This is a genomic window from Rufibacter soli, from assembly GCF_054781795.1.
The window spans coordinates 228313-284145 of sequence record NZ_BAAGTS010000003.1 but is presented as its reverse complement, the minus strand read 5'-3'; the positions used below and the strand labels follow the sequence as shown (position 1 = coordinate 284145).

Annotated in this window: 57 protein-coding genes and 1 tRNA gene (2 of these 58 cut by a window edge); 28 read left to right on the top strand and 30 right to left on the bottom strand. The window is 51.2% G+C overall.

Annotation, left to right across the window (positions count from 1 at the left end; genetic code table 11):
* From ACYVJQ_RS14645 to ACYVJQ_RS14620, 6 genes are all read right to left on the bottom strand, one after another.
* Positions 1–115 carry the start of an alpha/beta hydrolase gene (locus ACYVJQ_RS14645; protein WP_460893850.1) on the bottom strand. The gene continues 512 nt to the left of window position 1, outside the view, so only the first 115 of its 627 coding nucleotides appear in the window; it begins with the start codon at positions 113–115; the stop codon falls past the left edge of the window.
* A 16-nt stretch (positions 116–131) separates the two neighbouring features.
* On the bottom strand, positions 132–680 hold the full coding sequence (locus ACYVJQ_RS14640; RefSeq protein WP_460893849.1) for an NADPH-dependent FMN reductase: 549 nt from the start codon (positions 678–680) through the stop codon (positions 132–134).
* A gap of 48 nt (positions 681–728) precedes the next feature.
* Entirely contained in the window at positions 729–1091 is a 363-nt protein-coding gene (locus ACYVJQ_RS14635; protein WP_460893848.1) for a cupin domain-containing protein, read from the bottom strand.
* A gap of 6 nt (positions 1092–1097) precedes the next feature.
* Positions 1098–2033 (bottom strand): ring-cleaving dioxygenase, encoded by a 936-nt coding sequence (locus tag ACYVJQ_RS14630; protein ID WP_460893847.1) that lies wholly within the window; start codon positions 2031–2033, stop codon positions 1098–1100.
* Positions 2034–2048: 15 nt separating this feature from the next.
* Entirely contained in the window at positions 2049–2759 is a 711-nt protein-coding gene (locus ACYVJQ_RS14625) for a pirin family protein (protein ID WP_460893846.1), read from the bottom strand.
* A 110-nt stretch (positions 2760–2869) separates the two neighbouring features.
* Entirely contained in the window at positions 2870–3406 is a 537-nt protein-coding gene (locus ACYVJQ_RS14620; protein WP_460893845.1) for a YceI family protein, read from the bottom strand.
* Positions 3407–3805: 399 nt separating this feature from the next.
* On the opposite strand from ACYVJQ_RS14620, the gene ACYVJQ_RS14615 reads away from it, so the two are divergent.
* The 8 genes from ACYVJQ_RS14615 (at position 3806) to ACYVJQ_RS14580 (ending at position 12795) form a co-directional block, all read left to right on the top strand.
* Positions 3806–5056, top strand: coding sequence for an efflux RND transporter periplasmic adaptor subunit (locus ACYVJQ_RS14615; RefSeq protein ID WP_460893844.1), 1251 nt, complete (start codon positions 3806–3808; stop codon positions 5054–5056).
* 330 nt (positions 5057–5386) lie between these two features.
* Positions 5387–6076 (top strand): ABC transporter ATP-binding protein, encoded by a 690-nt coding sequence (locus tag ACYVJQ_RS14610; RefSeq protein ID WP_460893843.1) that lies wholly within the window; start codon positions 5387–5389, stop codon positions 6074–6076.
* 11 nt (positions 6077–6087) lie between these two features.
* A complete protein-coding gene (locus ACYVJQ_RS14605; protein ID WP_460893842.1) occupies positions 6088–8499 on the top strand; it encodes an ABC transporter permease in 2412 nt (803 codons plus the stop codon).
* Between the two features lie 234 nt (positions 8500–8733).
* Positions 8734–9603 carry an STAS domain-containing protein gene (locus ACYVJQ_RS14600; protein WP_460893841.1) on the top strand — a complete coding sequence of 290 codons (870 nt, stop codon included), beginning with the start codon at positions 8734–8736 and terminating at the stop codon, positions 9601–9603.
* An 11-nt stretch (positions 9604–9614) separates the two neighbouring features.
* Positions 9615–10013: an STAS domain-containing protein gene (locus tag ACYVJQ_RS14595; protein WP_460893840.1), complete on the top strand. Its 399-nt coding sequence runs from the start codon at positions 9615–9617 to the stop codon at positions 10011–10013.
* Entirely contained in the window at positions 9997–10410 is a 414-nt protein-coding gene (locus ACYVJQ_RS14590) for an anti-sigma regulatory factor (protein ID WP_460893839.1), read from the top strand. The genes ACYVJQ_RS14595 and ACYVJQ_RS14590 overlap by 17 nt, the downstream gene beginning before the upstream one ends.
* A complete protein-coding gene (locus ACYVJQ_RS14585) occupies positions 10400–11443 on the top strand; it encodes an ATP-binding protein (protein WP_460893838.1) in 1044 nt (347 codons plus the stop codon). Before ACYVJQ_RS14590 ends, ACYVJQ_RS14585 begins: the two co-directional genes overlap by 11 nt.
* An 8-nt stretch (positions 11444–11451) precedes the next feature.
* A complete protein-coding gene (locus ACYVJQ_RS14580) occupies positions 11452–12795 on the top strand; it encodes an ATP-binding protein (RefSeq protein WP_460893837.1) in 1344 nt (447 codons plus the stop codon).
* Positions 12796–12868: 73 nt separating this feature from the next.
* On the opposite strand, the gene ACYVJQ_RS14575 is transcribed toward ACYVJQ_RS14580, so the two are convergent.
* A complete protein-coding gene (locus ACYVJQ_RS14575; protein WP_460893836.1) occupies positions 12869–13288 on the bottom strand; it encodes a response regulator in 420 nt (139 codons plus the stop codon).
* Between the two features lie 378 nt (positions 13289–13666).
* On the opposite strand from ACYVJQ_RS14575, the gene ACYVJQ_RS14570 reads away from it, so the two are divergent.
* A complete protein-coding gene (locus tag ACYVJQ_RS14570; RefSeq protein WP_460893835.1) occupies positions 13667–14071 on the top strand; it encodes a hypothetical protein in 405 nt (134 codons plus the stop codon).
* A gap of 43 nt (positions 14072–14114) precedes the next feature.
* Here ACYVJQ_RS14570 and ACYVJQ_RS14565 read toward each other — a convergent pair whose 3' ends face one another.
* Positions 14115–14408, bottom strand: coding sequence for a hypothetical protein (locus tag ACYVJQ_RS14565; protein ID WP_460893834.1), 294 nt, complete (start codon positions 14406–14408; stop codon positions 14115–14117).
* Between the two features lie 150 nt (positions 14409–14558).
* On the opposite strand from ACYVJQ_RS14565, the gene ACYVJQ_RS14560 reads away from it, so the two are divergent.
* The 4 genes from ACYVJQ_RS14560 to ACYVJQ_RS14545 all read left to right on the top strand — a co-directional run bounded on the left by ACYVJQ_RS14560 (position 14559) and on the right by ACYVJQ_RS14545 (position 17725).
* Positions 14559–14732, top strand: a complete 174-nt coding sequence (locus ACYVJQ_RS14560) for a hypothetical protein (protein WP_460893833.1) — start codon at positions 14559–14561, stop codon at positions 14730–14732.
* Between the two features lie 648 nt (positions 14733–15380).
* Positions 15381–15509: a hypothetical protein gene (locus tag ACYVJQ_RS14555; protein WP_460893832.1), complete on the top strand. Its 129-nt coding sequence runs from the start codon at positions 15381–15383 to the stop codon at positions 15507–15509.
* A 286-nt stretch (positions 15510–15795) separates the two neighbouring features.
* Positions 15796–16497: a hypothetical protein gene (locus ACYVJQ_RS14550; RefSeq protein WP_460893831.1), complete on the top strand. Its 702-nt coding sequence runs from the start codon at positions 15796–15798 to the stop codon at positions 16495–16497.
* 109 nt (positions 16498–16606) lie between these two features.
* The gene (locus ACYVJQ_RS14545) at positions 16607–17725 is read left to right on the top strand and encodes an alkaline phosphatase D family protein (protein ID WP_460893830.1); all 1119 of its coding nucleotides are present in this window, start codon (positions 16607–16609) and stop codon (positions 17723–17725) included.
* Positions 17726–17795: 70 nt separating this feature from the next.
* On the opposite strand, the gene ACYVJQ_RS14540 is transcribed toward ACYVJQ_RS14545, so the two are convergent.
* The 4 genes from ACYVJQ_RS14540 to ACYVJQ_RS14525 all read right to left on the bottom strand — a co-directional run bounded on the left by ACYVJQ_RS14540 (position 17796) and on the right by ACYVJQ_RS14525 (position 22772).
* Positions 17796–18317, bottom strand: a complete 522-nt coding sequence (locus ACYVJQ_RS14540; RefSeq protein WP_460893829.1) for a GyrI-like domain-containing protein — start codon at positions 18315–18317, stop codon at positions 17796–17798.
* A 159-nt stretch (positions 18318–18476) separates the two neighbouring features.
* The gene (locus tag ACYVJQ_RS14535) at positions 18477–20243 is read right to left on the bottom strand and encodes an ABC transporter ATP-binding protein (RefSeq protein ID WP_460893828.1); all 1767 of its coding nucleotides are present in this window, start codon (positions 20241–20243) and stop codon (positions 18477–18479) included.
* A gap of 1096 nt (positions 20244–21339) precedes the next feature.
* Positions 21340–22143, bottom strand: coding sequence for a tRNA pseudouridine(38-40) synthase TruA (gene truA, locus ACYVJQ_RS14530; protein WP_460893827.1), 804 nt, complete (start codon positions 22141–22143; stop codon positions 21340–21342).
* A gap of 185 nt (positions 22144–22328) precedes the next feature.
* Positions 22329–22772, bottom strand: a complete 444-nt coding sequence (locus ACYVJQ_RS14525) for a hypothetical protein (RefSeq protein ID WP_460893826.1) — start codon at positions 22770–22772, stop codon at positions 22329–22331.
* Between the two features lie 247 nt (positions 22773–23019).
* On the opposite strand from ACYVJQ_RS14525, the gene ACYVJQ_RS14520 reads away from it, so the two are divergent.
* Positions 23020–23496 carry a DUF4293 domain-containing protein gene (locus ACYVJQ_RS14520; protein ID WP_460893825.1) on the top strand — a complete coding sequence of 159 codons (477 nt, stop codon included), beginning with the start codon at positions 23020–23022 and terminating at the stop codon, positions 23494–23496.
* 171 nt (positions 23497–23667) lie between these two features.
* Here ACYVJQ_RS14520 and ACYVJQ_RS14515 read toward each other — a convergent pair whose 3' ends face one another.
* From ACYVJQ_RS14515 to ACYVJQ_RS14490, 6 genes are all read right to left on the bottom strand, one after another.
* Positions 23668–24348: a DUF4476 domain-containing protein gene (locus ACYVJQ_RS14515; protein ID WP_460893824.1), complete on the bottom strand. Its 681-nt coding sequence runs from the start codon at positions 24346–24348 to the stop codon at positions 23668–23670.
* Positions 24349–25091: 743 nt separating this feature from the next.
* Complete coding sequence (locus ACYVJQ_RS14510) at positions 25092–26261, bottom strand: AIR synthase related protein (RefSeq protein WP_460893823.1); 1170 nt, start codon at positions 26259–26261, stop codon at positions 25092–25094.
* Between the two features lie 153 nt (positions 26262–26414).
* Positions 26415–28346 carry an OmpA family protein gene (locus ACYVJQ_RS14505; protein ID WP_460893822.1) on the bottom strand — a complete coding sequence of 644 codons (1932 nt, stop codon included), beginning with the start codon at positions 28344–28346 and terminating at the stop codon, positions 26415–26417.
* 39 nt (positions 28347–28385) lie between these two features.
* Positions 28386–28868, bottom strand: a complete 483-nt coding sequence (locus ACYVJQ_RS14500) for a hypothetical protein (RefSeq protein ID WP_460893821.1) — start codon at positions 28866–28868, stop codon at positions 28386–28388.
* 402 nt (positions 28869–29270) lie between these two features.
* Complete coding sequence (locus ACYVJQ_RS14495; RefSeq protein WP_460893861.1) at positions 29271–30044, bottom strand: (Fe-S)-binding protein; 774 nt, start codon at positions 30042–30044, stop codon at positions 29271–29273.
* Positions 30045–30173: 129 nt separating this feature from the next.
* Entirely contained in the window at positions 30174–31526 is a 1353-nt protein-coding gene (locus tag ACYVJQ_RS14490) for a 4Fe-4S dicluster domain-containing protein (RefSeq protein ID WP_460893820.1), read from the bottom strand.
* 181 nt (positions 31527–31707) lie between these two features.
* On the opposite strand from ACYVJQ_RS14490, the gene ACYVJQ_RS14485 reads away from it, so the two are divergent.
* The 3 genes from ACYVJQ_RS14485 (at position 31708) to ACYVJQ_RS14475 (ending at position 35129) form a co-directional block, all read left to right on the top strand.
* A tRNA-Phe gene (locus tag ACYVJQ_RS14485) sits at positions 31708–31783 on the top strand.
* 522 nt (positions 31784–32305) lie between these two features.
* On the top strand, positions 32306–33820 hold the full coding sequence (locus ACYVJQ_RS14480; RefSeq protein ID WP_460893819.1) for a sensor histidine kinase: 1515 nt from the start codon (positions 32306–32308) through the stop codon (positions 33818–33820).
* Between the two features lie 799 nt (positions 33821–34619).
* Positions 34620–35129, top strand: coding sequence for a GAF domain-containing protein (locus ACYVJQ_RS14475; RefSeq protein ID WP_460893818.1), 510 nt, complete (start codon positions 34620–34622; stop codon positions 35127–35129).
* A gap of 506 nt (positions 35130–35635) precedes the next feature.
* Here ACYVJQ_RS14475 and ACYVJQ_RS14470 read toward each other — a convergent pair.
* Positions 35636–36778: a putative sensor domain DACNV-containing protein gene (locus ACYVJQ_RS14470; protein ID WP_460893817.1), complete on the bottom strand. Its 1143-nt coding sequence runs from the start codon at positions 36776–36778 to the stop codon at positions 35636–35638.
* A 343-nt stretch (positions 36779–37121) separates the two neighbouring features.
* On the opposite strand from ACYVJQ_RS14470, the gene ACYVJQ_RS14465 reads away from it, so the two are divergent.
* Both ACYVJQ_RS14465 and ACYVJQ_RS14460 read left to right on the top strand, forming a co-directional pair.
* Positions 37122–37994 carry a DNA/RNA non-specific endonuclease gene (locus ACYVJQ_RS14465; protein ID WP_460893816.1) on the top strand — a complete coding sequence of 291 codons (873 nt, stop codon included), beginning with the start codon at positions 37122–37124 and terminating at the stop codon, positions 37992–37994.
* Positions 37995–38062: 68 nt separating this feature from the next.
* Positions 38063–38449, top strand: coding sequence for a nuclease A inhibitor family protein (locus ACYVJQ_RS14460; RefSeq protein WP_460893815.1), 387 nt, complete (start codon positions 38063–38065; stop codon positions 38447–38449).
* 15 nt (positions 38450–38464) lie between these two features.
* Here the strand turns inward: ACYVJQ_RS14460 and ACYVJQ_RS14455 are convergent, their stop codons facing one another.
* From ACYVJQ_RS14455 to ACYVJQ_RS14440, 4 genes are all read right to left on the bottom strand, one after another.
* A complete protein-coding gene (locus tag ACYVJQ_RS14455; RefSeq protein WP_460893814.1) occupies positions 38465–38722 on the bottom strand; it encodes a hypothetical protein in 258 nt (85 codons plus the stop codon).
* Positions 38723–39169: 447 nt separating this feature from the next.
* Positions 39170–39754, bottom strand: a complete 585-nt coding sequence (locus tag ACYVJQ_RS14450; RefSeq protein WP_460893813.1) for a hypothetical protein — start codon at positions 39752–39754, stop codon at positions 39170–39172.
* 1 nt (position 39755) lies between these two features.
* The gene (locus tag ACYVJQ_RS14445; RefSeq protein ID WP_460893812.1) at positions 39756–40571 is read right to left on the bottom strand and encodes a metallophosphoesterase family protein; all 816 of its coding nucleotides are present in this window, start codon (positions 40569–40571) and stop codon (positions 39756–39758) included.
* A 228-nt stretch (positions 40572–40799) separates the two neighbouring features.
* Positions 40800–41894, bottom strand: a complete 1095-nt coding sequence (locus ACYVJQ_RS14440; RefSeq protein ID WP_460893811.1) for a DnaJ domain-containing protein — start codon at positions 41892–41894, stop codon at positions 40800–40802.
* 241 nt (positions 41895–42135) lie between these two features.
* Between ACYVJQ_RS14440 and ACYVJQ_RS14435 the strand changes: the two genes are divergently transcribed.
* The 6 genes from ACYVJQ_RS14435 (at position 42136) to ACYVJQ_RS14410 (ending at position 45327) form a co-directional block, all read left to right on the top strand.
* Complete coding sequence (locus ACYVJQ_RS14435) at positions 42136–42504, top strand: phage holin family protein (RefSeq protein WP_460893810.1); 369 nt, start codon at positions 42136–42138, stop codon at positions 42502–42504.
* A 15-nt stretch (positions 42505–42519) separates the two neighbouring features.
* A complete protein-coding gene (locus ACYVJQ_RS14430) occupies positions 42520–43146 on the top strand; it encodes a hypothetical protein (protein WP_460893809.1) in 627 nt (208 codons plus the stop codon).
* Positions 43091–43909, top strand: coding sequence for a geranylgeranylglyceryl/heptaprenylglyceryl phosphate synthase (locus ACYVJQ_RS14425; protein ID WP_460893808.1), 819 nt, complete (start codon positions 43091–43093; stop codon positions 43907–43909). Before ACYVJQ_RS14430 ends, ACYVJQ_RS14425 begins: the two co-directional genes overlap by 56 nt.
* A gap of 54 nt (positions 43910–43963) precedes the next feature.
* Positions 43964–44107, top strand: coding sequence for a hypothetical protein (locus tag ACYVJQ_RS14420; protein ID WP_460893807.1), 144 nt, complete (start codon positions 43964–43966; stop codon positions 44105–44107).
* 218 nt (positions 44108–44325) lie between these two features.
* Positions 44326–44730, top strand: coding sequence for a nucleoside diphosphate kinase regulator (gene rnk / locus ACYVJQ_RS14415; RefSeq protein WP_460893806.1), 405 nt, complete (start codon positions 44326–44328; stop codon positions 44728–44730).
* A gap of 159 nt (positions 44731–44889) precedes the next feature.
* Positions 44890–45327, top strand: a complete 438-nt coding sequence (locus ACYVJQ_RS14410) for an STAS/SEC14 domain-containing protein (protein WP_460893805.1) — start codon at positions 44890–44892, stop codon at positions 45325–45327.
* A gap of 837 nt (positions 45328–46164) precedes the next feature.
* Here ACYVJQ_RS14410 and ACYVJQ_RS14405 read toward each other — a convergent pair.
* The 7 genes from ACYVJQ_RS14405 to panC all read right to left on the bottom strand — a co-directional run bounded on the left by ACYVJQ_RS14405 (position 46165) and on the right by panC (position 52234).
* The gene (locus ACYVJQ_RS14405) at positions 46165–47085 is read right to left on the bottom strand and encodes a helix-turn-helix domain-containing protein (protein ID WP_460893804.1); all 921 of its coding nucleotides are present in this window, start codon (positions 47083–47085) and stop codon (positions 46165–46167) included.
* Positions 47086–47253: 168 nt separating this feature from the next.
* Complete coding sequence (locus tag ACYVJQ_RS14400) at positions 47254–48393, bottom strand: acyl-CoA dehydrogenase (protein ID WP_460893803.1); 1140 nt, start codon at positions 48391–48393, stop codon at positions 47254–47256.
* Positions 48394–48614: 221 nt separating this feature from the next.
* Entirely contained in the window at positions 48615–49274 is a 660-nt protein-coding gene (locus tag ACYVJQ_RS14395) for a zinc metallopeptidase (RefSeq protein WP_460893802.1), read from the bottom strand.
* 44 nt (positions 49275–49318) lie between these two features.
* Positions 49319–49816: a D-glycero-beta-D-manno-heptose 1-phosphate adenylyltransferase gene (gene rfaE2 / locus ACYVJQ_RS14390; RefSeq protein WP_460893801.1), complete on the bottom strand. Its 498-nt coding sequence runs from the start codon at positions 49814–49816 to the stop codon at positions 49319–49321.
* Between the two features lie 101 nt (positions 49817–49917).
* Positions 49918–50931, bottom strand: coding sequence for a lysylphosphatidylglycerol synthase transmembrane domain-containing protein (locus ACYVJQ_RS14385; protein ID WP_460893800.1), 1014 nt, complete (start codon positions 50929–50931; stop codon positions 49918–49920).
* Positions 50932–50945: 14 nt separating this feature from the next.
* Positions 50946–51293, bottom strand: coding sequence for an aspartate 1-decarboxylase (panD, locus tag ACYVJQ_RS14380; RefSeq protein WP_048922074.1), 348 nt, complete (start codon positions 51291–51293; stop codon positions 50946–50948).
* A gap of 101 nt (positions 51294–51394) precedes the next feature.
* The gene (gene panC, locus ACYVJQ_RS14375; protein WP_460893799.1) at positions 51395–52234 is read right to left on the bottom strand and encodes a pantoate--beta-alanine ligase; all 840 of its coding nucleotides are present in this window, start codon (positions 52232–52234) and stop codon (positions 51395–51397) included.
* A gap of 142 nt (positions 52235–52376) precedes the next feature.
* Between panC and ACYVJQ_RS14370 the strand changes: the two genes are divergently transcribed.
* The 3 genes in view from ACYVJQ_RS14370 to glmS are tightly spaced (at most 42 nt apart) and all read left to right on the top strand, a layout consistent with a single transcriptional unit that may run on beyond the window.
* Positions 52377–53189 (top strand): glycogen/starch synthase, encoded by an 813-nt coding sequence (locus ACYVJQ_RS14370; RefSeq protein WP_460893798.1) that lies wholly within the window; start codon positions 52377–52379, stop codon positions 53187–53189.
* On the top strand, positions 53173–54609 hold the full coding sequence (locus tag ACYVJQ_RS14365) for a DUF4270 family protein (protein ID WP_460893797.1): 1437 nt from the start codon (positions 53173–53175) through the stop codon (positions 54607–54609). The genes ACYVJQ_RS14370 and ACYVJQ_RS14365 overlap by 17 nt, the downstream gene beginning before the upstream one ends.
* A 42-nt stretch (positions 54610–54651) precedes the next feature.
* A protein-coding gene (gene glmS / locus ACYVJQ_RS14360) for a glutamine--fructose-6-phosphate transaminase (isomerizing) (RefSeq protein WP_460893796.1) crosses the window boundary here: on the top strand, positions 54652–55833 show its 5' portion. The gene runs 657 nt beyond the window's last position; 1182 of the gene's 1839 nt are visible here — the first part of the coding sequence; the start codon lies at positions 54652–54654; the stop codon falls past the right edge of the window.

Below are 55833 nucleotides of genomic sequence, written 5' to 3'. Positions count from 1 at the left end.
CCAGTTCCAGAATGCTTTGGGCGGTGGCGCCTCTGCCGTGCACCATCACCAGGGCCTTGCGGTCTGCGCTGATGGGTTGGCCGGCGGTAATCACGTTTTTTTGGTGGGTATACATAGGTTTAAAAGCTAGGTTAAGAATGGGCGGTTTGCAACGCCTTGGCCAGCCACAGGAAATCTGCCAGAAACTTGTCTAGCCTACCGCTGTAGCCTTCATCTATCAATTGCCCGTCCTGGAACAAGTTCTGTACCTTGGGGGTGAGCAGGAAATTGGGCAGCACAATGCCGTTGAATTTGATTGACAGTTCCTGCAGGTCCTTGGCCGCATTCACGCCGCCCAGCATCCCCGAAGAAACCCCTACTACCGCAAAGGGCTTATGGAAATACTCCTGATAGAAATAGTCCAGGGTGTTCTTGAGGGCACCCGAATAACTGCTGTTGTGCTCTGGTGACACCAGTACAAGCCCGTCACTTTGCGCAATGGCGGCACTGGTCTGCGTCATTTTTTCTGATGGCTCTGGCGTACTGGCGAAGGTGTTCTCCAACAAAGGAAAATTGAGTTCACGCACGTCCAGTAACTGCACGGTGTGGCCCTGGTCTTGCAGGCGTTTTACTACCTCTTGGGCTACTTGATGAGATTGCCGCTGCGGGCGGGCACTACCAGAGAATACTATTAAATTCATGGGTATAGTTGGTGTAGAATACAGGTAAAAGACCAGTGATCTCCAAAGTTATTCCGGTAAGGTAACAAAAATGGAGTGCCGCACCTGGGCCAACAGGTTTCTGGTCTTATGGCCCTTGCCGGTGGTGTCTTCCACAAGCAGAATCTCCCCGGCCCCAAATTGCCTTTTCTCGCCTAAGGAAGTTTCTATCTCAATCTGGCCGTCCAGCAGAAAAATGTACTGCCGGGCGGGCGCCGTATGGAAATCATAGTCATAGCCGGGCACTACCTTCCGGAAGCTGATGGTTTTTGCATCTTCGGCCTCAGAGAGAAACCCAATATCACCCGCGTGCCGCAAGGGCTTGAAAACCTCCTCAAAATGGCTGTCTCCGTTCTGGTCTGCGTACACGCGGGTGATTTTGAAATCTTCCATTATGGGTTAGTCTAGTTTAGGCAACACGGCTTCAATGTCGGCGCGGCGCGGTTCATACTGCGGCGGCAACAACAGGTTAGAGCCCAGTTTGTCCCATTCCTCGTCAATCCCGAAGCCCGGGTTATCCGTGGCAATCTCAAACAACACCCCGCCTGGCTCTCTGAAATAGAGCGAGTAGAAGTAGTTGCGGTCAATCTTCTCGGTGATTTGATGGCCGGCGGTCGCTACTTTCTTCCGGAATTCCATTAACGTGGCTTCATCCTTCACCCGGAACGCAATGTGGTGATTGGTGCCAGCTCCGCCAATGCCTCTGGCCTCATTGGGCAGTTCCACCAGGTCAATGATGGCGGCGTGTTCTACGGCATCAGTAATGTAACGGTACCGGTTACCGCTTTTCTCCTGCAAGGTGTAGCCAAAGATATCCGTCAGGATAGCGGCGGTCGCCTTGATATCTTTCAAGGTGAGGGTCACGCTGTGGAAACCTCTGGTGGCTACCTCGGCGCTCACTTCGTCTGTAGTCCAGGGCGTGCGGTTATCCTGGTTTTTAGCGATGACCAATTCCAGTTTAAGGCCGTCTGGGTCCAGGAACGTGAGGTACTTCTCCCCGAATTTCTCTGAGGGTTTGTTATAGATGACGTTGTGGTCCTCAAAGCGCTTTACCCAGAAGTCAAAGCTGCCTTCGGGCACCGAGTAGCCAATGTTGGTGGCCATGCCGGTACCGGCGCTTCCGCGGCGGGAGCCTTCATAGGGGAAGAAAGTAAGAATAGTGCCCGCACTGCCTTTCTCATCACCGTAGTATAAATGGTAGGTACCGGGGTCATCAAAATTGACGGTCTTTTTAAGCAGACGCAAGCCCAATATATTGGTATAGAAGTCAAGGTTCTTTTTAGCCTTATCGGCGATGGCCGTGATGTGGTGCAGGCCTAATATTTTAGTTTCCATAGTGGTGGTTAATGCTTAGTGGTTGATAGGTGTTTCTATGAGCAGAAACCTGCTCTCCTGGGTGAAAGTAAAATCAAGCTGGTTCGTGTCCCAGATGCCCAGAGCCTCGCGGTTGGTGAGCTGTTCTCCGTTCACTTCCAGCGTACCGCTGATGTTGAAGAGGAAGACTGCCTTGTTGACGGGGTTAAAGGAATAACTAGTCTTTTGACCCGCCTCAAAGTACCCTAAAGAAAGCCTGGCGTTTTGGTTGATCCAGCAGTGACCCGTGCCTTCCTCCTGACTTACAATAGTAACCAGTTGGTTTTTGCGTTCTGCCTCCGGGAAATGACGGCGTTGGTAGCGGGGCGTGATGTTCTGCAGTTTGGGCTCAATCCAGATCTGCAGGAAGTTTACCTGGTCTGCGCCCACATTGTGTTCCTCGTGGCGCAAGCCACTGCCCGCACTCATGATCTGCACCCAATCCTGGTGCACTGTTTCCTTAAAGCCCAGGGAGTCAATGTGGCTCATAGAACCGGCCAGCATCACAGAGATAATCTCCATGTTGGCGTGCGGGTGCAGCCCAAAGCCGTTCTCTGGCTGCACAAAATCATCATTGAAGGCCCGCAACAACCCAAACCCAGACCGTACCGGATTATGGTAGCAAGAGAAGCTGAACACGAAATTGCTTTTCAGCCAGCCCAAGTCTTTGACACCTCTGTCTGCGGGGTTGAATCTCTCGGTTTTCATGTGCGGTAAAGAATATGGTTAGGTGTACGGATTGGTATTTGGGATAGGTGATTCGGCTTTGCCGTTTTGGGCCCGTTTTTGAGAAAACAGGCCCAAAACGAAGCGCTGGATTAGGCTTGCTTTACCAGCTGAATCTCAGCCTGCAGTTTAATCTCGTCGCTTACCACCACGCTGCCGGCCTCGGTGACGGCGTTCCAGGTAAGGCCAAACTCCTTGCGGCTAATCTTGCCGGTCACGGTAAAGCCGGCCTTGGTCTGACCGTAAGGGTCTACCACAATACCGCCAAACTCTACCTTCACGGTCACTGGCTTAGTCACTCCTTTGATGGTTAAGTCACCGTGCAGCAGATAATCCTCTCCGCTTGTATGCTCGTAGTTGCTGCCTTCAAACTTGATTTGGCCATGCGTGTCTACGTCAAAGAAATCGGCTGATTTCAGGTGCGTGTCACGTTGCTCGTTGTTGGTGCTGATAGAGTTTACATCGGCGGTGAAGGTGACCTTGCTGGCGCTGGTGAAGGTTTCATCCTGGGTTTCCGCCTCTACGTTGAAACTTTGGAAATACCCCGTCACGGTGGTGATCATCAAGTGCTTTACTTTGAACTGAACTTCTGAGTGCATTGGGTCTACTGCCCATTTGATAGTTGCCATGATCTTTTGCTTTTAAGTAGTTTTAGAATCTCTTTGGATAGTCGTTCTGGTGAGAGAACAGACAAATGTATGTACATTTATTGTATATACATATATCAGTTGATAAAAGTTTCAGATTTATTTTTCTTTCCTTCATTTTACCTCCGGCGGTGTTGGCCTGAATAGAAAGCCAAAACCGCCAGAACCCATCATTTTTCCGGTTTAGGGCAGTTTTGGGAAAAACGGCTTAGAAACAGAAATAACTGCCTTCTTCAGGTGCCTCCTTATGTTCAGGCCCGGACAAAGGACTGTCCGCCCGTGAACACTTTCCACCCTACCACTTTATTATATCACTGTTAATCAACTATATACAACCATGGCACAACAATTGGAGCTAGCAAGGCCTAACTGTTTACTACCATGGACCGTGTCATTGAAAAGAAACGCTGGACTCTTAGAAAGGCGCTGGGATATGGAGCAGCGGCGGGTTTGCTCGCCCTAGCCGCCTTTCTCCTCGCTTTTGATGGGTACCGCTCTGGACTGCGGGTAGAGAGCGATAAAATAACCCTGGCCACTGTGACCCAAGGAAGTTTTCAGGAGTTCATTCCTGTAGATGGCACCGTGCACCCTATTAAAACCATTGTGATTCCGGCGGTGGAAGGCGGCACCGTGGAAGCGAAATACCTGGAGGGCGGCAAACCCGTCAAAAAGGGCGACCTTATCCTCAAGCTAACCAACAACCGGCTGGTACTGGACTTCCTCAATCAGGAAACGCTCATGAACGACCTCATCAACAACCTGCAGAATTCCAAGCTAAGCCTGCAGCAGAACAAATTCAACCTACGGCGCAAACTGGCAACGCTGGCCGCCCAATTAGACGCCGCCAAAGACGTGTACCAACGCAACACCTCTTTATATGAAGCCAAGGCCGTGTCTCAGCAGGAGTTCTTCAGTTATAGAAGAGACTATGACCGCCTTAAAGCGGAGTACCAGATTGAGCAGGAAAGCCAAAGGTTTGAGGAGAACAATGCCCGCCAGCAGATAGCGCAATTGGAAACCACCATTGCCCGCACCAACCGCAACCTCAAAATGATGCAGGACAACCTCAGCAACCTCTACCTTAGAGCCCCTATCTCTGGACACTTGTCTTCTATTCAGGTGGAGTTGGGTACCCCCGTGCAAGCAGGCCAGGTAATTGGCCAGATAGATGACCTGAGCGGTTTTAAGGTAAAGGCCGAACTGGACCAACATTATGTGAGCCGGGTCTTTGCTGACCAGCGGGGTGCGTTCTCTTACAACGGGCAAAACTACCCGCTGGAGATTTCACTGGTATACGCCGAGGTAACCAACGGCAAGTTTCCGGTAGACATGAAGTTTATTGGCAAAGCCCCCGCGGGAATAAGGCGCGGCCAAACCCTGCAGATACGCCTGCAACTCTCTGACCCGGCCCCGGCCGTGTTATTGCCCCGGGGCGGTTTTTACCAGAGTACTGGCGGCGCCTGGGCCTATGTACTGGATAAGGCCGGCAAAGAGGCCACCAAACGAAACATAACCTTAGGCCGGCAGAACCCCGAGTACTATGAAGTGCTGGAGGGCCTCAAACCCGGTGAGCAAGTTGTGATTTCTGCTTATGACGCTTTCAACAACACAGATAGACTGGAACTGAAGTAATCCCGTTTTGGGCCTGTTTTTAGAAAAACGGCTATAAAACAGGTTTTGGAGTTTTTAAAATGGATGTACTCCCGCAAGTTTAGCGATAGCGTAACTTGTGGGTGCTTATAAAGTGAGTTTAAAAACTCACGTCAGTTGATAAACTGACCATAACAAAAACCACAAGTTACGCTATCGCTAAACTTGCGGGAGGAATGGAAGAAGAGAAATCAGCAAACGCCATCATTCTCCTACCCCTCTGCAAAGGGAACGAAAGAGAAAAGAATATTAAATCGTGCTACTTAATACTTGCTACCCAACAATTAACCATCAGCAACTAATAATAACGCCATGGTAAAGACAGTCAACCTTCAGAAAAAATATACCACTGATGAGGTGGAGACCACGGCGCTGGTCAACGTGAACCTGCACGTGAAGCCCGGTGAGTTTTTGGCTATCATGGGTCCTTCGGGCTGCGGGAAATCCACGTTGCTCAACATCATTGGGCTTCTGGACAACCCCACCGGCGGCGATTTCTATTTCATGGGGCAGGAGATCTCCAGGTTTAGTGAGCGGCAGCGGGCCACCCTGCGCAAAGAGCACCTGGGGTTTGTGTTCCAGAGCTTCAACCTCATTGATGAACTCACGGTGTATGAAAACGTGGAACTGCCGCTTATTTACCTGAAGGTGGGTGCCTCTGAGCGGAAGCAGCGCGTGGAGCAGGTGCTGGAGCAAATGCAGATTGCCCACCGCCGCAACCACTTTCCGCAGCAGCTGTCAGGAGGGCAGCAGCAGCGGGTGGCCATTGCCCGGGCCGTGGTGGCCAAGCCCCGGTTGCTGCTGGCAGATGAGCCCACCGGTAACCTGGACTCGGCCCACGGCCAGGAGGTGATGCAGTTGCTGAGCACGCTCAATGAAGAAGGCACCACCATTGTCATGGTGACCCACTCCCCCTCAGACGCTGACTATGCACACCGCATTGTGAACCTGTTTGACGGGCAGATCATCTCTGAGAACGTGAAAGAGCTGGCCATTCTCTAACCTCTACTGCTATGTTCAAGAATTATCTGTTAGTGGCCGTGCGCACCCTGCGCCGAAACCTGGGGTACACTACCTTAAATGTAGTAGGGCTGGCGCTGGGCATTACCTGTAGCCTGCTTTTGTTTTTGGTGATTAGGTATGAGACCAGCTTTGACACCTTTCATAGCAAGGCAAACCGCATCTACCGCTTTGCCATGGAGATGCAGGGCCCAGACGGGGTAAGCAATTCGCCGGGCAGCCCGTTCCCGCTGCTGCCGGTTTTACAGGCCTCTCTGCCCGAATTGAAACCGGCTACCCAGGTCTTTCAGGAGGAAGGTGGCACGTTCACAGTTCCATCCTCCCAGGGGAAGCAGGCGCCAAAGCGGTTCCGGGAGGACCGGACCGTGTTGTTTGTGGAGCCGGCCTTCTTTGATCTGTTTGACTTCCCCACCAACGGGGTGAATGTGCACCAAGCCCTCAAAGACCCTTATACCGTACTCCTGACAGAATCTATTGCGGCCAAGTATTTCCCGGGGGAGGAAGCGGTGGGTAAAGTATTGCGCATGAACAACACCATCAATTTAAAGGTGACCGGCGTGATTCCAGATGCGCCTTCCAACACAGATTTTCCGTTTATCATGCTGGCCTCTTATGAGTCTTTCAAAAAGCTCAGCGCCTTTCAGCCGGAAGGCTGGAACAGCGTAAACAGCAACCAGCAGCTTTACCTGGCGCTGGCACCCGGCGCCTCTGCAAGCCAGGCAGAGAAGCGCCTCACGCAATTGCTTGGCCAATACCGGGACAAAACTATGGGCAACCAGGAAAGGGCGGTATTACAGCCTTTGCTGGAAATGCACTATGACGCCCGGTATGGCAACTTCAACAACAGAACTATCAGCAAAACCACCTTGGTCTCATTGGGGCTCATTGGCCTGTTTCTGGTGCTGGTAGCTTGCATTAACTTTGTAAACCTGGCCACGGCGCAGGCGCTGCGGCGGGCCAAGGAAGTAGGCATGCGCAAGGTACTGGGCGCAAGCCGGCAGCAACTTATGGTGCAGTTTCTAAGTGAGACCGGCCTCATCACGTTGGTCGCGCTGTTACTATCCGTGATGTTCACTGAGCTGTTGCTACCCTCCCTGAACCAGCTCCTAGAGCTGAAGATGGCCTTCCATATTTTTGAGAGCCCAGACGTGCTGCTGTATTTGGCCGTAGTGTTGGTGGTGGTGACTTTGTGCTCGGGCTTTTACCCCGCCCTAATCTTGTCTGGTTTCCAGCCAATCTCGGCGCTTAAAAGTAGGGTGGCCACCGCCCAAACAGCGGGTCTTTCTTTGCGCCGCACGCTGGTGGTCTTGCAGTTTACCATCTGCCAGGTCTTGATCATCTGCACCATTGTAGTGCACAACCAGATGGAGTATTTCAACAATGCCGCGCTGGGGTTTGACAAAGAGGCCATAGTGATCATGCCGGTGCCCACCGGTAGGGCCAAAGACCTAATGGCGTTAAGGCCCCAACTGGAAGCCCACTCGGCCATTAAATCCACCTCCTTTGCCGTGGCACCGCCTTCCGCCAACATTACCGTGTCCATGGGTTTCCGGTATGATGATTTATCCAAAGACTCCGGTATTGGGGCCAATTTCAAGTTAGCCGATGATCATTACCTTAAAACCTACAACATTCCGCTGGTGGCCGGCCGGGTCTATGCCTCCAGTGACACCATGCGGGAATTTCTGGTGAATGAGACCTTTCTGCGCAAGCTGGGTATTAAGACGCCACAAGAGGTCCTGGGCAAGAGCTTAGTCGTGAACGGAGGCACCGTGAAAGGCCCTATTGTGGGCGTGATCAAAGATTTCCATGTGGGTTCGCTCAGAGATAAAATAGAGCCCGTGATCGTGAGTTCCTTTAGTCAGTTCTACTTCCAGGTTGCCGCCAAAATTGAGCAGAAGAATGCCCCAGCCGCCATTGCCCATTTGCAAAAAATTTGGTCTACGGCTTACCCAGATGATGTCTTTTCCTATGAGTTCCTGGATGACACCCTTGCCCGGTTTTACAAGGAAGAACAGCGGCAGGCCTCTCTTTTTAAAATCTTTTCTGTGATTGCCATTCTCATAGGCTGCCTGGGCTTGTATGGGCTGGTTGCCTTTATGGTGACGCAACGCACCAAAGAGGTGGGCGTGCGCAAAGTGCTGGGCGCCTCTTCGGCTAGTATTGTGGGCCTGTTTGCCAGGGACTTTGTAAAGCTGGTATTGCTGGCCTTTGTCATTGCGGTGCCTATTTCCTACTACTTCATGCAGCAGTGGCTCAAAGGCTTTACCTACCGCATAGACCTCAGCTATTGGGTGTTCTTAGCCGCCGGGGGCGCCACCCTGCTCATAGCCCTGGCCACCGTAAGCGTAAAGGCTTTGCGTGCCGCCCTCTCAGACCCCGTGCTGTCGCTTAAAACGGAATAGCCTTTATTTTTAGCTGTTGCCAGAAGCCCGCCATAATTTGGCGGGCTTTTTTGTTGCCGGCGGCCTTAGTCGTTTTTTAAAGTAGTGTACAAATGTGCTCTTTTAACAAAGAGTTGTGTTTTATCTTCTTACTTTTACAAAAAGTGTTTTCGGCTGGTTTTGGGCTACTTCCCAAAAAACAGGCTTGAAACGCACTTCTGCACCAATGCCCCTAAACCCTGATTATACCATCTCATGAACAAAGAAACCGCCACCATCCTCAAAGGCAAGAAAAAGCAAATCATGGAAGCCTGGATGAGCAACCAGCTCAAAGACGCTGCGCTCCGTGATGACCTGATGAGTGTTTCTGAACTTCAGCAACAATCTGATGAGTTTCTCACTGCTTTGCTGAAAGCCTTTAACAGCCCGTATGCTGAAGACACAGACTCTGCCGGGTATGAACCCATAAATGATATCCTCAACGAAATCTCCATTACCCGGGCCCGCCAAGGTTTCTCCCCGCGGGAGACCAGCTCTTACATTCTTAGCCTGAAAGAGGTGTTGAGCAGCCTGCTGGAGGACCAGTTGAAAAACGATCCTAGCACCTTGTACCGTGAGATTATCTCTGTAAACAAGATCTTGGATAACCTTAGCCTGGTAACCATGGAAACCTATATCAAAGGCCGCGAGGAAGTGATTCTGCGCCAGACCAATGAGATGAGTGAGATCTCTACGCCGGTAATACGCGTGTGGGACGGCATTCTGGCCCTGCCCATCATTGGCACCCTTGACAGCGCCCGCACCCAGGTAGTGATGGAGGCGTTGCTGGAAGAGATTGTAGCCAGCAGCAGCCGCATTGCTATTCTGGACATATCAGGCGTACCTACTGTAGACTCTTTGGTAGCCCAGCATTTGATCAAAACCGTGAGCGCCGCCCGTTTAATGGGTGCTGAGTGTATCATCAGTGGCATCAGGCCAGAGATTGCCCAGACCATAGTGCACCTGGGCATTGACCTGACCAACATCTATACCAAAGCCTCTCTGGCCAGCGCGTTGAAAATGGCTTTCTCCATTCTCAATATTACAGTGTCCCGCTCCAGCGAGAAGAAGACTTTGGGCTTTTAACTCTTACTACCATGGAAAGAATTCCTATTTTAAAGATGGGGTCGTTTTTGCTGGTATCCATTCAGGTAGACCTGTATGACCGGCTGGCCCTCACGCTGGAAAATGACCTGATCAACATGGTCAGTAAGACCGAAGCCAAAGGCGTGCTGATTGATATTTCGGCGGTAAGTATTGTGGATTCCTTTATGGGCCGCATTTTAGGCAACATTGCCTCCATGTCTAAGATCATGGATGCCGCCACCGTGGTGGTGGGCATGCAGCCGGCCGTAGCTATTACCCTGGTAGAACTGGGGCTCACCCTTTCAGGCGTACACACCGCCTTGGATGTAGAGCAGGGCATGGAACTGCTTCGCGAGAAAATTGGTCAGGGAGACTCTGACGAGGAAGGGCTCTATGATAGTTATATCTAAGGAGAAGATTTCCATCCAGAAAGAACAAGACGTCGTTTTATTCCGGAACCGCATTAAGGAGGTAGCCACCAAGATTGGCATGAGCCTCGTGAACCAAACCAAGCTCATCACCGCCGCCAGTGAACTGGTACGGAACATGCTGCGCTATGGCGGCGGGGGCATCACCCATCTGGAGGTCATCAGCAAAAACAGCATACCCGGCGTGCGGCTCGTCTTTCAGGATGAGGGCCCCGGCATTGAAGACGTTACGCTGGCCATGAAAGACGGCTTTTCCACGGGCAAGAGCCTGGGCCTGGGCCTGCCCGGGGCCAAGCGGCTGGTTAATGACTTCCAGATCAAAAGCGAGTTAGGCAAGGGCACAACCGTCACCATCATCCGCTGGAAAAATGGACTTTAATTTTGGGGCACACCAGCATTTCCCGTTAGCAGACCGAAGTTTCCTGAACATTGTACGGCGTGACATAAGCAAGATCGCCGAAGCGCAGGGCCTCACGGAAACAGAGATTGGGAAGGTGAACCTGGTCATTTCTGAGATGGCCACCAACCTGCTCAAACACACGGCCACGCTGGGGGGTGAACTGCTGGTCAAGGCCATGTATGATGAAAGAGGCAACACTGAAGGCCTGGAGATGATCTGCTTGGACAACGGCCCCGGCATGAGTGACCCTTTGCGTATGATGGAAGACGGCGTGTCTACCTTCGGGAGCATGGGCCAGGGCTTGGGTGCCATTCAGCGCCTATCAGACTTCTTTGATATTTACTCCCAGCGTGGGCTGGGCACGGTCATTCTATCCCGCATCTACCGCAAGGGCAAGGCCCCTAAATCGGCGGCTAGAAACGCCTACGCTTTTACCGTGGGGGCGGTCATGGTTCCTAAACCCGGCGAGAAGGTCAGCGGTGATGGCTGGGCCCTGCGCCTTTCGCACCAGGGGGCTTATTTGTTGGTACTGGATGGCCTGGGCCACGGCGAGTATGCGCATGAGGCCTCAGTGAAGGGTATTCAGGCGTTCCAGCAACAGCCCAAACAATCCCCCTCAGAGATGTTGCGCGGCATCCATACTGACATAAAAAGAACCCGGGGAGCCGTGGGAGCCATTGCCCATTTCAATACAGAAACGACCCACCTGCGCTATTGCGGCATTGGCAACATCAGCGGACGCCTGTTTTCTGCCGGCACCCTTAAGAACATGCTCTCTTACAACGGCACGCTGGGCATGAATGTACCCAATACGGTGAATGACCAACTCCATAGCTGGGCACCGGGCCACCTCATGGTCATGCATTCAGACGGGTTGAAAAGCCGCTGGGACCTGAGCAAATACCCAGAACTGACCCGGCATGACCCTACTCTTATTGCGGCCGTTCTATATAAGGATAATACCCGTACCCTAGATGACACCCTGGTAGTGGTGGTACGTGCATCTGTTTAACTATTCTTATGGAGCAACCCATTATTAACATAAAATTACAGAATGAACTGGACGTGGTGCTGGCCTACAAGCGCACCATGCAGCTTTCTGAGTTAACCGGACTACCGCTGGCCTCCCAAACCAAGTTCGCTACCGCCGTGTCTGAGATTTGCCGCAACGTGCTGGAGCACGTGGGCGAAGGCCTGATCAGGTTCAGCATGGTCCAGAACCGGGGCGGGCTTTACCTGGAGGCCTACGTGACCGACCGGGGCCGGGGAATCTCTAACCTGCAGGAAATCCTGGACCGCAAATACATGCCCGTGGGGGGCAAGGGCCAGGGCATCTACAGCTCCAAGAAATTGGTAGACCTGTTCCAGATTGAGAGTGATTTTACCAAAGGCACCCGGGTACGCATGCACAAGCGCATTCCGGCCAACCACCCGCCCATCAACCAGGCCATTATACAGGGCTGGTCTGATTATTTCATGCTAGAGCCTGCCATCTCGCCGTACGCTGAGATCAAGCGGCAGAACATGCAGATGATTGAGCTCATGGAGCAGCTACGGGTAAGAACCATTGAGGCCGAATACCAACTCCAGGAGATCCAGCACCTGAACCAGGAACTACAGACCTCGCACCATGAGGTAACCACCCTACTGCAGGAACGGGAAAATAAAAACCTCCAACTGGAGAAGGCCAACAAGACTCTGGATGAGTTTGCCCATACCATCACGCATGACCTCAAGGCCCCTTTGCACAACATTGTGGGCCTGGTAGACGCCGCCACAGATTACCTGACGGAAGATAACAAAGACGGCCTGCAGGCGGTGCTGCCCATGGTTCAATTGCAGATCAAACGCATGGAAAGCCTCATCAGAGATGTGTTGGCCTACTCGCTTACCGGCCGGCAGCAGATACAGAAACAACCCGTGAACGTGGGTGATTTGGTGCAGACCATTCTTAGCTCCCTAAGCTTACCTAAAGGTTTTACCGTGTCTCTTGACCAGGCACTGCCTGTCATGGAGGCCGAGGAAGTCTACTTAAACCAGATCTTCAGTAATCTGCTGAGCAACGCCGTAAAATACCATGACCGGCCAGACGGAAACGTCTGGGTGAAAACGGAGGAACACCCTACCCACTGGGAATTTATTGTCGCCGATGACGGCCCGGGCGTACCGGCAGAAAACCACCAGAAAGTGTTTGAGCTGTTTGAGACCACCAATGACGTGAACCACCCAGACAGCACCGGTATTGGCCTGGCCATTGTCAGGAAGATTGTAGAGGAGAAAAAAGGCCAGGTCTGGATTCAGTCTCAGGGCAGAGGCACCGCCATGCACTTTACCTGGCCCAAAGAATCGCCGGCGCTTTTGTAACGCCACATTTTACCCCATAGAAAAAGGCGCCTTGATAGGGCGCCTTTTTCTATGGGGTGGATAAGTAAGAAACCTACTTATTATAATATTGCTGCATAATGTCTTTGATGTCATTCTCTGTTAAAGACTTGGAGAAATGTTTCTTCACAGACTCATAATCTTTGAGGCGTTCCAGGTCATAAAAACTGGCAGAAGAGGTAAGCATGAGAATGATCATGCTGCCGTTCTCAGAAAGGCTCTGCTTGTGGTACTCGTCCAGAAAGCTAAACCCGTCCATCACTGGCATTTTAATATCCAGGAAGATAAGGTCTGGGTAGGGAATGCCGCCTTTGGCAGAAGCCTGCAGGTATTCCAGGGCCTCGGCGCCGTTCTTTTTCACCACTATTTCCTTGGCTGCCCCCATTTTGGTAAGAAGCCGGGTATTTACGAAATTAGTAGTGTCATCATCATCTACTAACATTATTAAATTCAACGGCTCAAACTGGGTTTTCATACAAGGTCATTCTTTTACTGAAGGAATATTTTCCTTCTCACTAGCATTACCGCAAATATAGTAAAACTTCACTAATCTCTTTTCCGGGCGTGTGTTTAAAACTTGGCCGCACGGCGGGCCTTCTACCTGTTAAGCAGAATCTACCGGCATTAACACGCAGAAAGAGACGGTTTCTACAGCCTGGCAGGCTATGTGGTTAACTGTACGGTGGGCCTTCAGGTTTCAAATGCAGTCTGTTTGCCCCTTTCCTGGGGTATTAACACAGTCTGCTTTTATTGCGTATGAGGGGTAGGTACAAACATCGGTCATCGTACGGCATTTCTTTGTATTGAGATTTAGATGTGCCCATTACCTTGTACTTACCATATACTCTAAATCATGGCTATAAACCTACAGCAAACCAGCGCACGCCTTAACTTCTACATGCGTATCAAAGAACTGGATGTTTACCAGTTAAGCGTGCTCACGCAAACCGCTCCTGAAACGGTAGGTTGCATTCTGCAGGGAGAAGAATACTGCATGGATGACCTGGTAGCCCTTTTAAAAAAGCTGCCCGACCTAAATTCGAGGTGGGTGATTTACGGAGAAGGCAACGTGTTTAAGACAGAGGGCCAGGCGGGGGAACAAGCCCTTCCTAGCGGCCTTAAGAAAGACAAAGCCGCTTATTTAGCCGAGATGCAGAACCTGCTGCACCAGCTGGAGGAAATTGAAAAGCAAAAACAGCAACAAAGCAACTTAGACCAGCTACGCAGCAAAATAAGGGATCTAACCAAGCACATCTAACTCCATTTCTGGCTTAGTTTTTGCACCTTATCCTATAACAGAGCTATTCATGTACAGGAGTGGTAGATGGCAGCCGACTGGCGCCGTGGTCCGTTAAATCACGGAACAGCTGGTAACTAAAAAGCCCCAAAGCTAGTACTATGAAAAATAGCATGGCATATTGCTTGGGCGTCTTGGGGGCCACCTGTCCGGTGGGCCGCCTGTCTCCGGAAAGTAATACGGCCAGGCCCAGGCTACACCAAGCCGCAGCCGCTATATAATCATGGGTGGAAACGTATAAAACCGTGACCATTAACAGCAGGGCCACCATTACTGTCCGTCCTAGCTTTGTTTTCATTTCAATTTATTAGTTAGTACCAGTGCACGCAGCAGGAAACAAAGATACATTTGTGCTCGGTTTGCAGGAGTATTTTGATAGTACGCACTATGTTTATGTAGGGGTTTACCCGTTAATTATTGTCTCACTAATACGGAACGGAGGTATTTTATGAAACAACACCCAAAACTGCAATTGCCAGAAGAGTTGCACTACTGCAACCGGAACCGATGGGGTTTTGTATCACCCAATAACCCCCCACTGGTGCTGCAGGAAAGCCTGCCACCAGTAGCGCCTACGGCAGAGATCTATAACTTTTGCGGTTATACATTCTCAGATAACTGAGCTTTTAACGCCCAAACCCGGTCTTACCTTTGACTTGGTTTGGGCTTTTTTAATACCCATCCTCCTTTTCCTTTCATCCTGCCTGCCTGTCCAAGGCCATACTTTCCTCCCTTTACAGTTTTGCTGTTAGTTTTATCCCCTTGTAACCGCAGCTCATTTGATACCTTCTTTGGGTTTTCCCTTTTTCTAGCCCGGCGCTATGCGTAGGGCAACAAACCAAGGCACCACATTTACAGAACATTGAAGTTTAGTAATATTTGCGTTGCGTTCCCTGTTGTACTGTCATCTTAATTCCTGCCTGTTGCCTTACCATACCAAAATAGGAAATGCAGACTATGACGCTCCCTTTTCAGGCAATTTCCTACTCTTTTAAAATTACAACCTTTACTTGCAACACTCGTCTTAACAATTGCATTACAAGCGCGTTAGCCACATAGCTAAATTACCTTTTATAAGCAGAATGCAATTTGATTCAACCTTTGGTACAGCAACCTCTTCCCTTTATTTTTAGTATAAATACTCTAGACACTCTTAGACAAGGGGAGGTAGAAGGGCATGATAGAAAAGCTTAGGAAAATAAAATTGGAACTGTATAATTTGAAGACAAAGGCCAGAAAGATATTTAGGCGCGGTTATGAAAATCTAACCATGCTTATCTATTACCATGACCTAAAGGAAAAATTCAAGCTGCTGATTGTGAATACCAATCAAACGCTGCTCCTGGAGAAAGAAATCTCCCGGGCGGAGGCTTTCAGGATCATGAACACCCGCAGCTAACAGAAACTGTACCCCTGCCAGGGGATTCTTTATAATAGATCGGGCGCAAGCCACCAGTAAACGAAAGGACCAGCCGTAGAAAGCTGGCCCTTCTTTTTTTGCGCTATCTTCACTACAACAGGCGCACTTTCTTCCTGTGAGCTAATAAATTGACACGGGGTAAAATATAGAACGTCTTAGGGGCGTTACCAAGCCATTACTATATACAGAATATCTATATTCAGGAACACATATACGTATATTCCTATTAAACCCTGCTACCTATTCTTAATTCTATATTCTTATCATGAAAAAATTCCTCCTCCTAATCGGGCTTTGTAGTGCCCCCTCCTTTTTGTTCGCGCAAGACTTCGGAAAAACCCTGGTCACTGGATCCATGAGCTTCTCCACAGATAAACGTTCTCCATCTTCGGGCGATTTTGGAGAACAAACCAGACGTACTTTTTCCATACAGCCGCAGGTAGGTTTTTTTGTCAGCCCAGCCATAGCCGTTGGGGTTTCAGCAGGCTATGCCCATGATTTTTCCAACCAATCTTCTAACAGCTACTATAATGGCACCATATACAATGTCCCTTCTGAATGGCGGGGGAATCACTTTAACGTAGGGCCATTTGCCCGCATATATACTTCCGTTTCCCCCAAGATCGCTTTCTTCGGGCACGCTGGGGCCTATTACCAAACGGGCAAGTATGTTACCGAACGCGACTTCAGCAACCTTCCAGCAGACCCCAACATCACCTGGGATACGTCAGAGCCTGTCACTACTCAAAAAGTCGGAGGATTTAACCTTCAGCCAGGTATCGTATTTTTCCCATCCAATATCATTGGGATAGAAGCTACGGTAGGCAACCTTGGTTATTCCAGTTCTAAAACAGAAACAGAAGGAAGCGATTACCGCTCTAAAGAAAGCTTGTTTAGGGCCAACTTCGGCTTAAGCAGTGTTGCCTTAGGCATCTCCCTCTACGTGGGCCGTACTGCCTCAGAATAAGTTGCTAAAAGGCCTCCTGTCAAACCACCACCTTGATTTTCTAAAGAAGTGGCTGGTTTGACAGGAAGCCCACCTAAACCTTACGCCCCGACTCAGCCGTACCTTGGGTATGCATCACCGTAGACGTAGCTGGCTTCCGCTTTGCCTTTTCTCGCTTTTTATTGGCTCTTGCACCTACTTTGGAAACGTACGCCAGAGAGAGGCGCTCCCGCCTGCCAGTAACCAAACACCTTTGTCTGTTATTGCGCTGGGCTCCTGCAACTCACAGGACCGGGAGCAACCCCTGTGGCCCGAAATCCTGAAAAACCAACCCCAGCTCTGGATCTGGCTAGGCGATAATATTTACGGCGACACGGAGGACATGCAGGTGCTGAAAGGCAAATATGACAAGCAGCTGCGGCAACCCGGCTACCAGAAACTACTCCAGACCGTACCCGTCATTGGGGTATGGGATGACCATGACTACGGCCGCAACAACGCCAATAAAACCTATAAACCTAAAGCCCAGAGCGCCCAACTGTTCTGGAACTTCATAGGCGAGCCCCAGGAAAGCCCCCGCCGAAAACAGCGCGGCGTCTACAGCGCCCACACCTACGGCCCCGCCGGTAGGCAGGTGAAAGTTCTGTTACTGGACGTACGCTATCACCAGGACTCACTGCAAGGGCATGAACCAGACTATAAACCCAATCTGAAAGGAAACTTGTTAGGAGAAGCCCAATGGCGATGGCTGGAACGGGAACTCAAGAACAGCAAAGCCCAGTTCCACCTGATTGGCAGCGGGCTGCAGATCATTGCCAATGAACACGGTTTTGAGCGCTGGGATAACTTCCCTAAAGAGCGGGAGCGCCTGTTTCAATTGATTGCCAAAACCAAGGCCGCTAACGTGATCCTGGTTTCCGGGGACCGGCACTTTGCCGAACTCTCCAAGCTTTCCTGGCCAAAGGTGCCCTACCCTATCTATGATTTTACCACCAGCGGCCTTACGCACTCCTGGAAAGGCGGCCTGGTAAATGAGCCCAATAGCCACCGGGTGGGCCAAATGCAGGACAAGCTTAATTTTGGCGTGATGCGCTTTGTCTGGCAGGATAGCACGGCCGTGGTGAACTTTGAAATAAGAGGCCGCAACAATGAATTGCACCAACTGGTAAAGGTGGAATATGCGCTGCCTAAAGCCTCCCCAGCGCAAACCCGCTGGCCTCTCTTGCAGCGGACAAAGCCAACAGAATAATCCGCGCTCTAAGAATACCCTGTCGCTGTTTTGAAGGTGTTTTTATAAAAACAGGCCTAAAATAGAAAGCTCATTTCTTCACTAAACCTACCTCTATCACTGCAGGCTTGCCTTCGGGGAAACGTTCCACGTAGAACTCCTGCAGGGTAAGCTTGTGTTCTTCGGCGTAGTCAAAGAGGGCCGTGTACATACGCTTGGGGGCAATCATGAGGCTGGCATCCAGCTCGCCCTTAAGAACGGGTTGTCCGGCTGGCACTACCCGAACGGTAAAGCCTGCCGGCAAAGAAGAGGTATCCTGCACGGCCACGCCAATAAAGGCTTTAACGGTCTTGGTATTCTTGCCAGGGTTGTTGTAGTAAATTCCGGCCAAGTCGCCTACCAGTTGCTTTTCCTCCACGGCTTTGCCTACCTGCCGGTAAATCTGGCCCAGTTCCTCTGACTCGGTGTTGCCCTCATACGCCTTGCCAGCCATCAAGACTTGGATAGAGACCGCCTGGGTCACCTTCACTTCGGCAAAACCGCCCATGTAGGTGTACAACACTAACACCAGACCTGCCACTACCGCCAGGAAGGTCAAATACTTCTTCTTCATTTTAGAGATTGCTGATTGTTACTAGTTGATTCTTGGCCTTTAAGAGCCTGCTTAAACCTTGCTTTTAGCTACGCCGATGTCTTCTTACCAGGCAAGGAGTATAATTCTGTTTTGAGCCCGTTTTTCAGAAAACGTGCTCAAAACAGAATTTCTAAGCAGTTACACGAAATTCTTGTACTGCATTTCATGAAGCTGGGCATAGTAGCCGCCGCTCTGAAGCAGTTGTTCGTGCCGGCCGCTTTCCTTGATCTCGCCGCGGTCCAGTACTATGATATTGTCTGCCTTCTGGATGGTGGAGAGGCGGTGAGCAATCACAATAGAGGTACGGCCCTGCATCAACTGCGCAATGGCGAACTGGATCAGCTCCTCGGTCTCAGAATCTACGCTGGAGGTGGCCTCGTCCAGGATGATGATTTTGGGGTTATAGACCATGGCCCGCACGAAGGAGATCAGCTGCCGCTGGCCCACCGAGAGCGTGGCCCCGCGCTCCATTACGTTGTAGTGCAGTCCGCCGGGCAGGCGTTCAATAAACCTATCTGCCCCTACCAGGCGGGCGGCTTCCCACATCTGGGCCTCGGTAATGTCTTTGTTGCCCAAGCTGATGTTATCCGCGATGGTGCCCGAAAACAGGAACACGTCCTGCAGCACCACGCCAATCTGCCGCCTAAGCACATCCAGGTCATACTCTTTGATGTCCCGGCCGTCTACTTTTATGGTGCCTTTGTTGATCTCATAGAAGCGGCTGAGCAGGTTGATGATAGAGGTTTTTCCGGCGCCGGTAGCGCCCACCAAGGCTACAGTCTGGCCAGCCTGCACGTCAAAAGACACGCCCCGCAAGACCCAATCCTCGTCATTGTAGGCAAACCACACCTTGTCAAACTCCACGGACCCGTTAATAGTCTTAGGCGCATAGGTCCCCGAGTCTGAGATCATTTCCTGGCTTTCCAGCAGCTTCATGATCCGCTCAGAACTCACCACGCCCAACTGCAGGGTATTGAACCTATCGGCTATCTGCCGAATGGGCCGGAAGAACATGGCTATGTACATGATAAAGGCAATCAAAGAGCCAAGGGTCACCGTGTCCTGGATCACCCCCTTGGCCCCGTACCACACCAACAAACCCGTTCCGGCCGCGCCGATGACCTCCGCCACCGGGAAGTAGATGGAGTAATACAGCACCGACTTGATGTTAGCACGGGTGTGCTCCTTGTTGATGGCCTGGAATTTCTTCATCTCGCGCTCCTCGTTGTTGAAGATCTGCACCACCATCATGCCCGTAATGTGCTCCTGCACAAAGGCGTTGAGCTTGGCCACCGCCCCACGCACCTCCTGGAACGAGGACTTCACCTTCTCCTTGAAAATATAGGTACTGATGATGAGCAGCGGGAACATGGAAAGGCTTACCAAGGTGAGTTTCCAGTCAATCCAGAACATGTAGCCTAGAATAAAGACTAGCTGCAGCACATCCCCTATCATGGCGGCCAGGCCCTCAGAGAACACGTCTGAAAGGGTTTCCACGTCGCTCACGTTGCGGGTTACCAGCGTGCCAATGGGCGTGCGGTCATAGAACTTGAGCCTGAGTTTTAAGATATGCTCATAGAGCTTCACCCGTATGTCGCGCACCACGTACTGGCCCAGCCAACCGGCAAAGTAGGTATGGAAGTACGACACCGCCGTGTGGGCCACCAGCAGTACAATGAGCCAGATGAACATGCGGTTCACCCCCTGCCAGTTGTACTGCAGAATCTGCTTGTCCACCATCTCCTGAATCAGGAAAGGGCGCACAGTAGCCAGGAACGCCGAGGCCACCGTTAGAAAAATCACCAGGTAAAACACCCGTTGGTACGGCTTTACAAACCGGAATATCTTGCGCAGCACGTCCCAGTCAAATGCGCTTCCGGTTTTGCCGCCTCCTATCTCACTCATGAAGTATTGCTTATAAAAAAATGTGTCGGCCTCTGGTGCTAATAACGAAGATCAGCCCTGCCAGGTGCGGCCCATCCAGTGAATGCCCTGTTTTACGCCTCTTTTCAGAAAAATGGGCTTAAAACAGCCTTGGCTTTCTACGGCAAAAGTACACAATTAACTACGGAATATTGTTTCAGGGTTTGAAGGCAGGGAGGGCAGGAATGGTAGTGTTTTTTTTGTGGAAGTTTGTTTTGTCGTTTTAATGGGCATTGGTGGTATTTATGAGTGGACAACGACCAATACTGCTTCTCCATTTGACATTTAGCCTTTACTGTCAACTCCCTTTCCTGCCAAGTCTCCAGGCTGGAGTGGCGGTCTGCCCGCGTGTGTCACTTTTCTCCTTGATGAGAAAAGTAACCAAAAGAATCAAGAAGCCCCGAACTCGCTGCCGCTCAGACAGGCGGGGCTTCCTTTCAGTACCACCGGGCAGAAGTCCTCTGCTGCGTGGGGAGCTTAGGCTATTGCCAATGGAAGAGCCGCTGCTTGCCCCTGCCCATGCTTCGGGCTACGCGGTGGCGGCCCTCCGCAAGGTCCGGGGCAAATGGGCTTATTGCGGCTGCGCTGTTGCAAGGCCTGCATCGCCCTAAAGGGCGGGGTTTGGTGAATGTAGGGACAGGGCTTGACCTGTCCGCTGCGGTTCGGGCTGTAACCAAGTTTGATTTACAGCTATCTCTTCCAAACCTCGGGTATTTTAAGCCTGTTTTTCCAAAAACGGGCCTAAAACGCCAGCAGCCCAAAACACATTTCACCAAATATCTTCCACGCATTTCCCGATTCCAGTCTTTACTTCGAGTGCCTCGCTTGTGGCCCTGCAATACCAAAGCTAAGGGCAGAAGGCAACCCGGCCGCAAGGGCAGTGCGAGGGGGAAAGACGGGGCCCCGCGGCCGTGAGCGCTCGGAGGGAAGAGATGAAACAAGAAAGCATAAGGACTTAAGGCGACAACTGACAATACGCCAGCAACAGGCGGAAAGGCGTGCACAAGGTATTACTAAGGGAAAGTCAGTATCAGTCGTTGGCCCCTAGATACTCCAACACCAGCAAGAAAGTATTCTTTTACAAACCTTCTTTAGGCGCAGAAACTGCCGCAGCTTGCATAAAAAGCCTTTCCTGCTGGGCAAAATACCCCTCCGGGTACTCCACCTTATGAAGGAAAAGACCTTCGGCGGGAGCCGCGCCGCTGGCTAATTTGCGGTCTTGGCGCTCAATGGCTTCCCGGAACTGGGCTATCGACAACTTCCCTTTCCCTACGTCTAAGAGCGTGCCTACCACCAGGCGCACCATGCCGCGCAGAAAGCGGTTGGCTTTGATGGTGAAGATGAGCAGGTCGCCTTCCTGGCGCCAGTGGGCTTGGGTGATGGTGCAGCGGTAATGTAGGGTGTCTCCCTTTACTTTGGAGAAAGTGGTAAAATCTTCCAGGTCAAGCAGCGCCTTAGCCGCCGCATTCATCTGCGCCACGTCTGGCACTCTTGACAAAAATGTGGCGTGGTTTACCAGAAACGGGTTGCGCTTAAGGGTAATGCGATACTCATAGGTGCGGGAGATGGCATCAAAGCGAGTGTGTGCTTCGGGACCTACGGGCAGCACCTGGCCAATGGCGATGTCAGGCGGAAGGATGCGGTTGAGTTTGTGCTGGATCTCTGTGGGCGGAAAGGCCTGCGGCAAGTCAACGTGCACCCATTGCTGGGTGGCGTGCACGCCGGTATCGGTGCGGCCGCTGCCAATGGTCTCCACTTGGGGCAGCCGAAATACCGTGCGGAGGCAATCATCCAGCACCCGCTGCACCGTGAGGGCATTGGGCTGCACCTGCCACCCGTGGAACCGTGTGCCATCATAGGCCACTTCTAGAAAATACCGCATGGGGCAAAGATACGGAATTGATTTCAGCTGCTCCTGCCTGGCTCGGCTTGTGTACCACGTAAAGCTGTTTTAAGCCTGTTTTAAGGAAAACGGCTCTAAAACAGAAAGATGTAACAGCCACCTTACCATTAAAAAAAACAGCCTCTTCAAAAGAGGCTGTTTCATAAATTGACAGAGGAATAAATCTATAATCTTACCAACGAAAGACTGCCCCGGCTGGATTGCCAGGCAGATTGCCGCTTGTCGCGTTCTTTTTCATACTTAGTCTGCAGCGCTTGTTTTTCCTGCTCATAGTCTGCTTTGAGCTGAAGTTGCTCCCGTTCAAAATCTAAAGAAGAACCATTGGTTTTGGCGTATTTATCGCTTAAGGCGTGTTGTCTGCGGTTAAACTTCAGCTTCAGGCGGTCCTGGTCATGCTCATATTTTTCTTTGGCGCGGGCCATTTCCCGTTGAAACACTTCGTCTTTGCGCAGGGCTTTGGCCATGTCCTTCTCGCGTTTTTTATCGGCTTTAGCCGCTTTCTTATCACGGGTGATAGAAGAGGAGTATGCGCTGGTCACCTGCGCCCTGGTTACCTGGCCTGCCAATAAGAGTACGCCTAGTAAGCTGAAGAGTAAAAACCGTTTCATTATGCAAAGGATTAAGTATGAATCAGCCTTTACAAGGTCCATGCCAAACTGGGGCTACTTAACATAGTACTCCATTTCATTTCTTACTGGTGGGTGTCTTCCCCAAAAGGGTTAGCCCAGAGGCAGGCAGACCAAAAGGCAATGGTTTCCTGAACTGTTAAAGGTTACCCGCTAAAGCGATTTCCGGGCCCAAGGTTTAGAAGTTTTGTGTAGTTTTGCAGCTTCTATTCTTTTAACAAACCTTCTTATGATACAAAGAGTCCAGAGCGTGTTCCTGTTCTTGATTGTGGTGGCCATGGTAGCCCTGTTTTTTGTGCCTATCTGGGCTAAAACCAATCCCGCCGACGGGCAGGAATGGGTATTGAACGCCTTCAAATTGGCCCCCGTGAATGCTACTGCAGAAACTGCTTCCACCAACACCATCTTCATAGCCATTCTGGCCGGGGCTGCCGCCCTGATTGCCCTCTTTGAGATTTTCCAATACAAGAACCGCCTAAACCAGATGAAACTGGGCTTGCTGAACTCTCTGGTGATGGCCGCCTTGATGGGCTTTGCCTTTTATTATTCTTCTTACGTGGGCGAAGACCTGGTGAAAACCAACGGCCAGGGCGAGTACCTTTCAGGCTTCTACTTACCGGCAGTAGGTTTGTTGATGAACGTACTGGCCAACCGCTTTATCAAGCGTGATGAAGACCTGGTGCGCTCCATGGACCGTTTGCGTTAAGACAATATTAGACGTTAGACTTTTGCCTGGCTCAGACCAACCAGCAATACAGAAGGGGCGCCGTTTACTAAAACGGCGCCCCTTCTGTATATAAGCTAGTCCTGCGTTTCTATCTACTAACCACCTAAAAAGTCTAGCATCTAATGTCAATCATCCAGCGTCTATCCAGTGCTACTGTTTGTAGAGAAAATCCTGTAGTTCACGTTTACTGCTGGAGAATTCCAGGGCGTCCAGTACCCGGCTGAAGCGTTGGCGGTCGCAGACGTAGTCATAGGCGAATTTGGCCAAGGCTATCCGGCGGTCTTCAAAGGAAAGTGCTTTCATGAGTAAGTAAAGGTCATCGGTCATAATGCCGCCGGCCAGTTTTATTTCCCCCTTCGCGATTTCCAGGCGGCGGTCATCAAAGCCTTCGTCTTTCATAAACCTGAGTACCCGGTCCACGTCTTCCTGTTCCATGGCGTAACGGCAACTGGCAGGCGCATCGGCGGGCGGCACCGGACGGGCTAACGGCACTTCGTCTACTTTACGCAAGATCAGGGAGACGCCCCGGCCTACCGGCTCCAGTACAAAAATAGTTTCATACCCGCCGGCTAAATCTACTATGGCATTAATCACCTGGGCTCTTCTTCCCCGGCCTAGGACTCTAATGTTAAGAGTATGCCTTCCCGGCGGCAAATCGCCTACCGCTACCCTACTGGAAGGCACCGGATTGATGATGCGTCCGCCAATGGCCAGCTGGAAGTATTCTCCCCGCTCGGTTTCCACCAAAATAGCCGCTTCATCACGATTCTGCGCCTGCACAACTTGCACCGCCAGCAAAAACAATATCCCCAAAAAGTATAGACGTTTCATCTTGCTAAGATTTAATAAGACATAAAAGCCTTTATCCAAGTATTATGCCAAACCTATATTTAAGATGTGAATGTTTCTGGTTTTAACATATTTTATGAAAAACGGGCCGGAAACGGAGGAGCTTTTGGAGGAATGAAGTAATCCTATGAGAGATAAGCAGCTAACTCAGTAGTAACGGTAGATGGGTCTTCAGTAGCCTTTGTCATCCCCCTACCCCCTTCAAAGGGGGACGAAATGCGTAGCCCTTAGCAAAGACGCTCGGAGGAGCTGCGCACACTACGAGGTCTTTTGAGCCAAGGCAATCCAGCATTAAGCAGCCATTGTTTTCCCACCGCCCTTTAGGGCGATGCAGGCCTTGCAACCCATCAAACAACAATAGGCTCCTTTGCCCTGGACCTTGCGGAGGGCCGCCACCGCGTAGCCCGAAGCATGGGCAGGGGCAAGCAACGGCAGTTCCATTGGCAATAGCCTAAGCTCCCTATGAAACAGAAGGCTTTCACCCGGTGGTACTGAAAGGAAGCCCCGCCTGTCTGAGCGGCAGCGAGTTCGGGGTTTCTTGATTCTTTTGGTTACTTTTCTCATCAAGGAGAAAAGTGACAGACGCGGGCAGACCGCCACCCCAGCCCGGAAGCTTGGCAGGAAAGGGAATAGACAGTAAAGGCTTTATGGCAAATGGAAAAGCAGCAGGAGTCGTTGGTGAGAACACCAACAACGGCGGGAGGCGGGAGACTTACTTCTAATTCTTACCCTTCATAATAAAACTCCCCATACGCACTCCTAATAGTCAACTCATTCTTGGCACTCGCCTCTACCCTACCTATCACCTGCGCGTCAATATTGAAAGACTTACTAATGGCAATCAGGTCTTGGGCAATGGCTTCGGGAACGTAGAGCTCCAGGCGGTGGCCCATGTTGAAGACCTTATACATTTCCTGCCAGCTGGTGTTGCTTTGCTCTTGAATGAGTCTGAACAGCGGAGGAACCGGCAGCAGGTTGTCTTTAATAATGTGCACGTTTTTGGTGAAGTGCAGGATCTTAGTTTGGGCACCGCCACTACAATGCACCATACCATGCAGTTGGGAGCGGTAGTCTTTTAAAATTGCCTGAACCAAAGGGGCGTAGGTTCTGGTAGGCGACAGCACCAGTTTACCTACGGTTAAACCGGTTTCAGGCTCAATATCTGTTAAGCGTTTGGTGCCGGAGTAGACTAAATCAGCGGGCACGGCGGGGTCGAAGCTTTCTGGGTAGGCCTGGGCCAGGTAGTTGGCGAAGACGTCATGGCGGGCGCTGGTAAGGCCGTTACTGCCCATGCCGCCGTTGTACTCGCTTTCATAGGTGGCCTGTCCGTAAGACGCGAAGCCTACAATCACATCGCCGGGGTGGATGGTATGGTTGGAGATGACGTCAGCGCGTTTCATACGGGCGGTCACGGTGCTGTCCACAATGATGGTGCGCACCAGGTCGCCCACATCGGCGGTCTCGCCACCGGTGCTGTAGATGCCAATGCCGTTGTCACGCAGCATCTGCAAGACTTCTTCGGTACCGTTAATGATGGCGGCAATCACTTCGCCAGGTACCAGATTCTTGTTGCGGCCAATGGTAGAGGACAGCAGGATGTTATCAGTAGCGCCCACGCAGAGCAGGTCATCGGTGTTCATGATGATGGCGTCCTGGGCAATGCCTTTCCAGACGGAGATATCTCCGGTTTCTTTCCAGTACAGGTACGCCAGGGCAGATTTGGTACCGGCACCGTCGGCGTGCATAATGTTGCAGTACTCGGGGTCACCCACCAGCAGGTCTGGGATAATCTTGCAGAACGCCTGCGGATACAGGCCTTTGTCTATGTTCTGAATGGCGTTGTGCACATCTTCTTTAGAGGCGGAGACGCCGCGCTGCAGATACCGGTTTTCCATGGTGGGCATTGTTTGTGTAAAGGCCGTTTTAGGGCTGTTTTGCCAAAAACGTGCTCTAAACGCAGAGACTGTTGATGGTTGGGCAAAAATAAGAAAGCCTCCCGGTTATGGGAGGCTTTTCTTGTGGTATTTCAAAAATGAAGCGCGGGCAGCTTACTCGGCAATGCGGGTCACCTTGAATTCAGTGCGACGGTTGCGCTGGTGCTCGTCCTCGGTTTTGGCATTTTTCACTACCGGGCGGCTCTCGCCATAGCCTTTTGCGGTGATGCGAGTGGGGTCAATGCCTTTGGAAATTATATAATCTACCGCACTCTGTGCCCGGCGCTGCGACAGGTCCTGGTTGTAGATATCTACCCCGCGGCTATCTGTGTGTGAACTCAGCTCAATGGTGATTTTGGGGTTGTCTACCAAAGTCTGCACTAGTTTATCCAGCTCAACAGCAGCGTCTGGCCTGATATCGGCTTTGTCAAAGTCATAGAAGATGTTCTCCACCACAATGGCCTTATCCTTCACAATTTTGCTGAGCGTGAGCGTGGTAGACAGCCTGATCTCGGTGAGAGGCTTGGTTAATTGGTCTTGCGGCGGGGTTTTGCCTTGGGTAATCACCTGCTGCCGTGAGGCGAAGTAGCCTTGTTTTTCGGCGATAACGGAGTACACGCTGGCCGTATCTAACCTGAAGGTAAAGGCACCCTTCGCGTCTGAGGTGGCCTCATTCACCTTCTGCCCTTGCGCGTTCTGCAGCGTTACCCTAATGCCCAACATGGGCGAGGTGGCATTGGTTTTATCATTGCGTTCCAGCACTTTTCCGTCCAGGATAAAGGCAACCAGCTTGGGTTGATATTTCCGGAATGAATACAGGTCATCACCGCCCTGGCCGCCTTCGCGGTTAGAGGCAAAAAAACCCTGTTCTGGGCCGGTGAGCAAAATAGAGAAATCATCGCCCACGGAGTTAATGGGTGTGCCCAGGTTAATCACGGAGTCACCGCTAACCCTGAACAGATCCAATCCACCCAGGCCGGGATGTCCGTCTGAGGCAAAGTATAGGGTACTGTCTGGGCCAATGTACGGGAAAGCCTCATTGCCGGGCGTATTGATGGTGGGGCCCAGGTTTTCGGGGCGCGAGAAACGGCCGCCAGCATCCAAGGTAGTTTTCCAGATATCATTGCCACCTTGTCCGCCGCGACGGTCTGAGGAGAAATAAAGGGTACGGCCGTCTAAAGAGAAAGCGGGTGTGGCATCCCAGGCGGCATCATCGTTGATGCTGGTAGGCATGGTGGGCTCTGACCAAAGGTTGGTCTTGAAATTAGAGACAAACAAATCCACATCCTGCCTTCCGGTTTTCTTGCCGCTGTTGCTGCGCGCGAACACCATGGTGCGCCCCTCATTGGTAAAGGCCGGCGAGGCATCATGCATGCCCTGCGCGTTCACCGGTCCCTCCAGCAATCTGGCTGGGGAAGCTGTGCCCACCGCGCCGGTATCTGCCAGCATTAAGTAGTATAGGTTCTGGAACCCTTCGCCGTTACCCAGGTAGCGGGTTTCCTCGCGGGTGGACGTAAATAGAAGCTCATTCCCGTTCCGGAGCACCGGCGAAAACTCTGAGGCGGCGGTATTGGTAGCCGGCACGGGTTTTACAATCTGGTAAGTGGGCGTGTTGATGATGGAAGGCACCACTTTCAGGTTTTCTACCTCGCGCTGGGCCTGCGCCATAAAGGTTTTATTAGACGCCACCGCAAGGTAGCGCTGCAATTGCTCGGCGGCCTCATTGTATTTTCCGGCCGCCTTGAGAGCCATTCCGTAGCGGAACATGGTTTCCTCTGTTCGCTGCCCACCGTCAATAGCGGCCTTATAGTACTGCTCGGTTTGGTTGAGACGGTTAGACATGCGGTAGGCTTCGGCTAACTTAAAGTTCACCGCCGGACCGGTACGACCCTTCTTGAGCGCAGCCTGGTAGTGCTCAATGGCCAACTGGTATTCGCCTTGCGCGAAATCTTTGTCGCCTTTTTGCACCGCGCTCCTGAAGGGCCCGCAGGCGGCCATGGCCAAAGACAAAGCCAATCCTAGTACCAGAGTTTTGTTCTGTCGCATGATATGCATTCCTATGCCGTTTGGGCGGTTGAACGATGTCTAAAAATACCGGGCCAGCCAGGTCTCTTTGGCAGGCTTCGGCCACTGGTCTTGCAGCGCGCCTAAGGTTTGTACTAAGGTATCAAAGTAAAGGGTGTCACCAGATAATGCTCCGGCGGCCACTTCTTTTTTCATTTGGGGCATGGGCACGGTCAATACCTCACCATCCTTTTGAAACGAAAGGGTGGTGCGGTCAAAGAATCCAACGTTGAACTCCTGCTCCAACTGGCGTAAAAAGTTCACTGAGGCATCAATTGAGCATCCAGACGCCGAGGCTACTTCTTCATTAGTAGCCAGCAACAGAAAACGTTTCTCCCGGAGGTCATAAGAGGCCTGTAACCCAGCGCCATGGCTGCTCCACTCCGTTACGAAAGCCAGGAGCCGCTGGTTCAGCTGCTCTTCTTCCTGAGACGTAAGTGGCCGGCTGAGCTGGTACACCCACAGGCGGCTATGCGGCGGCAATTGATGAAAAGGAACGTACATGGTACTAATGTGCTAAGTATTTAAGGTGCTAATGTGCTACTTCCTCAATGGGGCAAGTAGCAACACATTTAATCTATTCCAGTAAATAAAGTTGCCTTTTGGGCCTGTTTTCTGTAAAACGTGCTCAAAAGGCAATTTAGTTTTTTTGCTGATTTAATTGCAGCTTATTAATGAGAACCTTGGTTAGTTGAAAGTAGTGCGTATCACGTAGCAAGACCTTGTTCCCCCTTTTCCTCCCGCAAGTTTTCAACTTGTGGGTATCATTGATGGAAGTTTTCAACTTCCTTACAACTTTTTACCAGGCAAGTTGAAAACTTGCCCCTAACCAAGGCCCCAAGTTGAAAACTTGAAGCAGGAATATTAGGATGGTTAGAATACGTGATACGAAATACCTGCTACCAACTACCCATTCAACCCCTCGGCTTGGGCTATGAGTTCAGCTATGTCAAATACCTGTACGGCGTCTTCTTTGTTTTGGCTTTTCACGCCGTCAGACATCATGGTCATGCAGAACGGGCAGGCAGAGGCAATGATGGTGGCTCCGGTGCCAATGGCTTCCTCGGCGCGCTCTACGTTAATGTCTTTGCTGCCGGGCTCAGGCTCTTTCCACATCTGGGCACCGCCGGCACCGCAGCAGAGGCCGTTGGCGCGGCTGCGTTTCATCTCTACCAGGTCAGCGTCCAGGGCGGCTAGTACTTCTCTGGGGGCTTCATAGATATTGTTGGCGCGGCCCAGGTAGCAGCTGTCATGGAAGGTAATGCGTTTGCCTTTGAAGACCCCGCCGCCTTGCACTTTCACCTTGCCTTCATTGATAAGGTTCTGCAAAAACGTAGAGTGATGGATCACTTCATAGTTTCCGCCCAGGGCCGGGTACTCGTTTTTGATGGTATTGAAGCAGTGCGGGCAGGCCGTGACAATGGTTTTGATGCCGTAGCCGTCTAGGGTGGCAATGTTAGTCATGGCCTGCATCTGGAAAAGGAACTCGTTGCCGGCCCGTTTGGCAGGGTCACCGGTACAGGTCTCTTCCATGCCCAGCACGGCGTAGCTGGTGCCCACGTGGTCCAGGATACGCACAAAATCGCGGGTAACTCTTTTATAACGGTCGTCAAAGGAGCCGGCGCAGCCTACCCAGAATAAGACCTCAGGGGTTTCTCCTCGGGCGGCCAGATCAGCCATGACGGGTACTTGTATCTGTTTTTTCTCTGACATAGAGGTAATGTGCTAATTAGATAATGTGCTTGTGTGCTAATTTATTCGGCATGCCGCACAAAAGCTAATGCGCGTTAGGGTAATTGCGTTTTAAGCCTAGTTTTTGGAAACCGTGTACAAATCATTGGCCCAGTTGAAGCGGTCGCTAGGCGAAAAGGCCCAGGGCGCGCCGTTGTTCTCAATGTTGTTGAACATGGTGTTCAGGGCCGCCGGCGCCGCCGATTCTTCCAGTACCAAATACCGGCGCATGTCCATGATGGTAGATAGCTGGTTGATATTGACCGGGCAGGACTCTACGCAGGCGTTGCAGGTGGTGCAGGCCCAAAGCTCCTCTGGGGTCACGTAGCCACGCAGCAGGGTACGTTCTTCAGTGGCTTTCACGCGCTCAGACTCCTCTTTGTAATGGGCTGGTGAGAAGATGAGCGGTGACTCACCTTTTTCTTCCATCCGGTCACGGGTATCCATGATGATCTTCCGCGGCGAGAGCAATTTGCCAGTGAGGTTGGCCGGGCATACGCTGGTGCAGCGGCCGCACTCGGTGCAGGTATAAGAGTCCATGAGCTGTTTCCAGGTGAGGTCTCCCACGTCCTGGGCGCCAAATTTCTGCGGCTGGGCTCCTTCGGGGGCGGGCGGTACCACGTAGCTGGGGTCCAGCATGGCTTTTATCTCATGGGTAATGCTTTCCACATTGCTGAACTGGCCCTTCGGCTCCAGCTTGCTGTAGTACACATTAGGGAACGCCATGATAATATGGAAGTGCTTGGAACTTGGCAGGTAGTTCATAAAGGCCAGAATGCCTATGATGTGCACCCACCAGCCAATGCCGGCAATAAGCGCCAGAGTAGACACGTCACTCCCGAACAGGTTGACCATACTGGCCGTTACCGGGAAGGTGCCGGGGAGCTCGTGATTGTTGAGCTGGGCCATCTTCTGGTCAGCTATGTTAAAGGCGAAGAGCGCCAGCATGAGCACGATCTCCGTGACCAGAATCACATTGGCATCCATCTTGGGCCAGGCGCGCATCTCAGGGCCGCGGGTCAGGCGGGGCACTTTGGTGATGTTGCGGCGCACCAGGAAAATAATACAGGCCACAATTACCAAGGCACCCAGTACTTCGTTCACGGCCATGAGGGCGTCATAAGCTGGTCCCAACACCCCAAAGGCGCGGTGCGTGCCGAAGATGCCGTCTATGAAAATTTCCAGCACTTCAATGTTGATCACCAGGAAACCTACATACACAAAGAGGTGCAAAAAGGCGGGCCAGGGACGCTTGAACATTTTTTGTTGCCCAAAGGCTACCAGTAAAACGGCGTTGATTCGCTCAGACACGTTGCCGGAGATGTCGCGGTCGCGGCCCAGGTTGATGTTGCGGGTGATCTTGCGTATCTGCCACACAAACAGACCTATACCCAGAACAGCTACTAAAAGAAAGGCGATGGTATGAATCACGGAAGGGGTGGTTAGCGTTGGAATCTGCTTCTACTACGAACGAATTTAGCAAAGTATTCGGAAACCGGTATAAAAGATTTTTTTGCCGTAAGTTTTGCAAATATGGTCTGGCTGCTTACCTTTGCATACTTTTTAACCACAACGGCAGCGAAACATCTCCGGAACGGTCACAAAAGGTGCTGGTGATGTAGCTCAGTCGGTAGAGCAAAGGACTGAAAATCCTTGTGTCGTTGGTTCGATTCCAATCATCACCACCAGCAATTAAAACGCCCACTTCTTTTAACAGGAGTGGGCGTTTTTGTTTTTACCACTCCCCCTTCCAGTACTTCTCCACTAGCGTTTCCATTCCCGTGCGGCCATGTGCATACGTCTTACTCCATAAACGTACTCACCTTGAAAAAAGCACTCTCTAAAATGCTATTACATCTTTCGGCCCCTTCTTGTCCGCCAGTTACCTAAAAACCACATACCAGGTGAATGGGGAAAGGCATAGCAGCAAATTGACCAATGCATAACAACTTCCCTGGCACAATAGCGCCTTTTAAAGGCAGCCAAACAGGGATAGGGTCAATAGTATTGATTAAATTTAGGAGCGTTGGCCCTGTACTCTACCCTACCTGGCTTTCAGATTCACCCGAGGGCAACTTCCCGTTCCAGGCGAAACTCTTTATTGCTGCAATCTATGGCCGGGACCGACATTCCTAGCATAAACACGTATGAGTATTTTAAGTTTACTTTGCAGGAAAGGAAACAATGCTACCAAGAGAATAAAAAAATAGATGCTCAGTCCAGAAACCATAGGAGCGGTTTTCGCTCAATCCAATACTCCACATCTGGTTCTGGCTGCCGAAGCCAGCTTCCCGGTAATCTCTGCAAACCAGGCTTTCTGTGATTGGGTAGACGCAGACCAAGAGGAACTGTCTCGGTTAACGTCCTTTCCTGCGGCCCTGATTGGCCATATCCTGAGTATTTCTGCCTCCCACCTGACCCAACTGGTGGAAGAGGTGGTTGCTACCAAAACAGCCTTCAAACGGAAGGTGGAACCCAAAGAGCGGGTCACAAAACAGCTTCCTATCAAAGAAGGATGCGTGCTGGAGATCTATCCTATCCTGGACACTGCGGTGGTGATAAGGGTACAACCTCTGGCTACCATCCAGCCTATGCCGGCGGTCAGGCCCAACCCAGAGGTGACTTCCCACATAGACTATCGGCTCCTTCCCCTCATTCTGGACAGCCTCGCCAATGTCATTTTCTTACTTGAGGTAGAGGCAGAAGACACCTACAGGTTCTCTTTTGTCAATAAAGCGTTCCAGGTCACAACTGGGGTCCCCATACATAAGGTAGAAGGCAGCTTAGTGGATGAGGTTATACCAGAACCTTCCCTTACCCTGGTCAAAGGGAAGTACGCTGAGGCGATTAAAACCGGGCAACAGGTGTCTTGGCAAGAAGTTTCTGAATACCCCACGGGTAAGAAGACCGCTGAGGTAGCGGTGGTACCCGTCTTCAACGCCAAAGGGAAATGCGAGCGCCTGATTGGCATGGTGCATGACATCACAGCGTTTAAAACGGTAGAAGAACAGCAGGAACGCCTTAGCCAGGAACTCTCCAGGCAGAACCAGGACCTGCATCAGTTTAACTACATTGTGTCACACAACCTGCGCGCGCCCGTGGCAAACGTACTTGGGTTAAGCAAGCTGCTCACAGAAAAACCAAAGGATTCTAAGGAGTTTGACGTTGGGCTGCAATACCTGCACAAGAGCGTCAAACGCATGGACGAAGTCCTCATGGACCTGACCAATATCCTCTCTATACGGGATGGCAAAGACATTATCGTGAAACGGGAAATTCCCTTGCAGGAAGTTTTTGAGCAGGCCATGTATGACCTACGCGACTCCCTGGAACAGTCTGGAGCCAAGGTGGAATCTGACCTAGAGCCCGAGACAAAGGTGCAGGGGTACCGGGCCTATCTTCATAGTGTTTTCTACAACCTGCTTTCTAATTCCATTAAATATCGCTCCCAGGATCGCCCACTTATGATTTCGGTGAAAGCGGAGAAAGACCCCAGGCAATGCGTGAAGGTGACCGTGTCTGACAACGGAACCGGGTTTGATGCCCGCAAAGTCCATGACCAGGTCTTCCGGCTCTACAAACGCTTCCACCCAGACAGTGTGGGAAAAGGAGTTGGTTTGTTTATGGTAAAGACCCAGGTGGAAGCCATGGGTGGCAAGATAAAAGTAGACAGTGCGCTAGACCAAGGCACCACCTTTGAAATTTTGCTGGTCAAAAACAATTGAAGCCCACCTTTTCCTCCTCCTTCCATGGATTATCAGACTCTTTTTAAAAGACTTAAGCAGCTTTAACACGGGCTTAGCACGCCGGTTACTTATTTAACATGCTATTATTTAAGCATTTACACAACCTTCTTTTAATGCAGGGCGTATACTATCTTGATCTCGTAAATCAAAAAGTTTGTAACTGTTCAATTTAGGCTCTTGCTTACCGGTGAGAATCTAAGTGAAAAAAGGAGTCTTATGGAAACATATAGACTCCTTTTCGCTTTTAAGCCCCTCCTCTAACCCAATCAATGTCTGAGCTAGCTCTGCACTTAGGCAAGCGCAATCCTATTTTTAGAGAGAATTCCTGTTTTGGGGCTGTTTTTAGAAAAAGAGGCTTAAAACAGAATTGCCCATGAAAGCTGAAAACAAACCTAGACAACCTTTACAGCTACCTTATCTTTGAAAACTAATTTTGGCTATTTTTTATCAGCCCCTAAAGCCTTCCACGCGTTCCAAAGGGGAAATCCATATCAAAAGGTTAATATCTTTAAAGGAAATGCATCTCCCTTTTAAAGCTAATTTACGTTTATCATTTACGGTTTAAAGGACCTAATAAGAATCTTCATTCGCGTTTTCCTGCAGTAGAACTATCATGTAATTCCAGCTTTTAGCCCTCTCTATATCCCCTACTTTCTCATTTACTCTAGTCATTGGCTGTCACAGAATCTTGGGAATAGGTCTTTTCTCCACTCAATTGTTTGCAACTATTACCAGGCAGCCTAGGTTAAGATAGGTAGCACTATTAGTCACTTCACGCATGGACAATACCTTCGGCCTACCCCTTATTCCCGAGAACGAGGAGCAAAGGCTTGCCAAACTACATAGCCTGGATATTCTAGATACACACCAGGAAGAAGGGACCTTCAAGTATGTGGCCAGTATGGCGGCACGCATGTTCAATGTACCCATTGCGCTGGTGAACCTAGTGGAAAGCGATTCGGTGGTGACCAAGGCGGGCGTGGGTATGGAAGATGGCACGGTGACACCCAGGGGAGTGAGCCTATGTTCGTTGGCCATCCTCCGGAAAGACCCCACTATTTTCAAGAACGCCCTGCAGGAGCCCTGCCTCCTAAGCAACCCTATGGTAACCGGTGACCTCGGGCTACGTTTTTATGCGGCGGCTCCATTGACCACTTCAGACGGATATACCATTGGCGCGCTGTGCATAGTGGATAAAGAACCCCGAGATTTCTCTGAAACCGACCAAAAGATTCTGGAGAACTTGGCCTCTATCATTATCTCTGATATAGAAAAAGGAAAGGCGTAAACGCAAGTCCCAAGTAAGAAGCTTCTTTGGGTAGGTTATACCCTTTTCTTGGAGCGAATCCTTATCTAGAAGTTTCCCTCACTCATCTATGGCTCAAAACAAGAATCCCGCTTCAAGGTCTGAAGCGGGATTCTTGTTTTGAGGTGTTTTGCGAAAAACGGGCTAGAAACAGAAAGAATAGAATTTATGCTATGCTTCCTCTCTTAAGTTAAATATGCATACACTCATCAGAGTTACTAACAATTTTGGGGTTATCAACACCACTTACTAACACTATTAGATATTAATGCTTCTATATTGCTAATTCCTATATTAAAAGCCAATATTTATAGCAGCCGTTATTTAGTATAAGTGGGCGCTCAAGGGTAATTGTTCTTCGATGAAGTTATCTGTTCATTCTGTCATGATAAAGGAATCCGCTCCTGCAGTTGGTACCCTGCCTATCAAGATTATCAACTGCTAGACCCATTTATTCAAATGGTGCATCTGACTAATTCACATAAACCCTACAACAACAACATATCCACCCTATGCGCGTGCACCATCATCTCACACGGTGACCAGCTGAAAATAGTGAAACGGCCGTCTTGTGAGGCCACCAAGGCAATGGCATCCTGGTTGTCGTGCACGAACTGGGCCGCGGAGAGGTGGCGGGTGCCGCCATTGTTGCTGGGGTGCACGATCACGGGTTCGCTGCCTACTACCGGTTCAGTGACCACAATCTGCTCCACCAATTCGTTGCCGTCTGCCCTAATGATCTTCGCCCCGAAGGCCAGGAGTTCATGTTGGTCACTGATTACGGTAGCACCGTCCACGGCGGTGAGGCCGGCCACTCCGTCTATTTCCCGCCTAAGGGCACCCTGCCAGATACTGCGGCTGCGGTCTTCCTTGTCCTGCTGCATGAGATGGGCCAACGCCGAGAAAGCCGGGGCAACTGCGTAAGGCATAGGGCGCACCATAGACTCCTGCCATTTGTGAGATCCGGCGGGTACCACTAACAGGGTGCCACCCCGGCCGTGGGCGCGCATAGACACGGCCAGCTGCACCAGCACATTCACAGAGTCATCCCAGGTAGCGGGTGCGGTGAAACCTAGCAGAGAAGTCATCACGGCGGGGCAATCAGGGAGGGTGTCACTGTGTTCATCAATGATTTTAATGTCATCGCCTTTGAGCACGGCTACGTTGGCAAACTTACCAAAGCCGCTGGCGCGCCGGTGCTTTACCACCAGCAGGCCCGGCTCAGAGACATCCAGCACAAAGCAGAAACTCAGGATTTCGCGGGTAGTGCCCCAGAGGTAGAGTTCGCCTTTCTCCATCCAGACCCCCAGGTGAATGCCCGGCCTTTCTACCCCGGGTGCTAGTTTGGTGAGCGTATAGGAGGTAAGGGGCAGGCGTTGGGCAAACAACAGCGGCTTACTGGCTTGGTCAGGAGACAGAAAGGCCAGGGAGATTTTAGGCGACTGGCCTTCTTCCTTGCGCAGACTGGCCCAGAAAGCGGCATCAATCAAGGCCTCAATCACCTGGGCAGACGGGGCCGGGGCCAGGTGCTCTTCCCCCCTGAGACGGGCGTCGGCCTGCTGTTCGGCAAAATGGTTTTCTATAATGGGGGCCACGGCTTTTGCCGCGGCATAAGTAGACGTACGGTTCATGTTCCAATGTTCATTTTGAAAAGCTACCCTGGAAAGCCCTCGTGCTTTATGCAAAAGGTGGGATTAGGCTTTGCTGCCCGTGCCTGCGGCTGGCTGGTACAGGGTGATAGGCTGCTTTCAGTACCTAACTTACATTTTGTTTAGCAGTGTGCAAGCCACGGCCAGTATTAGTTTTAGCAGGCTGCGCCCCACTTCTGTTTTGAGGCTATTTTTCTAAAAACAGCCTCAAAACACCTTGCCCCAGCAGGCGGGGCTTATTGTTATAAAAATAATATATAGGGCTTTGCCTGTGGGCCTGAACCCACTATATTTCATAAATATTTAAAACCTAAAACTCCCCCTTATGAAACACCTGTACCGTCCCCTGCTTTTGGCGCTTGCCCTGGGCTTTGCCACCTCCTGTTCTATTGAGGATGTAGCGCCAGACAAGGCCATTAGCCAAACCAACATCAGTAATGCCACCGCTACCCAAGACAGCCACCTGACCATGGGTAACCCCAGCGGCGCCGGCACCAGTTACAGCAACTACCTGGTAAGCAAACACCAGTACGTTATGTCTTACAATAGCTACCGGGGCACGCCTAACTGGGTAAGCTGGCACCTGAGCAGCGCCTGGGTAGGCAGCACACCCCGCCAGGACGATTTCCGGGCAGACACATCTTTGCCTTCGGCCTTTTACCGCGTACAGTCCAGTGACTACACCGGCAGCGGCTTTGATCGGGGCCATAACTGCCCGTCGGCAGACCGTACCCTTACCGTGACAGACAATTCCGCTACGTTCTTAATGTCTAACATGATTCCGCAGGCCGGGCCCAACAACCAGCAAACCTGGGCTAACCTGGAGAATTACTGCCGTACGCTTATCAATGCCGGCAATGAGTTGTACATCATCATGGGCAGCTATGGCAAAGGCGGTACTGGCAGCGCTGGTTACAAAGAGACCCTGGCCGCCGGCAAGATCACCGTGCCCAACCGCATCTGGAAAGTGATTGTGGTGTTACCCAACGGTACCGGTGATGCCGCCCGCGTAACCACCGGCACCCGCGTCATTGCCGTGAACACCCCTAACACCACCAGCATCAGCAGCAGCTGGGGCTCTTACCGCACCACCGTAGACGCTATTGAGGCCGCCACCGGCTATAATATTCTTTCCAACGTATCATCCAGCGTACAGTCTGTGATTGAAGCCAGGGTAGACTCTGGCCCTACGCAATAAGTTACCTTCCCCGCGGGGCAAACGACTTTACAGGTAATTGCCCCGCGGGATTACTTTTCATTATGACGATGTCTTCCTTATTACCCCAGTTAGAGCAGGCGGCTAAGGACCTGCTGTTCATAAGTGAGAGCGAGGCTCCGCTGGAACCCTTCACGCTGCCCGCAGGCACCCCAGCCGAAACCCAGGACGGATTTCTGGCGGCCATGGGCCAGACAGGCCAGCCGGTGGAACAGGTAGAGCTGCCGTACTTCTTCCGGAATATGGTGCGGCCCTCTGATGACCCTGTAGAGCAAGCCTCCGCAGAACGCTTCAAGGCGCTGCAGACCTGGCTGGAAACCAACCTGCAGGAACTGAAAGTGTATAGAGTGGGGCAAACAGAGGTACAGGCCTATATCATAGGCAAGGCGCAGGATGGCTCCTGGCTGGGCCTGAAAACTACCTTAATTGAAACCTAGCGTGTAGAGTACTATCTATACCAGTTCCTTTAAAAGGTTCTCCATGGACGTGGTCTTCAGGTAAGGGTCTAACTGCTCCTGCGAGGTAAACGTGCGTACCATGCCAATACTGCCGCAATGTTCCAACAGCCAGACCTCGGCGTAAAAGCTACCCATAAAATACAGACTGATGTGGCACCAGCCCTTAAGGCGCGCATGCAGGTAGCGGCCCGAATTCTGCATATACCTGATCTGTTCCGTTAAAGGCAACTGGCTAAATTCCTTCACTTTCATTTCCATCTCTTCTCTTGCCGTATTGATTTAAGGTACGCTCCCTGCCGCTTCTTTAGTGTTTAAGGTAGCATTTTTATTTGGTTTGCCGCCCTGTTGCCCTTAGGTTCACTAAAAGACTTTCCCCACAGAATTGTCCACATCCTGTAAACGGTAGAGCGCCTGGCCCCTGGCCGATGGGAAAGGTGTTCCAGAAGACCGAAGCGTAGTACCAACCAGTGGCAGTTTCTATGGGCCTTCTGGCAGAAAGCTATCTGTTCAACGCAGCTTTGTTTTAGTTGGTTTTTTCTTGGTGGCAGAGTGCAAAGAGGTTCTTTCCGCAATACTGTTTTTGGCTTATTTTTATAAAAACAGGCTCAAAACGGTACCATTGGTTTTCTAGAAATCGCCCATAATTCTCCTCGTAACCACCAGGTAAGTAACGGAAAATTAGTGGCTAGCCGGTGCCTCTCACAGTCGCATTTTCACCCCCAGCGCCAGGTGGAAGATTTTGGTGGGGCTCAGGTAACGGGGGTTCTGGAGATAGGAAATCAGGTATTCGCCCATGGTGCCGGCCTCATAGTAAGCGGCGAAGCGGTGGAGTTTCTCTACCCTGGTAAAGTTTACCTGACCGCCGGCAAACAGGTAAAAGTTGAGGGCGGTAGAGAACCGGTAATAGCTGTTTGGGTAGCGGCTCAAAAATCCTTCGGCGGCAAAGTAATCACCCCCAAAGGTATAGCCTAACTGTACACCTGCAGTGAACGGGTGCCAGTCTATCTTCTTTATGGCTACCGGCCTAAATGGCAGCAGCGTTGACTTTAGGGCCACCGTAAAAATATGGTCGCCGCCTATGCTTTTGGGTAGAAAGCCTAGTGAAAGATCACTTTCCAGGCGGCTATGGAACAAGTGGCGGCCAATGCCCACAGAAGCCAACCCTACGTCACCGGCAAACTGGGCCTTTAAATAGTAGGGAGACCATTCCTTTTCCTGTCCCGTTACCTTCTGCGACCCTACCAGCAGCAGAATGACCAGCGCCGCTTTTATAATGGATCTCATATCAATAAGTCACTTTCTCTAGGGCGTACCCGCCGTCCCAGATTTTGAGGTAGGTAAAGCTGCGCTCCTTCACCGTGGTGGTGACATGGTATAGAATAGAGCCGTCATAGGTGTTCTGGGTGGTCCAGCTGTGTTTGTGGCCGTGCAGACTAAGGGCGACGGTCTGGGCCTGGGCCAGGGTCTGGTGGAAGGGCAGTTCCAGCTGCTTGTCAAAGTCGGTGTCAAAGGGCGGCACGTGGGAGACCACAATGGCTTGCTGCCAGGTGTCGCCGCTCGCCGGGGTCAGTTCCTGCTGCAGCCAGTCCAGGTCAGGCACCTTGCCGTTGAACCCGTACTCGCGGCCATTGGTATCTACAAACACAAACTTGGTGTGCCCATAGGTGAAAGAATAGTTGAGCGGCCCGTACATTTTCTTGTACACCTGTCTGGCGTTGCCCAGCATGTCATGGTTGCCAATAACGGTAAGGTAGGGCCATTTGAGGTCTTGCATGATGTCATGCACCCAGGTAAATTCCTGAGACATGCCAAAATCTGAGATATCGCCCAGATGCACCACAAAATCTATGTTGGCGTAAGTATTGGCTGTGCGCACAAAATCTACCGTTTCATCATAGAACCGCTGGGTGTCACCCATGACCAAGAGGCGCACGGTATCTTGCGGGTTCTGCGAAGCCAGGCGTTTGAGATTATAAGCCGTCAGGTCCTTTTCATGGTCTTTGAGCCTGATCTGGTTGGGGTGGTATTCAAAAAGCTCGTCACAGGAAGAAGCCAGCAAGAGCACAAGAAGCAAGGGTAAGCGGAAAGAAAGCAGTCTCATAAAAATGGGGATCCTCTACCAACCAGGAACTTGCCTGGCGGTATCTGGCGGCAAAGGTACGGTGGTGGAAGACGGCAAAGAGGGGTTTTGGCAGGCAGGCGTTTTTCTATAGCAGGTATCTTTTAGGAAAGTGATCTTCCTAGCCGCCTTGTCAACACCTTTACCCAATCAGCAGAAACCTGTTTTGGGCCTGTTTTCTCAAAAACGGGCTTAAAACAGAAAACCGCGCTACGGAGTGGACGGGCAAAGGCGGGCAGCTTCTTCGGCGGCCGCCGCAAACCCAAGCTGGGCCGCTTTGGAGAGCAGCGAGCAACCGGTAGCAGAATCCTCCTGGGCTTGTTTCACTTTAGCCTGCAGGTAAAAGGCTTTGGCGTTTTGGCCATCGGCCCGCAGGGCCTGCCGGGTGTCTTGCCAGGCCTGGTCATACTGTTGCGTGCGGTAAAAGGCGAAGGCGCGGTACAGCAAAGGCTCTACCCTTCCCTGCGGCGTTAGCTTAGCGGTTTTCAGGTAGTTGGTTAAATCTGTCAGGGCTTGGGGCCAGTTGTCTTCCAGTTGCAGGTGCACCAGGGCCCGGTCCAGGTGAGCCGCTGGCTGGGCGCTATCCTGGGCGAGGGCCTGGTTGAGGTCTTGCAGGGCGTTCTGGTACTGCCGGGTCTGCAGGTAGCTTCTGCCGCGGGCGGCGTACCAGCGGGCGGGCGGGGTCTCCTTTTCCTGCAGTGCCCGCGTGTAATCTTCAATGGCGCCGGCCGGGTTCTTTAAGTGGGCCAACCTCAGCCCCGCCCGTTTTACCCGGGCCTCCTCCAGACCGGGTTTGTAGTCCAGGGCGGTGGAATAGGCGTCATGGGCCTGGGCCCAATTCTTTTTCAGTTCGGCCTCCTGGGCGCGTTGCATGGCCCTGCCCGAGGCAATCTGGTCCCAGCCCAGTTTCAGGGCCAGCACCACTAAGATCACCAGCAGCACTACTCCTACCATGATTTGGATATCGTGGCGGGTAAAGCGGGTGTGCTTTTTGGGCCGCTCGCGGTAATAGCGTTCCTGGAAACCGGCCGGCTGGCGGGTATGGTGGTAGCGGGGTGTGGCGTAGGCCTGCGCCTGGCGTTGCTGCAGCTCATACTGCAGTTGCAGGTCAAAGGAGGCCCGCCGCCTTGGGTTGGAAAGCACCTGATAGGCCTCGTTCACCTGCTTGAACCGCTCCTCGGCGGGTTGGTTGCCCGGGTTCTTGTCTGGGTGGAATTTAAGGGCCAGCCGTTTATAGGCCGCCTTTATCTCAGCGGCGCTGGCCTTGGAGGTGACTCCCAGTATTTGGTAGTAATTATTTTTCAAGGGCTGAAAACGGCGTACGCGACCCGCAAAAATACGAGATTCCTTTCCTGAACGGGTACAATTGCCCATGGTTTCTGCCCTATTTCAGAAAAACGGCCTTAAAACGCCCTTCTTGCCCGGACCTGGCTTATCCGTGGCCCTTTCATTTGCGTATGGAATTTTGAGGAGAATTTTTTTTGGAATATTTTCCGGAGATGTTCCGTATATCTCACCTACGCACCAACATCAACTAAAAAGAAACATGGCAGAAGACAAAAGCAAAACAGATAGCATCATTGGTAACCTGATGGGGTACATAGACACCCGCCTGGACCTGATCAAGCTTGATTTACAGATTAAACTGAAAAGCATTTTTGTAAGCACTATCCATGGGGTACTGCTAGGGTTGGTAGGCGTGATGGTGCTGCTTTTTCTGAACGTGTTTATTGCCCTTTTACTCAATGACCTGCTGGACAGTTCCTACTGGGGCTTCGGGATTGTCACGTTATTTTACCTTATCTTGCTGGTCATTCTGGTGGTGGGCCTGGACAAGAAAGTATTCCAGGGCATGGCTGACAAGGCCTTCAGGAACACCATCTACAAAGCCGATGAATCTGACCAAACGATCTAATCTATACCTGTAACTATGAGCGAACTAAACAATCCGCTTTTTGAGGACCAGCGCGAGTTTCTGGAGCGTCAGAAAGAAGAATATAAAAATGCCTTACTGAGTGATGTCACAGACCTGAAAGACCAGTCTCAGAAAGTAGGCAAGAACCTCTTGATGGCCGGCGGCTTTCTGCTGGGCGTTTTCTTGGTGAGCAAAGCCTTTGCCGGCGGCAGTGACAAGCCTAAAAGAAAGAAAAGAGGCAACCGCCTGGAGAACCCTGCCCGTTTTAAAGGGGCCGAGGACCGTGCCTGGATCTCCTCTATCCCAGACGTAGAGGATGACGAGCCGCTCTACAGCGCCATTGAGCGTACCTACCCAGCCGTTTACCACCCTTCTACCGGTACCGTGGCTGAGCCGTACCAGGCAGACAAAAGAAAAGGCAGTTCTTCTGCTTCTTCCTCAGTGCTGAAGGCTTTCTTCCAGTCAGACCTGTTCAAGGTGCTGGAGCAACAACTGGCAGCCGTCCTCATGGTGTACCTCACCAAAATGATTGAGCAGTACACCCACCAGAACCGCGCGCAGCCGGTGTTGGTAGAGGAAACTATTATTGATTACCAGTTACAGCCAGACCAACCTACGGATGCCCAACCGCAGCAGCTATAAGCCATTTTCAGAGTTACATACCCCAGCCACCGCTAACCGCCCCAAACGGTTAGCGGTTTTGCTGGACCCAGACCACCTCACCGTTGCCCGTTGCCAGGAAGTACTGGCCCTGAGCCACCGGCATGAGGTAGACTATTTCTTTATTGGCGGCAGTCTGATCTCTAACCCAGACCAGGCCTCTTTGGTAGGGTACCTCAAACAGAACAGCAGCATTCCAGTAATCCTTTTCCCCAGCAGCGGCCTCTACATAGACCCCCAAGCCGACGGCATGCTTCTGCTCTCGCTTATCTCGGGCCGTAACCCAGATTTTTTGATTGGCCAGCACGTGGCCTCAGCGCCGCTGCTTAAATCAAGTGGGCTGGCCCTGTACCCCACCGGCTACATGCTCATTGACTCTGGTCGGCAGACCACTGCCTCTTACATGAGCGGCACCACCCCTATTCCGCATGACAAGCCTTCTATTGCCGCCTGCACCGCGCTGGCCGGCCAGATGCTGGGCCTGCAGTACATCTTTTTAGACGGCGGCAGCGGGGCCATGTACCCGGTGAGCGCCGCTATGATTCAGGCGGTGCGGCAGGCGGTATCCCTGCCTCTTCTGGTGGGCGGCGGCGTGAACACCCCAGAAAAAGCAGAGGCCGCCTGGAAAGCCGGTGCCGATGTTCTGGTGGTGGGCAACCATATTGAAAAGGCCCCGCAGTTTATTACCGAGGTAAGTGAAATAAAACAGCGCTTTAACGTGGCCTTACCGCAGGAACAAGCGTAAAAGAATTGTTTTTGATGCTTTTTTTGCCTATCTTTGAAATTAGCCAATTCAATAATGTACCCGTTCAGAGACCTACCCACTACCCTTTTGCAGCCGTTCACCGGCCTGGTAGCAGCGTCTCATCATGCCTCCCTGCGTGATGTGTTGAACGGCTATTGCCTTTTCTTTTTCACGTCGCCCAAAGACTTTAATAAGTAAGCCGGAGGCAGCATCCGGCACGTTTCCCCTTTGCCGCTACCCGCGGAAGTACAGGTATTCCCTGTGCTTCCGCGGGTAGCGGCTTCTTCTTTTCCAGTTCTTTCAACGGGAGTCTATAAGCCTTCCGCCTGCCCTGGCCTTTAGCCCTGGCACAAGAACCGTACAAAGAAGCTTCGCACCCTTCGGCCCTTTTCTGTTCACTTTAATTTTTTACCAACATGGACTCTGTTTTTTTAACCGAGAAAGACTATGAACGTCTTCATTTATTAGTACAGGCCCAACGGTCTGTGGCCCCTGCCGCCATGGTAGAGGGCCTATGCAAGGAATTGCGCACCGCTACCCTTCTCCCCGCCGAGCAAGTGCCGGTAGACGTGGTAACCATGAACTCTGAGGTACGCCTGCGCGAAAAGACCAGCGGCACCGTCATGGACCTCACCTTGGTTTACCCCAAGAACGCTGATGTGACCACCCGCAAGATCTCCGTACTGGCCCCCGTGGGGTTTGCCATTCTGGGCAGACAGGTGGGCCAGGAAGTAGAGTGCCCGGCCCCCCGCGGCACGCTGCGCTACCAGATTGAGCAGGTCATCTACCAACCAGAGGCCTCCGGCGACTTTAACCTGTAAGGAGACCTACGCTTGGCTGTTCTTCCTCTTTTTTCGTTTTGAGCCTGTTTTGGTGAAAACAGGCTCAAAACGCGAATGGGTGTGCCCTTACCACAAGGCCTCCCGCTGTTACCTGTTGCCTCCTTTCCGGAGGTTATTTTTACACCTAAACCCGCCATCATGAAAACTGACCTTATAAATGCTTTTGGGAATGTCTACTTAACCATTACCCTGGATCATGAGAACAGATGGATATTTGCCAAATGGCAAGGCTACTCCACTGAAGACGCCATCAAAACCGGAATAGAAGCCTATACTGAAATTTTAGAGAAAGGAGATTTCCACTCCATTCTGGTAGACACCCGGGAGATGATTGGCTCCTGGAACCATTCCCTTCCCTGGGTCCTAAATGAGTGGGCACCCCAGGCGGCCATTGCCGGCTTACAGTATTACGCCATGGTAGTAAAGCCAGAAACCTTTGCAGAGGCCTCCGCCGATGCCTTCTATGAGCAGGTGCGCTATTTTAAGGCCAAGGTCTTTGAAGACATAGAATCCGCTGAAAACTGGCTACTCCGCAGATCCAGCTGGCTCCAAAGCAGGTCCTTCGGACTGGTGTAAGGCAGAGTTGTTCTTGGCCTAGTCTGCTAGATTTTCAGGACTGCCTTCAGCTCAGGATTGAAATTCTTTTACGGAGGAAATTCTACTGTGAATAAATACAATTGCGTTTTGGGCCTGTTTTCAAAAAAACGGGCTTAAAACGGTTTTTTCTGCAGGAGTGCGTCATCCCCCTACCCCCTTCAAAGGGGGACGAAGAAGAGGGCAATGCGCAGAGCGTATGCGATACGCCCCTACACGCTGATTGGACCATCCTTCTATGCGTGCAAGCTACTTCCGTGCCTTTGTGTTCTTGAGATTACCCTCCATGGGTACTCTCCTGTGTAAACACCCCTCTGCGTTCCCCTCAAGGGGAGAGTCTGCGTTTAGTAAAGGGTATTGGGTATGGTGAGAAGGAAGTGCGTTTTGAGGCTGCTTTTCTAAAAACGTGCCTAAAACGCTATTGTCTTAAAGTAGTCAATTATAGAACTACATTATCAATCGTTCCCTCAGTTCCAGTCTTTACTTCGAGCGCCTCGCTTGTGGCCCTGCAGTATCTATACTAAGGGCAGAAGGCAACTCGGCCGCAAGGGCAGTGCGAGGGGGAAAGACGGGGCCCCGCGGCCGTGAGCGCTCGGAGGGAAACCATGAAACAACCAAGCATAAGGGCTTAAGGCGACAGCAGACGCTACGCTAGAAGGAAGCGGAAATGCGTGCACAAATAAATATCAATTTGGAAAGCAGTCTTGGTCGTTGGCCCTAAGGAACAACGGCAATACAATAACCCAATACAACCACTCTTAAACTCAGAAAGGCCCACTTTGCAGTGGGCCTTTCCTATTCCAATCTTCTTGGTCTGTTTTACACGTTCATAGAAGACTCACGGCGGCGCATTTTACCGGCCGGAATCCCGAACATCATCTTGAAGCGACGGCAGAAATAGGCAGTGTCTTTGTAGCCCACGTCCTTGCCAATTTCCCTGATGCTTTTCTTGGTAGTGCGCAGCAAGAATACGGCACGCTCCATGCGCTGGTATTCAATGTAATCCTGCGGGTTGATACCAGTCAGCATTTTGAAGTACTGGCCTACATAGTCTTCAGAAACGTTGGCTACGTTGCTCAACACTTTGTTAGACAAGTCGCCGCCCAGGTTCTCTTTGATGTAGTTGAACAGGTCAATCAGGCGAGGATCCTTGAAGTACGTGCTGTTGGTGGCCAATTGCTCCACAAACATCTTGTTCTTCAGGATATAGCGGATCAGTTCCACCACCAATTGCTCAGTGTACAGGCTGATGATACGCTCCTTGCCGGGTAGGTCCTGCATGCTCTCCTCCACAATCTTGATCACCAGCGTGGCCAGTTTGTTGCTGGTAATCACAAATGCCGGCACCTCAAGAGAGGTAAAGAAGTTCACAGAGTCAAATACCTTGGCCTCAAAGCTCACAAAGCTATGGCTGTCATCAGCTTCGCCGATGGCATCTAAATCTGTGTTGCTTTTGAAAAACTTGTCTTTGGTAGTGATGTAGTCATCATTGGATATTACCCGGCTTTCTGTATCACCGTAGTAAAGCTTGGTGCTACGTCCACCCGGAATAAACAGGATTTGTCCTTCTTCTGCTACTTGCTTGTCATCACCGTAGGCAATGATGCCATTATGCACTAAAATAAGGTTGTTGCCTACATCATAGTAATTACGAACAGTGAGGGGCTGCTGTAAAACCAGGTTTTTGGCCTTGATGTAGCGCACTTTTAGTGACTCAATAATTTTATTGTAATCTTCCATGTAAGGGCACTAAGTTAAGGGTTGCTGTTTTTGTTGATTTTTTAAGTTGTCTGTCGCGATAAAACTAGTACTTATCTTTTAATTTATCAAACAAAAAACTATTATATTTATAAACCCCCAAACTCTATATACTTAAATACCAACTTACAGCGTTCTATAAACCTCCTTCTATTTTAAGATCTCCCGCGAGATTACTATTTTCTGAATTTCTGACGTTCCCTCGTAGATTTGGGTGATTTTGGCATCGCGCATGAGACGCTCCACATGGTATTCTTTCACAAACCCGTACCCGCCGTGTATCTGAACGGCTTCAATGGTGGTGTCCATGGCTACCTTTGAGGAAAACAGCTTGGCCATAGCCCCAGATTTTGAATAATCCCGGTGTGCGTCCTTATCGGCGGCAGCCTGGAGGCAGAGTAAACGGGCGGCATCTATGTTGGTAGCCATATCAGCCAGCTTAAATTGTATTCCTTGATGTTGTGAGATAGGAACGCCAAACGCCTTCCGCTCTTTAGAATACTTCAAGGCCAGTTCATACGCACCAGAGGCGATGCCCAGCGCTTGTGAGGCAATACCAATGCGGCCGCCATTCAGCGTAGCCATGGCAAACTTGAACCCGAAGCCGTCTTCGCCAATACGGTTCTCTTTAGGCACCTTCACGTCTGTGAACATCAGAGAATGCGTGTCTGAGCCTCTAATGCCCAATTTGTTCTCTTTGGGCCCCACCTCAAAGCCCGGCATGCCTTTCTCCACAATAAGGGCATTAATGCCTCTATGACGAAGCTCTGGGTTGGTTTGCGCAATCACCAGGTATACAGAAGCGGTGCTACCATTGGTGATCCAGTTCTTGGTGCCGTTGAGCAGGTAGTGGTCGCCTTTGTCCTCGGCGGTAGTGCGCTGCATGGTGGCATCTGAACCAGCCTCAGGCTCAGAAAGGCAGAAAGCACCAATGATCTCACCGGATGTTAAACGAGGAAGGTACTTCATCTTTTGCTCCTCGGTGCCGAACTTCTCCAGCCCCCAGCACACCAGGGAGTTGTTCACTGACATCACCACTGAGGCCGAGGCGTCTACCTTAGAGATTTCCTCCATGGCCAGCACGTACGAAACCGTGTCCATTCCGCCGCCGCCGTATTTGGGATCTACCATCATGCCCATGAAACCCAGCTCGCCCATCTTCTTGATCTGCTCTGCCGGAAATTTCTGATGCTCATCGCGCTCAATTACGCCGGGGAGTAATTCTGTTTGGGCAAAGTCCCGGGCAGCTTCCTGTACGGCCAGGTGTTCTTCGGTTAATTTAAAGTCCATATATGCTTTACTAATGAATAGGTACCGGTTTTGGATGAAGAATCAAAAATACTTAAAAATAGTATGATTGCAGCCTATCTAACCTAAAACCTCTTTACAAAACTAACAAATGTTAGCTTTTTATCTAACGGGTTTTCAGCGCCTTGGGCAAAATTATCTGGCATAAAAAAAAGAGGATGGCCAAAGCCACCCTCTTTTACAGTATTTCGCTCTTAAAGTTACTAGTCTCTGCGCCCCAATAACATGGAGGCGTAATAGAGCAGCGTAGCCAAAGAACCTATGGCTGCCACCACGTAGGTCATGGCCGCCCACTTGAGGGCATCTTTGGCCATGGCGTGTTCCTGGGTTGTGACTACGCCTTTGGTATCCATCCAGGCCAGGGCCCGCTTGCTGGCGTCAAACTCCACCGGCAGGGTAATGAAACTGAACAAGGTGGTTAACGCAAACAACGCCACCCCAATGGCCAACGGAATAGGCGTTGACTGAATCATAATCACGCCCAGCAACAGAATCCATTGCATGTACCGGCTGGCCACGCTCAAGGCCGGCACCATAGCCGACCGGAACTTCAGGAACGCATAGGCTTTGGCGTGTTGCACGGCGTGCCCGCACTCGTGGGCAGCCACAGCGGCCGCTGCCGCGCTCCGGCTTTCATAAACGCTCTCGCTCAGGTTCACGGTTTTGTCGGCTGGGTTGTAGTGGTCGGTAAGCCGGCCCGGGGTAGAGATCACGCGCACATCGGTGATGCCGTTGTCTGCTAGCATCATCTCGGCAATCTCGCGGCCGCTCAGGCCAGAGTGGAGTCCCAGCTTGGAGTATTTCTCAAACTTACTTTTCAATGTCCAGCTGACCAGCGCCGAGGCCAGCATCATTGCAATCATTATTATCCAGATACCACCCATGTTTTTGTCTTTTACTTTAAAGGTTAACAGCGTTGCTCACCCAGAATCTTGGCCACCACCTGAGAGGTGGAATAGCCCTTTACCAGCGGAATGGTCTTTACGGCGCCGCCATTAGCCAAAACAACGTCATGCCCCACAATCTTCTCCAGGGTATAATCATCGCCTTTCACCAACACATCTGGCTGCACCGCTTTGATCAATTCCAGCGGGGTTTCCTGGTCAAACAACACTACGGCATCTACAAACCAAAAGGATGCCATAACCCTTATACGTGACATTTCGTCTTGCAACGGCCTGGTGGGTCCTTTTATCCTACTGACAGATTGGTCGGTATTGAGGCCCACCACCAGTTTATCGCCCAGCAAGCGGGCGCGTTCCAGGTAATCTACGTGGCCTATGTGCACAATATCAAAGCAGCCGTTGGTAAACACCACTTTCTGGCCCTGCGCCTTCCACTGCCTCACATTGGTTAAAAGCTGCGGAAGCGAAACGATTTTCTCCTGAGATGGAAGCATAGACATGATAAGAAGGTTGGTTTGGATTCAGGAATAGATGCGCCTGTAAGCAAGGGAAAGGAACTTCCTGTTTTGAGCCTGTTTTACGAAAAACAGGCTCAAAACGCCTAGGCTACCTGTTGGGCCGCCCGGGCTCTGGACTGGCTCAGGCTGGCCACCAGGCTGAAACCGCCCATTATCACCACCAGGATAGCCCCGGTAGTATGGGTAATCAAGGCATAGGCCATGCCGGTATTAATGGGAACGGCGTACAGCAACAGGGCGGTTCTTACCAAAATGTGGTAGACCCCAATCCCTCCCTGTACGGGCGCGGACATGCCTAAGCCACCTACCACCAAAATACCTACGCCGGCCTGCCAGCTAAGGCCTGCCGTGCCCGGCAGCGCGAAGAACGCCAGGTAACTGGTAAGAAAGTAGGTTACCCAGATGAACAGTGTATGGAAGATAAACCAGCCTTTGTGCTCCATATCTTTTATACTGAAGATGCCCAGCCAAAGGCCGCGCACAAACCCGCCTACTTTTTTGAAGATTCTCCGGTGCCGCAGCTTCTCAATATTCTTGTAGATGATCCAGCCCGTGATGGAGGCCGCCAGGATAATGATGAAAGCGAGCAGATAAAGGGTCTGCAGATTTTGCTGCAAACTGAGGTACTTTTCTGAGAAGATATCCAGGAAGAAACGGTGCAACCGGTCAAACTCCAGCAAGAGCGCAAAGCCCATGCAAAGCAGCAGCATCACCAGGTCCAGCACGCGTTCGGTGACCACGGTTCCCAGAGACTCATTCACGGGTACGTCTTCAGAGCGCTTAAGAAAGGTACAGCGCATTACCTCACCGGCCCGCGGCAACACCACGTTGGCCAGGTAGCCTACCATTAAAGCGTGGTAGGTGGGCCAGAGCCGGGGCTTGTAGCCCAAGGGGGCAAACTGCATCCGCCACCTAATGGCGCGGCTTACATAACCCGCCACCGACAGGGCCAGCGTGATCCCAATCCAGAGATAGTTTGCCTGCGCCAGCTCTGCTTTCACCGCCTCAAAGTTGATGCTGCGTAGGGCATAGGCCATTAGAAAAACAGAGATTGCCAGCAGCAGCAGATACTTGAGGACGTTGACCACCTTTTTCATGCGGGAGCCAAGGCTTACACTAAGCGGTTATGCTGGTCAGGGAAAATGACCGTGGGCTCATGTGACCGGGCATCTGCAAAGTTGATGAGGGCATAGGAGATGATGATGATCACGTCGCCTACCTGTACCCGACGGGCCGCCGGACCATTAAGGCAAATCATGCCGCTACCACGCTCACCTTTGATGATATAGGTTTCAAACCGCTCCCCGTTATTCACATTCACAATGGTTACCTTCTCATGCGGCACCATGTTGGCGGCATCCATGAGATCTTCATCAATGGTAATGCTGCCCACGTAATGTAACTCGGCCTGGGTTACTTTGGCCCGGTGTATTTTGGATTTAAGAACTTCAATCTGCATTAAAAACAATCTAAAAACATACAAAGTTATAGATTATTTACGAGACAAACAGGATGATGGCCTTCAGGTACCCATTTGGACAAAGAAGCTTTCTATTTGCGCTAAAGCAGGATATTGTCAATTAACCGTACCTCGCCTAAGAAAGCGGCCAGACAAAGGGCCACCTTTTCAGAGGCTTCTACATGCTCCAGGGGTTGCAGGGTCTGTGCGTTCACCACCTCCAGATATTCCAGGCGTATTTCTGGGAAAGTGGCCAAAAAAGCCTCTGCCTCTGCCTTGGCTTGCGCTACCGGCTGGGTAGCCATTTTCTGCCGCAGCAACTCAAGCGCCTGGTACAGCCGCGGGGCCACGGCCCGTTGCGCTGGGCTAAGCCTCCGGTTTCTGGAGGACATGGCCAGGCCGTCCTGTTCCCGAATGATAGGGAAGCAGATCAGTTCCAGATCAAAGTTCAGGTCAATGACCAACTGCCGGATAATGGCAAACTGCTGCAGGTCTTTCTGCCCAAAAAAGGCCTGGTGCGGCGCCACCAAATGGAACAGTTTGCTTACCACGGTAGCCACCCCGTTGAAGTGGCCCGGCCGGTGCGCTCCTTCCATGACCCGCTCCAAATCCCCAAAGTCAAAGGTGAGCTTGGCCTTATGCTGGTACATCTCATTTGCCAAGGGAGCAAACAGCACGTCACAACCTTCCTGAGCCAGCATCTGGCCATCTTCCTCCAGCAGCCTGGGGTACAGGCGATAATCTTCCGGGTTGTTGAATTGGGCGGGGTTCACAAAGACACTGCACACCACTACATCATTCTGGCTTTTGGCGGCCCTGATCAAGGAAAGGTGCCCTTCATGCAGCGCGCCCATGGTAGGCACAAAGCCAATGGAGCGCCCTTGTCGGCGCAGGGCTTCTGTGTGGTTTCTGATATCTACCAGAGAGGAAAACTGCAACATACTGGGCAGCGGGTTTAAAGTGTTTAGGCAAAAGCCGCCAAAGGTAGGATTTAAATCAAATAAATTGAAAATCAGCCAATAATTGCTTAATTTTGCATCTCGCAATACCTATTGCCTGTTTATTATTTAATTACTCCAACCTATGTCCAAATTGAGAATCTTATACGCGGCCACCGAGATTGATCCCTTCTTGCAAACTACAAAAGTAGCGGAATTCCTGAGGATGTTGCCACAAGCGATGCAAGAGCGTGGGATGGAAGTTCGTATTTTTGTGCCCCGCTTTGGGTTGATCAACGAACGTAAGAACAGATTACATGAGGTTGTTCGTCTGTCTGGTATTAATATTGCCGTGGGCGAAGAGGAGAAACCCTTGATTATCAAGGTAGCTTCTATTCCTAATGCCAAACTACAGGTTTATTTTATTGACAACGAAGACTATTTTCACCGCAAGTCCGTTTTGGTGGACAAAGACAATAAATTCCATGCAGATAATGATGAGCGTGCCATCTTCTTCTGCAAGGGCGTATTAGAGACCGTGAAAAAATTAGGTTGGGCCCCAGACATTGTGCATTGTAACGACTGGATGACCAGCTTAATGCCTTTGTATTTGAAGACCACTTACAAAAATGATCCTATCTTTAAGGCCGCAAAATCAGTTTTCTCAGTTTATAACAGTGAGTTTGCCCACAAGTTTGAGGGAGACCTGTTAGAGAAAGCCAAGATGCTGGACATTGAAGATGAGATGTTGGCGAACCTGCGGGCCGGCGACTTTGGCGCCTTCATTAAGATGGGCATGCAGTACGCAGATACCGTGATCAAGTCTAATGAGGATTTCAGCGATAACCTGAACGCCATGTTTACCGAGTACAACAACACCAAGCAGATCAACACCATCAGTACCGACGAAAACACCTTAGATTCTTATTTTAACTTATATAATGAACTGGCGAATTAGCAAAGCAGCAGCCGCTCTCTTTCTTTCCTCTCTTGTATTTACCGCGTGCGAAGACCCTACGGCCATAGGCTTAGAGCTGCAGGAACCCGGCACCCAGATTGGAACCACCTACTCAGACACGGCTACCGTCAAAGTCTCCACTGTTTTGCTTAATGACTCGGTCATTACCCTGAACTCGGCCCGGGTTCTGGTGGGTACTGCCGCAGACCCTACCTTTGGCTCGCTTACCGCTAAAACCTTCACTGAAATTGGCCTTGCCTCCTCAGATGTTAAGTTTGACGCCAATAACGGGGCCGACTCTCTGGTGCTGCGTCTGGACTATGACTATTTCTTTGGCGATACCACCCAGGCACTTACCTGGAACGTGTACAAGCTAACGGAAGGGTTCATTGACCAACGCACCTACTATACTACTTCTTCGTTGGGTTCCAGCTCAGAAGTATTGGGAACCGTCACGTTTACGCCACGGCCCAAAGGCACGTATGTGACTCTGGGCGCTTCCGGCGATACCCTTACCCGCAACAATCCGTACTTGATCAACATCAAACTGGACAAGGCCCCTGGCCTGCAGTTGGCAAATGCTATTCTGGCCCAGTCTGACAAAGATCCGCTTAAAACGCAGCAAGGCTTTCTGGACAACCTCCTGAAAGGTCTGGTGATTGCCCCGGCCGGTTCACAGACCAATGGCGCTATTCTGGGCATCAACCTGAATGCCGTGAACACGGCCCTTACCCTGTACTATACTTCTACCGCAGATAACAAAGCGAAGCTTTATAGCTTTATCCCCACGTCACGGTACTTCAACCAGATTCAGTCCAGCAGAGCCGGAACGTCTTTGGCTAGCTTAACTACTCATGGCACGTCTATCTCTTCAGGGGCCGCTAACAACCTGGCTTATCTACAGGCAGGCGCGGGTTTGGTTACTAAGATTGACATGCCCTACGTTACCAATTTCAGGACCAAAAACGGCGTTAGCAAAGACCTGGCCGTGAACAAGGCTGAACTGGTGATTCCTATTCTGGAGTCTTCCGTGGCCAACGGGAATGATTCTTTGAAACTTCCTGCTATTACTACCGTATTGGAATCCACTCTCAATGGGCGCATCTCCCGCACGGCCGCAGGTGTACCTAATGCGTTGGCGGGTGAAGGCACAGGTGCTGAGGCCAGACTGGAATATAGGGGCAAAGGGAAAGGGTACAACTACGTGGTGAATATCACCAGCTATATGCAAAGCCTGCTGTACAACAGAAAGACCAATAACGGCTTGATTATTTATCCTTCTAATATCAGCGCCTCTACCTCTACGCCTACCAATTTCGCGCAGACGGTAAACCGCGCCATTATTGAGGCCAACCAAAACAGCACCAATCCTGCTGCCCGTAAGGTAAAGCTTAGAATTTTCTATTCTACAGCCCAATAGTGCATTTTATAAAAACCTAAGTAACCAGACCAATCTTATACTATGTGTGGAATAGTAGCGTACGTTGGGCAGCGTGAGGCATGCCCTATCATTTTGAAAGGCTTAAAACGGTTAGAGTATCGGGGCTATGATAGTGCCGGTGTTGCCTTGTTAAGCGAAGGAGAATTAAAGGTTTTCAAGAAAAAAGGGAAAGTTGCTGATTTAGAAGCTTTCATAGGTGAACGTAACACCAGCAGCCATATTGGTATTGGCCACACCCGTTGGGCCACCCACGGTGAGCCAAATGACGCCAACGCCCACCCCCATTATTCCAGCTCTAAAAAGATCGCCATTATTCACAATGGTATCATTGAGAACTACGCTTCTCTTAAGAAGCACTTAATCAACAAAGGCTACGAGTTCCACAGTGACACAGACTCTGAGGTGTTTGTGAACCTGATTGAGGACATTAGAGAGAACAGCAAGGTTTCTTTGCCTGAGGCGGTTCGTCTGGCCTTGCATGAGGTAGTAGGCGCTTACGCTATTGTGGTGATCTCCCATGATTCGCCTACCCAATTGGTAGCCGCCCGTAAAGGTAGCCCGCTGGTGATTGGCGTGGGCAAAGGCGAGTTCTTTCTGGCCTCAGATGCCACTCCTATCATTGAATACACCAATGAGGTAGTCTACCTGAATGACTTTGAAATTGCCGTGATCAAGGACGGCGTTCTGGATATCCGGACCAAAGAAGACGTGGTGCAGACCCCTTACATCCAGACCCTGGAGATGGAGTTGGAGTCTATTGAGAAGGGCGGTTACCCGCACTTCATGCTGAAGGAGATCTTTGAGCAGCCCCGTTCTATCCTGGACAGCATGCGCGGCCGTTTAGTAGCCGAGAACACGCAACTGACCATGTCAAGCATCCGGGAATATGCTACCCGCTTCAAGAACGCAGACCGTATCATTATTGTGGCCTGCGGTACATCATGGCACGCTGGCCTGGTGGCCGAGTACATGATTGAGGAGTTTGCCCGCATCCCGGTGGAGGTAGAATATGCCTCTGAGTTCCGGTACCGGAACCCGGTGATCAGAGAGGGAGACATTGTAGTGGCTATTTCACAGTCTGGTGAAACGGCAGATACCTTGGCGGCCCTGGAGCTGGCGAAGTCTAAAGGCGCCATGATCTTTGGCGTATGTAACGTAGTAGGTTCTTCTATTGCCCGCGCCACAGACGCCGGTGCCTACACG

Excerpts from the sequence above, each read along its gene's own strand:
- ACYVJQ_RS14640 (WP_460893849.1), bottom strand. The coding sequence starts at position 680 with ATGAATTTAATAGTATTCTCTGGTAGTGCCCGCCCGCAGCGGCAATCT.
- ACYVJQ_RS14635 (WP_460893848.1), bottom strand. The coding sequence starts at position 1,091 with ATGGAAGATTTCAAAATCACCCGCGTGTACGCAGACCAGAACGGAGAC.
- ACYVJQ_RS14630 (WP_460893847.1), bottom strand. The coding sequence starts at position 2,033 with ATGGAAACTAAAATATTAGGCCTGCACCACATCACGGCCATCGCCGAT.
- ACYVJQ_RS14625 (WP_460893846.1), bottom strand. The coding sequence starts at position 2,759 with ATGAAAACCGAGAGATTCAACCCCGCAGACAGAGGTGTCAAAGACTTG.
- ACYVJQ_RS14620 (WP_460893845.1), bottom strand. The coding sequence starts at position 3,406 with ATGGCAACTATCAAATGGGCAGTAGACCCAATGCACTCAGAAGTTCAG.
- ACYVJQ_RS14615 (WP_460893844.1), top strand. The coding sequence starts at position 3,806 with ATGGACCGTGTCATTGAAAAGAAACGCTGGACTCTTAGAAAGGCGCTG.
- ACYVJQ_RS14610 (WP_460893843.1), top strand. The coding sequence starts at position 5,387 with ATGGTAAAGACAGTCAACCTTCAGAAAAAATATACCACTGATGAGGTG.
- ACYVJQ_RS14605 (WP_460893842.1), top strand. The coding sequence starts at position 6,088 with ATGTTCAAGAATTATCTGTTAGTGGCCGTGCGCACCCTGCGCCGAAAC.
- ACYVJQ_RS14600 (WP_460893841.1), top strand. The coding sequence starts at position 8,734 with ATGAACAAAGAAACCGCCACCATCCTCAAAGGCAAGAAAAAGCAAATC.
- ACYVJQ_RS14595 (WP_460893840.1), top strand. The coding sequence starts at position 9,615 with ATGGAAAGAATTCCTATTTTAAAGATGGGGTCGTTTTTGCTGGTATCC.
- ACYVJQ_RS14590 (WP_460893839.1), top strand. The coding sequence starts at position 9,997 with ATGATAGTTATATCTAAGGAGAAGATTTCCATCCAGAAAGAACAAGAC.
- ACYVJQ_RS14585 (WP_460893838.1), top strand. The coding sequence starts at position 10,400 with ATGGACTTTAATTTTGGGGCACACCAGCATTTCCCGTTAGCAGACCGA.
- ACYVJQ_RS14580 (WP_460893837.1), top strand. The coding sequence starts at position 11,452 with ATGGAGCAACCCATTATTAACATAAAATTACAGAATGAACTGGACGTG.
- ACYVJQ_RS14575 (WP_460893836.1), bottom strand. The coding sequence starts at position 13,288 with ATGAAAACCCAGTTTGAGCCGTTGAATTTAATAATGTTAGTAGATGAT.
- ACYVJQ_RS14570 (WP_460893835.1), top strand. The coding sequence starts at position 13,667 with ATGGCTATAAACCTACAGCAAACCAGCGCACGCCTTAACTTCTACATG.
- ACYVJQ_RS14565 (WP_460893834.1), bottom strand. The coding sequence starts at position 14,408 with ATGAAAACAAAGCTAGGACGGACAGTAATGGTGGCCCTGCTGTTAATG.
- ACYVJQ_RS14560 (WP_460893833.1), top strand. The coding sequence starts at position 14,559 with ATGAAACAACACCCAAAACTGCAATTGCCAGAAGAGTTGCACTACTGC.
- ACYVJQ_RS14555 (WP_460893832.1), top strand. The coding sequence starts at position 15,381 with ATGCTTATCTATTACCATGACCTAAAGGAAAAATTCAAGCTGCTGATT.
- ACYVJQ_RS14550 (WP_460893831.1), top strand. The coding sequence starts at position 15,796 with ATGAAAAAATTCCTCCTCCTAATCGGGCTTTGTAGTGCCCCCTCCTTT.
- ACYVJQ_RS14545 (WP_460893830.1), top strand. The coding sequence starts at position 16,607 with ATGCATCACCGTAGACGTAGCTGGCTTCCGCTTTGCCTTTTCTCGCTT.
- ACYVJQ_RS14540 (WP_460893829.1), bottom strand. The coding sequence starts at position 18,317 with ATGAAGAAGAAGTATTTGACCTTCCTGGCGGTAGTGGCAGGTCTGGTG.
- ACYVJQ_RS14535 (WP_460893828.1), bottom strand. The coding sequence starts at position 20,243 with ATGAGTGAGATAGGAGGCGGCAAAACCGGAAGCGCATTTGACTGGGAC.
- truA (WP_460893827.1), bottom strand. The coding sequence starts at position 22,143 with ATGCGGTATTTTCTAGAAGTGGCCTATGATGGCACACGGTTCCACGGG.
- ACYVJQ_RS14525 (WP_460893826.1), bottom strand. The coding sequence starts at position 22,772 with ATGAAACGGTTTTTACTCTTCAGCTTACTAGGCGTACTCTTATTGGCA.
- ACYVJQ_RS14520 (WP_460893825.1), top strand. The coding sequence starts at position 23,020 with ATGATACAAAGAGTCCAGAGCGTGTTCCTGTTCTTGATTGTGGTGGCC.
- ACYVJQ_RS14515 (WP_460893824.1), bottom strand. The coding sequence starts at position 24,348 with ATGAAACGTCTATACTTTTTGGGGATATTGTTTTTGCTGGCGGTGCAA.
- ACYVJQ_RS14510 (WP_460893823.1), bottom strand. The coding sequence starts at position 26,261 with ATGGAAAACCGGTATCTGCAGCGCGGCGTCTCCGCCTCTAAAGAAGAT.
- ACYVJQ_RS14505 (WP_460893822.1), bottom strand. The coding sequence starts at position 28,346 with ATGCGACAGAACAAAACTCTGGTACTAGGATTGGCTTTGTCTTTGGCC.
- ACYVJQ_RS14500 (WP_460893821.1), bottom strand. The coding sequence starts at position 28,868 with ATGTACGTTCCTTTTCATCAATTGCCGCCGCATAGCCGCCTGTGGGTG.
- ACYVJQ_RS14495 (WP_460893861.1), bottom strand. The coding sequence starts at position 30,044 with ATGGCTGATCTGGCCGCCCGAGGAGAAACCCCTGAGGTCTTATTCTGG.
- ACYVJQ_RS14480 (WP_460893819.1), top strand. The coding sequence starts at position 32,306 with ATGCTCAGTCCAGAAACCATAGGAGCGGTTTTCGCTCAATCCAATACT.
- ACYVJQ_RS14475 (WP_460893818.1), top strand. The coding sequence starts at position 34,620 with ATGGACAATACCTTCGGCCTACCCCTTATTCCCGAGAACGAGGAGCAA.
- ACYVJQ_RS14470 (WP_460893817.1), bottom strand. The coding sequence starts at position 36,778 with ATGAACCGTACGTCTACTTATGCCGCGGCAAAAGCCGTGGCCCCCATT.
- ACYVJQ_RS14465 (WP_460893816.1), top strand. The coding sequence starts at position 37,122 with ATGAAACACCTGTACCGTCCCCTGCTTTTGGCGCTTGCCCTGGGCTTT.
- ACYVJQ_RS14460 (WP_460893815.1), top strand. The coding sequence starts at position 38,063 with ATGTCTTCCTTATTACCCCAGTTAGAGCAGGCGGCTAAGGACCTGCTG.
- ACYVJQ_RS14455 (WP_460893814.1), bottom strand. The coding sequence starts at position 38,722 with ATGAAAGTGAAGGAATTTAGCCAGTTGCCTTTAACGGAACAGATCAGG.
- ACYVJQ_RS14450 (WP_460893813.1), bottom strand. The coding sequence starts at position 39,754 with ATGAGATCCATTATAAAAGCGGCGCTGGTCATTCTGCTGCTGGTAGGG.
- ACYVJQ_RS14445 (WP_460893812.1), bottom strand. The coding sequence starts at position 40,571 with ATGAGACTGCTTTCTTTCCGCTTACCCTTGCTTCTTGTGCTCTTGCTG.
- ACYVJQ_RS14435 (WP_460893810.1), top strand. The coding sequence starts at position 42,136 with ATGGCAGAAGACAAAAGCAAAACAGATAGCATCATTGGTAACCTGATG.
- ACYVJQ_RS14430 (WP_460893809.1), top strand. The coding sequence starts at position 42,520 with ATGAGCGAACTAAACAATCCGCTTTTTGAGGACCAGCGCGAGTTTCTG.
- ACYVJQ_RS14420 (WP_460893807.1), top strand. The coding sequence starts at position 43,964 with ATGTACCCGTTCAGAGACCTACCCACTACCCTTTTGCAGCCGTTCACC.
- rnk (WP_460893806.1), top strand. The coding sequence starts at position 44,326 with ATGGACTCTGTTTTTTTAACCGAGAAAGACTATGAACGTCTTCATTTA.
- ACYVJQ_RS14410 (WP_460893805.1), top strand. The coding sequence starts at position 44,890 with ATGAAAACTGACCTTATAAATGCTTTTGGGAATGTCTACTTAACCATT.
- ACYVJQ_RS14405 (WP_460893804.1), bottom strand. The coding sequence starts at position 47,085 with ATGGAAGATTACAATAAAATTATTGAGTCACTAAAAGTGCGCTACATC.
- ACYVJQ_RS14400 (WP_460893803.1), bottom strand. The coding sequence starts at position 48,393 with ATGGACTTTAAATTAACCGAAGAACACCTGGCCGTACAGGAAGCTGCC.
- ACYVJQ_RS14395 (WP_460893802.1), bottom strand. The coding sequence starts at position 49,274 with ATGATTGCAATGATGCTGGCCTCGGCGCTGGTCAGCTGGACATTGAAA.
- rfaE2 (WP_460893801.1), bottom strand. The coding sequence starts at position 49,816 with ATGTCTATGCTTCCATCTCAGGAGAAAATCGTTTCGCTTCCGCAGCTT.
- ACYVJQ_RS14385 (WP_460893800.1), bottom strand. The coding sequence starts at position 50,931 with ATGAAAAAGGTGGTCAACGTCCTCAAGTATCTGCTGCTGCTGGCAATC.
- panD (WP_048922074.1), bottom strand. The coding sequence starts at position 51,293 with ATGCAGATTGAAGTTCTTAAATCCAAAATACACCGGGCCAAAGTAACC.
- panC (WP_460893799.1), bottom strand. The coding sequence starts at position 52,234 with ATGTTGCAGTTTTCCTCTCTGGTAGATATCAGAAACCACACAGAAGCC.
- ACYVJQ_RS14370 (WP_460893798.1), top strand. The coding sequence starts at position 52,377 with ATGTCCAAATTGAGAATCTTATACGCGGCCACCGAGATTGATCCCTTC.
- ACYVJQ_RS14365 (WP_460893797.1), top strand. The coding sequence starts at position 53,173 with ATGAACTGGCGAATTAGCAAAGCAGCAGCCGCTCTCTTTCTTTCCTCT.